Annotated in this window: 48 protein-coding genes and 1 pseudogene (2 of these 49 cut by a window edge); 29 read left to right on the forward strand and 20 right to left on the reverse strand. The window is 70.3% G+C overall.

Translation table 11 applies throughout. The features are described from left to right. Positions 1–431: the 5' portion of an RDD family protein gene (locus tag ACIBAG_RS34505; protein WP_399110658.1), read on the reverse strand. It extends 37 nt beyond the left edge of the window; only the first 431 of its 468 coding nucleotides appear in the window; its start codon is at positions 429–431; its stop codon lies beyond the left edge, outside the window. 198 nt (positions 432–629) lie between these two features. Here ACIBAG_RS34505 and glnA point away from each other — a divergent pair, with 198 nt between their 5' ends. The 4 genes from glnA to ACIBAG_RS34525 all read left to right on the forward strand — a co-directional run bounded on the left by glnA (position 630) and on the right by ACIBAG_RS34525 (position 4,063). Further along, positions 630–2,039 carry a type I glutamate--ammonia ligase gene (gene glnA / locus ACIBAG_RS34510; RefSeq protein WP_399110660.1) on the forward strand — a complete coding sequence of 470 codons (1,410 nt, stop codon included), beginning with the start codon at positions 630–632 and terminating at the stop codon, positions 2,037–2,039. A gap of 140 nt (positions 2,040–2,179) precedes the next feature. Further along, entirely contained in the window at positions 2,180–2,449 is a 270-nt protein-coding gene (locus ACIBAG_RS34515; RefSeq protein ID WP_399110662.1) for a hypothetical protein, read from the forward strand. A gap of 106 nt (positions 2,450–2,555) precedes the next feature. Continuing rightward, on the forward strand, positions 2,556–3,473 hold the full coding sequence (htpX, locus tag ACIBAG_RS34520) for a zinc metalloprotease HtpX (RefSeq protein ID WP_399110663.1): 918 nt from the start codon (positions 2,556–2,558) through the stop codon (positions 3,471–3,473). 2 nt (positions 3,474–3,475) lie between these two features. Then, positions 3,476–4,063: a hypothetical protein gene (locus ACIBAG_RS34525; RefSeq protein WP_399110664.1), complete on the forward strand. Its 588-nt coding sequence runs from the start codon at positions 3,476–3,478 to the stop codon at positions 4,061–4,063. A 39-nt stretch (positions 4,064–4,102) separates the two neighbouring features. Here the strand turns inward: ACIBAG_RS34525 and ACIBAG_RS34530 are convergent, their stop codons facing one another. Then, positions 4,103–4,390 carry a hypothetical protein gene (locus tag ACIBAG_RS34530; RefSeq protein WP_399110665.1) on the reverse strand — a complete coding sequence of 96 codons (288 nt, stop codon included), beginning with the start codon at positions 4,388–4,390 and terminating at the stop codon, positions 4,103–4,105. A 263-nt stretch (positions 4,391–4,653) separates the two neighbouring features. On the opposite strand from ACIBAG_RS34530, the gene ACIBAG_RS34535 reads away from it, so the two are divergent. Beyond that, positions 4,654–6,300, forward strand: coding sequence for an alpha/beta fold hydrolase (locus ACIBAG_RS34535; protein WP_399110667.1), 1,647 nt, complete (start codon positions 4,654–4,656; stop codon positions 6,298–6,300). Positions 6,301–6,306: 6 nt separating this feature from the next. On the opposite strand, the gene ACIBAG_RS34540 is transcribed toward ACIBAG_RS34535, so the two are convergent. Beyond that, positions 6,307–7,788 carry a DUF2252 domain-containing protein gene (locus tag ACIBAG_RS34540; RefSeq protein WP_399110669.1) on the reverse strand — a complete coding sequence of 494 codons (1,482 nt, stop codon included), beginning with the start codon at positions 7,786–7,788 and terminating at the stop codon, positions 6,307–6,309. 238 nt (positions 7,789–8,026) lie between these two features. Here ACIBAG_RS34540 and ACIBAG_RS34545 point away from each other — a divergent pair, with 238 nt between their 5' ends. Further along, complete coding sequence (locus tag ACIBAG_RS34545) at positions 8,027–9,211, forward strand: winged helix DNA-binding domain-containing protein (RefSeq protein WP_399110671.1); 1,185 nt, start codon at positions 8,027–8,029, stop codon at positions 9,209–9,211. Between the two features lie 90 nt (positions 9,212–9,301). Here the strand turns inward: ACIBAG_RS34545 and ACIBAG_RS34550 are convergent, their stop codons facing one another. Beyond that, entirely contained in the window at positions 9,302–9,628 is a 327-nt protein-coding gene (locus ACIBAG_RS34550) for a hypothetical protein (protein ID WP_399110672.1), read from the reverse strand. A gap of 231 nt (positions 9,629–9,859) precedes the next feature. Between ACIBAG_RS34550 and ACIBAG_RS34555 the strand changes: the two genes are divergently transcribed. The 9 genes from ACIBAG_RS34555 to ACIBAG_RS34595 all read left to right on the forward strand — a co-directional run bounded on the left by ACIBAG_RS34555 (position 9,860) and on the right by ACIBAG_RS34595 (position 19,091). Continuing rightward, positions 9,860–10,219: an ArsC/Spx/MgsR family protein gene (locus tag ACIBAG_RS34555; RefSeq protein WP_399110674.1), complete on the forward strand. Its 360-nt coding sequence runs from the start codon at positions 9,860–9,862 to the stop codon at positions 10,217–10,219. Positions 10,220–10,277: 58 nt separating this feature from the next. After that, positions 10,278–11,159, forward strand: coding sequence for a hypothetical protein (locus tag ACIBAG_RS34560; RefSeq protein WP_399110676.1), 882 nt, complete (start codon positions 10,278–10,280; stop codon positions 11,157–11,159). Positions 11,160–11,255: 96 nt separating this feature from the next. Further along, positions 11,256–12,002: a hypothetical protein gene (locus ACIBAG_RS34565; protein WP_399110678.1), complete on the forward strand. Its 747-nt coding sequence runs from the start codon at positions 11,256–11,258 to the stop codon at positions 12,000–12,002. Positions 12,003–12,411: 409 nt separating this feature from the next. Beyond that, entirely contained in the window at positions 12,412–13,443 is a 1,032-nt protein-coding gene (gene glnII, locus ACIBAG_RS34570; protein WP_399110679.1) for a glutamine synthetase, read from the forward strand. A gap of 305 nt (positions 13,444–13,748) precedes the next feature. Continuing rightward, positions 13,749–14,291: a winged helix-turn-helix domain-containing protein gene (locus tag ACIBAG_RS34575; protein WP_399110681.1), complete on the forward strand. Its 543-nt coding sequence runs from the start codon at positions 13,749–13,751 to the stop codon at positions 14,289–14,291. Between the two features lie 60 nt (positions 14,292–14,351). Further along, positions 14,352–15,380, forward strand: coding sequence for an SDR family oxidoreductase (locus tag ACIBAG_RS34580; RefSeq protein WP_399110683.1), 1,029 nt, complete (start codon positions 14,352–14,354; stop codon positions 15,378–15,380). Positions 15,381–15,432: 52 nt separating this feature from the next. Then, complete coding sequence (locus tag ACIBAG_RS34585) at positions 15,433–16,707, forward strand: sensor histidine kinase (RefSeq protein ID WP_399110685.1); 1,275 nt, start codon at positions 15,433–15,435, stop codon at positions 16,705–16,707. Continuing rightward, the gene (locus ACIBAG_RS34590) at positions 16,692–17,345 is read left to right on the forward strand and encodes a LuxR C-terminal-related transcriptional regulator (RefSeq protein WP_399110687.1); all 654 of its coding nucleotides are present in this window, start codon (positions 16,692–16,694) and stop codon (positions 17,343–17,345) included. Before ACIBAG_RS34585 ends, ACIBAG_RS34590 begins: the two co-directional genes overlap by 16 nt. Before the next feature lie 201 nt (positions 17,346–17,546). Next, a complete protein-coding gene (locus tag ACIBAG_RS34595) occupies positions 17,547–19,091 on the forward strand; it encodes a DUF1996 domain-containing protein (protein ID WP_399110688.1) in 1,545 nt (514 codons plus the stop codon). A gap of 89 nt (positions 19,092–19,180) precedes the next feature. Here ACIBAG_RS34595 and ACIBAG_RS34600 read toward each other — a convergent pair whose 3' ends face one another. Continuing rightward, complete coding sequence (locus ACIBAG_RS34600; RefSeq protein WP_399110689.1) at positions 19,181–19,624, reverse strand: hypothetical protein; 444 nt, start codon at positions 19,622–19,624, stop codon at positions 19,181–19,183. Between the two features lie 100 nt (positions 19,625–19,724). On the opposite strand from ACIBAG_RS34600, the gene ACIBAG_RS34605 reads away from it, so the two are divergent. The 5 genes from ACIBAG_RS34605 (at position 19,725) to ACIBAG_RS34625 (ending at position 25,017) form a co-directional block, all read left to right on the forward strand. Beyond that, positions 19,725–20,225, forward strand: a complete 501-nt coding sequence (locus tag ACIBAG_RS34605; protein ID WP_399110691.1) for a tetratricopeptide repeat protein — start codon at positions 19,725–19,727, stop codon at positions 20,223–20,225. Positions 20,226–20,296: 71 nt separating this feature from the next. Continuing rightward, positions 20,297–22,222 (forward strand): hypothetical protein, encoded by a 1,926-nt coding sequence (locus ACIBAG_RS34610; protein WP_399110693.1) that lies wholly within the window; start codon positions 20,297–20,299, stop codon positions 22,220–22,222. Positions 22,223–22,316: 94 nt separating this feature from the next. Further along, a complete protein-coding gene (locus ACIBAG_RS34615) occupies positions 22,317–23,213 on the forward strand; it encodes a metal-dependent hydrolase (protein WP_399110694.1) in 897 nt (298 codons plus the stop codon). Continuing rightward, positions 23,213–24,271, forward strand: a complete 1,059-nt coding sequence (locus tag ACIBAG_RS34620; RefSeq protein WP_399110696.1) for a PDR/VanB family oxidoreductase — start codon at positions 23,213–23,215, stop codon at positions 24,269–24,271. The genes ACIBAG_RS34615 and ACIBAG_RS34620 overlap by 1 nt, the downstream gene beginning before the upstream one ends. A gap of 56 nt (positions 24,272–24,327) precedes the next feature. Continuing rightward, positions 24,328–25,017 (forward strand): TetR/AcrR family transcriptional regulator, encoded by a 690-nt coding sequence (locus ACIBAG_RS34625; protein ID WP_399110698.1) that lies wholly within the window; start codon positions 24,328–24,330, stop codon positions 25,015–25,017. A 15-nt stretch (positions 25,018–25,032) separates the two neighbouring features. Here ACIBAG_RS34625 and ACIBAG_RS34630 read toward each other — a convergent pair whose 3' ends face one another. The 3 genes from ACIBAG_RS34630 to pulA all read right to left on the reverse strand — a co-directional run bounded on the left by ACIBAG_RS34630 (position 25,033) and on the right by pulA (position 32,632). Next, positions 25,033–25,383, reverse strand: coding sequence for a 5-carboxymethyl-2-hydroxymuconate Delta-isomerase (locus ACIBAG_RS34630; protein ID WP_399110700.1), 351 nt, complete (start codon positions 25,381–25,383; stop codon positions 25,033–25,035). A 28-nt stretch (positions 25,384–25,411) separates the two neighbouring features. Beyond that, on the reverse strand, positions 25,412–27,097 hold the full coding sequence (locus ACIBAG_RS34635; RefSeq protein WP_399110929.1) for a SpoIIE family protein phosphatase: 1,686 nt from the start codon (positions 27,095–27,097) through the stop codon (positions 25,412–25,414). Positions 27,098–27,220: 123 nt separating this feature from the next. After that, positions 27,221–32,632 carry a pullulanase-type alpha-1,6-glucosidase gene (gene pulA / locus ACIBAG_RS34640; protein WP_399110701.1) on the reverse strand — a complete coding sequence of 1,804 codons (5,412 nt, stop codon included), beginning with the start codon at positions 32,630–32,632 and terminating at the stop codon, positions 27,221–27,223. A 217-nt stretch (positions 32,633–32,849) separates the two neighbouring features. On the opposite strand from pulA, the gene ACIBAG_RS34645 reads away from it, so the two are divergent. Beyond that, positions 32,850–33,173, forward strand: a complete 324-nt coding sequence (locus tag ACIBAG_RS34645) for a hypothetical protein (protein WP_399110703.1) — start codon at positions 32,850–32,852, stop codon at positions 33,171–33,173. Between the two features lie 30 nt (positions 33,174–33,203). Here the strand turns inward: ACIBAG_RS34645 and ACIBAG_RS34650 are convergent, their stop codons facing one another. The 6 genes from ACIBAG_RS34650 to ACIBAG_RS34675 all read right to left on the reverse strand — a co-directional run bounded on the left by ACIBAG_RS34650 (position 33,204) and on the right by ACIBAG_RS34675 (position 40,421). Beyond that, the gene (locus tag ACIBAG_RS34650; RefSeq protein WP_399110705.1) at positions 33,204–34,577 is read right to left on the reverse strand and encodes an alpha-amylase family protein; all 1,374 of its coding nucleotides are present in this window, start codon (positions 34,575–34,577) and stop codon (positions 33,204–33,206) included. Between the two features lie 165 nt (positions 34,578–34,742). Continuing rightward, the gene (locus ACIBAG_RS34655; RefSeq protein ID WP_399110707.1) at positions 34,743–35,138 is read right to left on the reverse strand and encodes a GNAT family N-acetyltransferase; all 396 of its coding nucleotides are present in this window, start codon (positions 35,136–35,138) and stop codon (positions 34,743–34,745) included. Between the two features lie 72 nt (positions 35,139–35,210). Further along, the gene (locus ACIBAG_RS34660; protein WP_399110708.1) at positions 35,211–36,902 is read right to left on the reverse strand and encodes a glycoside hydrolase family 13 protein; all 1,692 of its coding nucleotides are present in this window, start codon (positions 36,900–36,902) and stop codon (positions 35,211–35,213) included. Between the two features lie 189 nt (positions 36,903–37,091). Continuing rightward, complete coding sequence (locus ACIBAG_RS34665) at positions 37,092–38,000, reverse strand: sugar ABC transporter permease (protein WP_399110709.1); 909 nt, start codon at positions 37,998–38,000, stop codon at positions 37,092–37,094. A 13-nt stretch (positions 38,001–38,013) separates the two neighbouring features. Further along, on the reverse strand, positions 38,014–39,018 hold the full coding sequence (locus ACIBAG_RS34670) for a carbohydrate ABC transporter permease (protein WP_399110711.1): 1,005 nt from the start codon (positions 39,016–39,018) through the stop codon (positions 38,014–38,016). A gap of 131 nt (positions 39,019–39,149) precedes the next feature. Next, positions 39,150–40,421 carry an extracellular solute-binding protein gene (locus ACIBAG_RS34675; RefSeq protein WP_399110713.1) on the reverse strand — a complete coding sequence of 424 codons (1,272 nt, stop codon included), beginning with the start codon at positions 40,419–40,421 and terminating at the stop codon, positions 39,150–39,152. 381 nt (positions 40,422–40,802) lie between these two features. Here ACIBAG_RS34675 and ACIBAG_RS34680 point away from each other — a divergent pair, with 381 nt between their 5' ends. Beyond that, entirely contained in the window at positions 40,803–41,837 is a 1,035-nt protein-coding gene (locus tag ACIBAG_RS34680; RefSeq protein WP_399110715.1) for a LacI family DNA-binding transcriptional regulator, read from the forward strand. A 219-nt stretch (positions 41,838–42,056) separates the two neighbouring features. Further along, the gene (locus ACIBAG_RS34685; protein ID WP_399110717.1) at positions 42,057–43,040 is read left to right on the forward strand and encodes a phosphatase PAP2 family protein; all 984 of its coding nucleotides are present in this window, start codon (positions 42,057–42,059) and stop codon (positions 43,038–43,040) included. A 154-nt stretch (positions 43,041–43,194) separates the two neighbouring features. On the opposite strand, the gene ACIBAG_RS34690 is transcribed toward ACIBAG_RS34685, so the two are convergent. Then, entirely contained in the window at positions 43,195–46,194 is a 3,000-nt protein-coding gene (locus tag ACIBAG_RS34690; protein WP_399110718.1) for a bifunctional [glutamine synthetase] adenylyltransferase/[glutamine synthetase]-adenylyl-L-tyrosine phosphorylase, read from the reverse strand. A gap of 543 nt (positions 46,195–46,737) precedes the next feature. Between ACIBAG_RS34690 and ACIBAG_RS34695 the strand changes: the two genes are divergently transcribed. Then, a complete protein-coding gene (locus ACIBAG_RS34695) occupies positions 46,738–47,190 on the forward strand; it encodes a VOC family protein (RefSeq protein ID WP_399110720.1) in 453 nt (150 codons plus the stop codon). 204 nt (positions 47,191–47,394) lie between these two features. Here the strand turns inward: ACIBAG_RS34695 and ACIBAG_RS34700 are convergent, their stop codons facing one another. After that, a complete protein-coding gene (locus tag ACIBAG_RS34700; RefSeq protein WP_399110721.1) occupies positions 47,395–47,835 on the reverse strand; it encodes a TetR family transcriptional regulator C-terminal domain-containing protein in 441 nt (146 codons plus the stop codon). Positions 47,836–47,850: 15 nt separating this feature from the next. Here ACIBAG_RS34700 and ACIBAG_RS34705 point away from each other — a divergent pair, with 15 nt between their 5' ends. Then, a complete protein-coding gene (locus tag ACIBAG_RS34705; protein ID WP_399110723.1) occupies positions 47,851–48,114 on the forward strand; it encodes a hypothetical protein in 264 nt (87 codons plus the stop codon). 61 nt (positions 48,115–48,175) lie between these two features. On the opposite strand, the pseudogene ACIBAG_RS34710 reads toward ACIBAG_RS34705, so the two are convergent. Then, positions 48,176–48,535, reverse strand: a pseudogene (locus tag ACIBAG_RS34710) (transposase family protein); the annotation flags it as partial. A gap of 296 nt (positions 48,536–48,831) precedes the next feature. Further along, positions 48,832–50,193 carry a glutamine synthetase family protein gene (locus ACIBAG_RS34715; protein WP_399110724.1) on the reverse strand — a complete coding sequence of 454 codons (1,362 nt, stop codon included), beginning with the start codon at positions 50,191–50,193 and terminating at the stop codon, positions 48,832–48,834. 330 nt (positions 50,194–50,523) lie between these two features. Here ACIBAG_RS34715 and ACIBAG_RS34720 point away from each other — a divergent pair, with 330 nt between their 5' ends. Then, entirely contained in the window at positions 50,524–51,723 is a 1,200-nt protein-coding gene (locus tag ACIBAG_RS34720; protein WP_399110726.1) for a globin domain-containing protein, read from the forward strand. Positions 51,724–51,951: 228 nt separating this feature from the next. On the opposite strand, the gene ACIBAG_RS34725 is transcribed toward ACIBAG_RS34720, so the two are convergent. Further along, positions 51,952–52,386: an RrF2 family transcriptional regulator gene (locus ACIBAG_RS34725; RefSeq protein ID WP_399110727.1), complete on the reverse strand. Its 435-nt coding sequence runs from the start codon at positions 52,384–52,386 to the stop codon at positions 51,952–51,954. Positions 52,387–52,609: 223 nt separating this feature from the next. Between ACIBAG_RS34725 and ACIBAG_RS34730 the strand changes: the two genes are divergently transcribed. From ACIBAG_RS34730 to ACIBAG_RS34740, 3 genes are all read left to right on the forward strand, one after another. Then, positions 52,610–53,266, forward strand: coding sequence for a DUF3105 domain-containing protein (locus ACIBAG_RS34730; RefSeq protein WP_399110729.1), 657 nt, complete (start codon positions 52,610–52,612; stop codon positions 53,264–53,266). Next, on the forward strand, positions 53,263–53,886 hold the full coding sequence (locus ACIBAG_RS34735) for a DUF305 domain-containing protein (RefSeq protein ID WP_399110731.1): 624 nt from the start codon (positions 53,263–53,265) through the stop codon (positions 53,884–53,886). Before ACIBAG_RS34730 ends, ACIBAG_RS34735 begins: the two co-directional genes overlap by 4 nt. A gap of 176 nt (positions 53,887–54,062) precedes the next feature. Next, complete coding sequence (locus ACIBAG_RS34740; protein WP_399110733.1) at positions 54,063–56,003, forward strand: protease pro-enzyme activation domain-containing protein; 1,941 nt, start codon at positions 54,063–54,065, stop codon at positions 56,001–56,003. Positions 56,004–56,111: 108 nt separating this feature from the next. Here the strand turns inward: ACIBAG_RS34740 and panB are convergent, their stop codons facing one another. Beyond that, positions 56,112–56,864, reverse strand: the 3' portion of a protein-coding gene (gene panB, locus ACIBAG_RS34745) for a 3-methyl-2-oxobutanoate hydroxymethyltransferase (RefSeq protein ID WP_399110734.1). Its footprint extends 123 nt past the window's final position; only the last 753 of its 876 coding nucleotides appear in the window; the start codon falls outside the window, past its right edge; it ends in the stop codon at positions 56,112–56,114.

Genomic DNA, 56,864 nt, shown 5'->3' on the forward strand with positions numbered 1-56,864 from the left:
TGCAGGCCGCGGCCGTCGCGGTCCCAGATCAGGGCCGGGATCGCGACGCACAGCAGGGCCGTGCGCAGCAGGGCGCGCAACGGATTCACGGTGCCGGTCTCCAGGACCACCACGCGCAGGCCGAACAGTCGCTTACCCGGAGTGAAGCCGATGGTGCCGACGGTCAGGACGCTCATCAGGAAGAACAGGAGCAGGGCCCAGTTGCTGGTCGCCTGTCCGTAACCGTCGGTGATAAGACCGTATGCGATCAAGAGGCAGATGCCCCAGTCGACGGCGAGTGCGCCGAGCCGCCGTCCCGGGCGGGCGATCGACCCCGGCCCCTCCTCCGGCAGACCGAGTTGTTCGCCCCGGTATCCAAAGTCGACACCGGCATCCTCGGCGGCCGCGCGGGGCCCCGAGAGCCAGGATCCGATTGCTTGCCTCTTGTCCACGTGCCCACCGTACTGTGCCCGTTTTGCGATGTGGACAGGCGGGGTGAGGTACGGGATGTCCGGTTAACGTGTGTGAAACAAATGGGTCACGCCCGAGAAATCACCCGTCCCTAGGGTCGAAGACAGCGTGTGCCACCGCACTGGCCGCACGAACGAACTACCACCCCGGCGCGGACGGTCGGGAGTAGGAGGAGCTGGATGTTCCAGAACGCCGACGAGGCCAAGAAGTTCATCGCGGACGAGGACGTCAAGTTCGTCGACGTCCGGTTCTGCGACCTGCCGGGCGTCATGCAGCACTTCACGGTGCCCGTCGAGGCGTTCGACCCGGACGAGGAGCTCGCCTTCGACGGATCGTCGATCCGCGGTTTCCAGGCGATCCACGAGTCCGACATGGCGCTCCGTGCCGACCTGTCGACGGCCCGGGTCGACCCCTTCCGCCGTGACAAGACGCTCAACATCAACTTCTTCATCCACGACCCGATCACGGGCGAGCAGTACTCCCGTGACCCGCGCAACGTGGCGAAGAAGGCCGAGGCCTACCTCGCGTCGACCGGTATCGCGGACACCGCGTACTTCGGTCCGGAGGCCGAGTTCTACGTCTTCGACAGCGTGCGTTTCGCCACGTCGTCGAACGAGTCGTTCTACCACATCGACTCCGAGGCGGGTGCCTGGAACACCGGCGCCCTCGAGGACAACCGTGGTTACAAGGTCCGCTACAAGGGCGGTTACTTCCCGGTCCCGCCGGTCGACCACTTCGCCGACCTGCGTGCCGAGATCTCCCTGGAGCTGGAGGCCGCCGGCCTGAAGGTCGAGCGCCAGCACCACGAGGTGGGCACCGCCGGTCAGGCCGAGATCAACTACAAGTTCAACACGCTGCTCGCGGCCGCAGACGACCTGCAGCTGTTCAAGTACATCGTGAAGAACGTCGCCTGGCGCAACGGCAAGACGGCGACCTTCATGCCGAAGCCGATCTTCGGTGACAACGGCTCGGGCATGCACGTCCACCAGTCGCTGTGGCAGGGCGGCTCCCCGCTCTTCTACGACGAGGCCGGTTACGCGGGTCTGTCGGACACCGCCCGCTACTACATCGGCGGCATCCTCAAGCACGCCCCGTCGCTGCTCGCCTTCACCAACCCGACGGTGAACTCGTACCACCGTCTGGTGCCGGGCTTCGAGGCGCCGATCAACCTGGTGTACTCGCAGCGCAACCGCTCCGCCGCGATGCGTATCCCGATCACGGGCTCCAACCCGAAGGCCAAGCGCGTCGAGTTCCGCGCGCCCGACTCCTCCGGCAACCCGTACCTGGCCTTCTCCGCGCTGCTCCTGGCGGGCCTGGACGGCATCAAGAACAAGATCGAGCCGGCCGAGCCGATCGACAAGGACCTCTACGAGCTGGCTCCCGAGGAGCACGCGAACGTCGCGCAGGTCCCGACGTCCCTCCCGGCCGTGCTCGACTCGCTCGAGGCCGACCACGAGTTCCTCCTCCAGGGCGACGTCTTCACGCCGGACCTGATCGAGACGTGGATCGACTACAAGCGCGCCAACGAGATCGCGCCGCTGCAGCTGCGTCCGCACCCGCACGAGTTCGAGCTCTACTTCGACGTGTGATCGACGGCTCAGCAACGCCTGATCGACGCCTGACAGGCGCCTGAGCACGGCACCTACGCCCGCGCCCCCGCTGTTGTACCGACAGCGGGGGCGCGGGCGTATGTTCTATTCTGCCGTTGAGACGACACGGGGGTGGACGGATGCCGGAGCGGCACGAACACGACGACCAGGAGCGCGAGTTCGACCTGAGATGGGCGGACGCAGCCGAGCACAAGGAGCCCTCGGCGCGGGCCCGTATGCTCGCCGCCCGCTGGAAGGAGAACCCGCCCGGCCCGGTGCCGTTCCGGCCCGAGCCCGATCATGTGAACCGGCGGCAGCGCCGCTCGGGCTGGATCTCCACGGTGGTCGTGCTGGGCAGCGTCGCGGCGGTGATCGTCCTGCTGGGATACGTCAACTTCCGCACCTACTAGACCTGGGCCTTTGCTGGTCCTAGGGCTGATCACGACCCGCTCATGGGCGTTGCCGGGTGCACACTGGGCAGTGGGACGAGTGCCTGAGTGCGCGGGGTGGTGCGAGATGCGGAGCCGCTTCCAAAGTGACCGGCGGTTGACCGCCCGGATGGGCGTCACGCTGTTTCTGCTCGGGTTGTTGTACGTGGCGTTCGTCGCCGCGTTGATCGTGTTGCTGAAGTCCTGGGTGCTGGTCGTCGTGGTGGCGGCGGGACTGCTGGGGGCCCAGTACTGGTTCTCGGACCGGGTCGCGTTGTACGCGATGCGCGGGCGGGTCGTGGAGCGGGAGGAGTATCCCGAGCTGCACGGGGTCGTCGACCGCTTGTGCGCCATCGCCGACATGCCCAAGCCGGTCGTCGCCGTGTCGGACATGGAGATGCCGAACGCGTTCGCCACCGGGCGGAATCCCGATCACGCCGTGGTCTGTGTGACCACGGGGCTGCTGCGCCGGCTGGAGCCGGACGAGCTGGAGGGGGTCCTCGCGCACGAGCTGTCGCACGTGGCGCACAAGGACGTCGCCGTGATCACGGTCGCGTCGTTCCTCGGTGTGATCGCGGGGCTGATCGTGCGGTTCGCCTTCTATTCGCAGCTCTTCGGCGGCGGGCGCCGGGACCAGAACACGGCCGTGGTCTTCGCCGCCGTGATGGGCGTGTCGGCAGCCGTGTACGCGATCAGCTTCCTGCTGATCCGGGCCCTGTCCCGGTACCGGGAACTGGCCGCCGACCGGGCCGCGGCGCTGCTCACCGGGCGGCCCTCGGTGCTGGCCTCCGCGCTCACCAAGGTGTCCGGCGACATCGCCCGGATCCCGACCAGGGACCTGCGTACCGCACAGGCCTTCAACGCCTTCTACTTCACTCCGGCACTGGGCCGGGGCCCCAGCGTCGCGCAGCTCTTCTCGACCCATCCGAGCCTGGAGCAGCGGCTCGAACAACTGGGGCGGATCTCCGCCGAGTTGGGCGAGGCGGCGGCTCCGGGAGGGGCGTGAGCATGGGGCTGCTGGACATTCTGCTCGGCCGCACCACGCCGGTCGCGCCCGATCTCGACCAGCTCTTCGCACTGCCGTCGGCGGCGGTGACGCTGGAGGCGACGGCCGGGTTCCGGCCGACCGGGAGCGGGGCGGTGTGCTTCGCCGCCGTCGAGGGCGCGGCGTTCGAGCAGACCCACCGCGAGGTCCAGGCGCTGCTCGACGCGGACGCCGAGCGCGAGGGCCGGCCGGTGGAGCTGACCATGGACGGCTACGGCTACTCGTGGCTGGTCTCCCGCCGCGGCCCGGACCAGCTGCCGGAGCTGGTCAACGACCTGCACGCGGTGAACAGCGCGATGGAGGTGAACGGCTTCGGTCCGCAGTTGCTGTGCTCGCTGGCCGGGTTCGAGGACGAGCGACAGGGCAGACGGCTCGCGCTCGTCTACCTCTATAAGCGCGGCACCTTCTATCCCTTCGCGCCCGTTCCCGGCACGGCGGAACGCCGCGACAACCCGCTCGAGCTGCGGGTGCGGGCCGCACTCGCGGACGACCTGCGGATCGAGCAGGACCTGAACCGCTGGTTCCCGGTGTGGGGTGCCCCCGGCCTGTGACCGGGGGCACCGCACGGGCTACCACCAAAGGTGGTGGCCTCAGCCGCTCTTCTCGCGCTCCTGACGACGGGACTCCAGGGGGCGCTCGCGGCGGTAGCGGCGCTCCCACTTGGCCTGCCTGTCACGGCGGTCGCGGTAGGCGCGGTAGTCCGAGGGCATGGCTCCTCCCGACGAGGACCCTGCCCCGGCTCCGCCGCTCGGCGCGGAGGAGTCCCGGCCGTACTGCAGGTACAGGAACAGCACGGCGACGGCGGCCAGCCAGTAGAGGTGGTTTCCGAATCCTAAGATCACCAGGACGACGGTCCCGGACATGACGATGGTGCCCATCACGGGCCTCCGTTGAGCGTGGGTTGTATCTGGATCTGGAACTGGATCTCGAGCGGTGATCGGTGATCGCTGTCCCGACGGGGCGCTGGGGGAAGGGCGACCGTCCGTCGGTGCGTAGAGAGTAGCCCCGAGTCCGCAGGGTTACCCCCGCCCTGCGGGAAGCGGCGTGAGCTGCTCCGTTACGCGTGTCCAGGGTAGGGATCCGGTCACTCGGCGTGCATCTCCTTTTCCCGTGACCCGAGAGCCGTGAATGAATGAGGGGCATGACCGAGTTCTCCTCCTTCACTCACGCCCACGATGGTGAACTGCTCAGCGGGGTGTACGGCGGTGGTGCCGGCGGCCCGGACACGGCCACCGTCGTCCTGCTGCACGGCGCAGGCATCGGCAACAAGGAGCGGCTGCTCCCGCTGCTCGCCGAGTTCGTGTCCCGCGGCTGCCGTGGGCTCGCCCTCGACTTCTCGGGCCACGGTGAAAGCACGGGCGCGCTGCGGGAGTTGAGTCTGCGGCGGCGGTTCGAGCAGGCCGTCGCCGTCATCGATGCGCGCGTGCCGGCGGACGGCCCGCTGATCCTGGTCGGGTTCAGCATGAGCGGGCAGACGGTGGCGGATCTCGTCGCGCACTACGGGGAACGCGTGGCGGCAATCGGGCTGTGCGCGCCCGCGGTGTACGCCCAGGAGGCGTGGGATGTGCCCTTCGGGGACGGGGACGGGCGGTTCAGCCGGATCATCCGCAGGCCGGACGGCTGGCGTGAGGCACCCGCGCTCGATGCGCTGCGGGCGTACGAGGGGCGGGCGGTGCTCGCGGTGCCGGGGACGGACGCGATCATTCCGCCGGCCGTGACGGAGGCCGTGCAGGACGCGCTGGCCGCCCGGGCACAGTTCACGCGGTTCGAGGTGCCGGACGCGGAGCACATGCTGGGGCTGTGGTTCCAGGAACACGCCGAGGACCGGCGGGAGTTCGTGACCGCGGTGCTGACCGGCCTCGGTGACCGGGGATGGACGGCCACCCGGTCGTGGCTGGCCAAGCAGTTGCCGCAGGGGCGGAGCGTGGCCGCCACCGCCTTCGCGAAGGGCGGCTGGAGTTCGCAGCTGCGCCGGCTCACCCTCGACGACGGCACGCGGCTCGCGCTGCGCACCTTCGTGAAGCCCTTCTTCCGCCGGCACGCACCCGGCCTGCTGACGCGCGAGGCGTCGGTCCTCACCCTGCTCGCCGCCCAGGAGACCGTCCCGGCACCCCGGTTGATCGCCGTCGACGCCACGGCCGAGCACTGCGACCATCCCTCGCTGCTGATGTCCCTGCTCCCCGGCCGCGTGCGGGTCGACGAGGTCGCCGAGGAGGATCTGGACCGTCGCCTTGACCTGCTGGCGGCTCAACTCGCCGCGATCCACACGGTCGTACCGGACGAGCGCCCGCGAACGTATCAGGCGTGGACGTCGGCGGAGCGGGTGCGGACGCCGGGCGGACCGCTCTGGGACCGGGCCGTCGAGGTGATCCGCCGCGAACCCCCGGCCTACGAGGGCTGTTTCCTGCACCGGGACTTCCACCCGGGGAACGTGCTGTTCAGCGGCGCGGGCGAGGAGTCGCGGATCAGCGGCGTCGTCGACTGGGTGGAGACGTCGTGGGGCCCGGCCGACCTCGACGTCGCCCACTGTTCGACAGCACTGGCACTGCTGCACGGCCCGGAGCACGGGTTCGGTTTCCGCGCGCGCTACGAGGCGCACGGCGGACGACAACTCGCCGACAGCGCCGACCACTTGTACTGGCGGCTGCTCGACGCCCTCGCCTACTCCCCCGACGCGGCGAAGCTCGCCGGGCCGTGGCGTGAGCTGGGGCGGACGGAGCTGACGCCGGAGGTGCTTGGCGGGCGGTTGGCGGCGTATGTGGAGGGGCTGCTGGAGTTGTACGGCTGACGCACATCAGACCCCGGGCTCTGCCCTGATCACCCCGGCCGCGACGGCCGCGGCCAGCGACGCGTGGTCGGCGGTGGTCTGGTCGGCGTAGGACAGGGCGAAGTCGGTGACCGCGTGGTCGAAGGTGTCGGCCTTGCCCAGGTAGCCCGCGATGGCGATACGGTCGCCGGAGCGGGCGTGGGCCCGGGCGAGGGCGGTGCCGCACAGGCGGGCGTAGGAGCGGAGGTCGTCCGGGCTCATCCCGGCGACGTCAGCGGAGCCCTTCATGTCACGCAGCTGACGCCAGTAGAAGGCGCGGCCCTCCGGCCCGGACATCCAGCCGAGGAAGACATCACTGGCGGCCTGCAACTGCCGCTGGCCCGCGACGACACGATGGCCGTGGTGGACGTACGGCCCGGTCGGCAGGTGCTCCTCCAGGACGGACTGCCGCGCCTCCTTGATCTGCAGGAACAGCGGATCGTCGGCGTCGCGTCCGGCGAGCAGCACGATGAAGCAGCGCAGGCCGACGCTGCCGACGCCGACGACCTTGCGGGCGGCGTCGACGAAGCGGTAGCGGTCGAGGAGCAGGCGGCGTTCCTCGGAGAGGGTCGAGCGGTAGTCGCTGAAGATCTTGCGCAGGGAGCCCATGTCGGAGGTGCCCGCGGGTTCGAGCAGCGGCGGGTCGTGGACGAGGCGGCGGCGCCCGTCGACCACTTCGGTGAGCTTGCCGTAGGCCTGCAGGCTGGTGCGGCGGCGGGCACGGCCGAGGGTGGCCGCGACGCGGCGCTGGTCACGGGCGGAGCGGACCAGAGGCCTGAGTTCGTCGGCGTCGATGCGCGCGTACCAGACGTCGAGCTCGCCGAGCCGGGCCAGTCTCCGGATGGCCGTGCGGTACGCGGCCACGGCCTCACGGGCCGCGCGGCGGACCTTGGCCTCCGGGTGGCCGTTCTCGCGGGCGGCCACGGCGACCGAGGCGGCGAGCCGTTTGACGTCCCACTCGAACGGGCCCTGGTACGTCTCGTCGAAGTCGTTGAGGTCGAACAGCAGGGTGCGTTCCGGGGAGGCGTACAGACCGAAGTTGAGCAGGTGGGCGTCGCCGCAGAGCTGCACGGTGAGGCCGGTGTGCGGGGCGGCGGCGAGGTCGGCGGCCATCACGGCGGCGGCGCCGCGCAGGAAGGCGAAGGGGGATGCCACCATCCGGCCGTACCTGATCGGCAGCAGCTCCGTCAGCCGGTCGAGGCCCTGGCGTTCCAGTACGGCGACGGGGTCGGGACGGTCGACCGAGGGGAGCCAGGCGCCGTGGGCGGAGCGAGGGGCCCGCTTGCGGGCGGCCTTGCCGCGGAGCGCTCGGTCGGCGGGGGTGGTGGGGGTGCCGGAAGTGCCTGAGGCGCTGGAGGTGCGAGAGGTGCGGAAAGGGCTGGGGGTGCCGGGCCCGGTCAGGAGCTCGGGTTCGCGTCCGTCCGGCCCGTGCAGTGCCTGGCGTATGCCGTATGTGCCCTCGCTGCCCATCGCACCTCCCACTGCCACGCCCGCTCGGACGGCTCGCCGCCCCCTGTTCGCAGTGAACGGCGGGACGAGGCTCGTGCGCATGCCGGATACGGCGATCGGGTGACGGGGCCGGCGGCCGGCGGCCGGCACGATGGTGAGCCGCTGCCCGGTGGCGCCCGGCTCGGCAGTGGGCCACTGTCAGCGGCGCCCGAGAGGATGCCCTCAGGACCAGGAGTCGGCGTGACGGGTGGAGGCCGGGATGGGTGACGGGTTGCGGTACATCGGGGTGGCGGAGCGGCGGGCTCGGCTGGGGGCGCGGCATCGGCTGGGCGGGGCGGCGCGGGCTGCCGGTCCGGTCGAGGTCGCCGAGTCCCTGGTCGCGCTGCACGGCACCGATCCGGCGACCGTGTACCTGGCCGTGGGCGCGCGGCTGGCGGACGCCGCCAAGACCGTCGCTCGGACCGAGCGGGCGCTGTACGAGGACCGGGCGCTGGTGCGGATGCACGGCATGCGGCACACCGTGTTCGTGTTCCCGGCCGAGCTGACGGCCGTCGTGCACGCCTCGACCGGCCTCGCGGTCGCCGGCCGGGAGCGGGCCTCCTTGGTCAAGGACATGGCTAAGGCGGGGGCGCCGGACGCGGCATGGCTGGCCGAGGTCGAGGAGTCGGCGCTGGCCGCGCTGGCGCGGCGCGGTCAGGCCACGGCGGCCGAACTCGCCGCGGACGAGCCGCGGTTGCGCGAGCAGTTCGTGTACGCGGCCGGGAAGAGTTACGAGGGCGTGCACACCGTCTCGACGCGGCTGCTGCGGGTGCTGGGCGTCGAGGGGAAGGTGGTGCGGGGGCGGCCGCTGGGCTCCTGGACGTCCTCGCAGTTCCGGTGGGCCGTCGCGCCGGAGCATCCCGAGCCGGCCGTGGCCGAGGCGCAGGCGGAACTGCTGCGGCGCTGGCTCGCGGTGTGCGGTCCGGCGACGGAGGCCGACCTGAAGTGGTGGACGGGGTGGCGGGTGACCGAGGTGCGCCGGGCCCTGGCGGCGATCGGGGCGCAGTCCGTCTCCCTCGACGAGGGGACCGGGTACGTCGTCGACGGCGACGTCGGTCCGGTAGCCGGTCCTGCGGAGCCGTGGGCCGCGCTGCTGCCCGCCCTCGATCCCACGGCGATGGGATGGCAGCGGCGGGAGTGGTATCTGGCGCCGGAACTGTGGCCGGCGCTGTTCGACCGGAGCGGCAATGTGGGGCCGACGGTGTGGTGGAACGGGCGTGTGGTGGGCGGGTGGGCCCAGCGGGCGGACGGGGAGATCGTGTGGCGGCTGCTCGACTCCGAGGGCGTCGGGCGGGACGCGGAGGCGGCGATCACCGCGGAGGCGGAGCGATTGCGGGAGTGGGTGGGGTCGACGCGGGTCACACCGCGGTTCCGGACGCCGCTGGAGCGGGAGTTGTCGGCGTAGGGGCGTCATTCGACGCCGGTCGACACCCCCGGACGACGGCAAGGACAACGCCGGGTGCCCAGAAAGCAGACGGCACCCGGCGCCATCGGCTCACCGCGAGTAACGCATGAACGCCCGCACCATGTGGCACGTCGTCTCCGACGGCGGATGAACCCCGATCATCTCCGCGGTGCTCCGGATCGTCTCGTTGCGCGCCTGGTTCGGCATGTAGACGCCCGAGTCGAGGAGCGCGATCGCCAGGCGCATGGCCTTGAGGCGGCGGTTGTGGGTGATGTACCACTCGCGCGGCCGGCCCGGCGGCAGCGGCCGCTTCTCCATGGGCGCGTACGGCAGGTCGAGCAGGACCGGGTGCTTCGCGGTGGACTGGGTGGGCAGCGGCTTACGGGTCGGCTTCGGCTTCAGTGCGGCAGCGGGCACAGGCATCCTCCTGTCGCGGTCAGGGCGCTCACCGGAGACTTCGCTGTCCCCGGCGATTCCCTCGAACACTGCTCCCATTCTACTGGCTGCCACTGACAATCAGGGAGCCCGCAGAGTCCATCAAATGCCCAGGTGGGCCCGGGATTTGCCGCCGTGTCACACCAGCTCCTCGCGATACGCATGAGACGGCGAAGAAATCGAACAGAGTCCACCCGGGCTACCGTGTGCCGCATGGAAATCTGGATCAACCCCGCCTGCTCCAAGTGCCGCAGCGCGCTCACGCTTCTCGACGCCGAGGGCGCCGACTACACCGTCCGCCGTTACCTGGAGGACGTGCCGACCGAGGACGAGATCCGGGCCGTGCTGGAACGACTCGGACTGGAGCCCTGGGACATCACCCGGACCCAGGAGGCCGTGGCGAAGGAACTCGGGCTCAAGGAGTGGGCGCGGGACGCCTCGGAACGCGACCGGTGGGTCAAGGCGCTCGCCGAGTACCCGAAGCTCATCCAGCGGCCCATCATCACCGCCGATGACGGCACGGCCGTCGTCGCCCGCACCGAAGAGGCCGTACGGGATGCTCTGTCCCGGTAGTTGAGGGTTTGTCGGGCGGCGGGTGCCGGGGCGGTGCGCGGTGTTACCCTCCGCCGCCATGAGCTTCGGTGATCAAGGAATGCCGCACGGGCAGCAGCCCGGGCCGTACCCGCCGCACGGGCAGCAGGACGGGCCGTACGGACAGCAACCCGGGCCGTACGGACGACAGCCCGACCCGTACGCCCAGTGGGCGGCCGAGCAGGAGCGGATACGCCGCGGACGCCGGACCCGGCGCGCGGTGGCCGCCGGTACGGGCGTCGTCCTCGTCGCGGCCATCGCCGCCGGTGTGGCGATGTACCGGGGCGGGGCAGGCGGCACCTCGGCGGGTTCGCCGGCCCCGGCGGCCGTGTCCGACACACCCGTCCCGACCGTCGACGTCACCCTGCCCTCCGACGCGCCGACCGCTCTCCCTTCGCTGCTCGCCCGGCCGGTGATCCGCCCGGAGCAGGCGTTCCCGGAGCAGAACGTGCTCCTGAAGGACGGTTCCCGTTACACGCGGGTGGATCTGGCCAGTACCACCGACTGCGCCCGCGGGATGGCGCCGGAGCTGGCGGAGCTGATCGAGCAGGGCGAGCCCTGTTCGAGGTTGACCGCCGCCCTCTTCACAGACGCCGACCGGCGTTCGCAGGTGACGGTCACGGTGCTGAGTTTCGAGCGCGTCGAGGACGCCTCCCGCGTGTTCATGATGGCCTCGATGGACCCGGTGACCTATCAAGTGGTCTCGCTCGATCCGCCGCCGGAGGCGGGGATGCCGACGGTGCCGCCGGGCTCGGCGGGCGTCTTCCGGCGGGTGATGACCGTCCGCTCGGTGGTGTTCGCCAACGGGCAGTGGGGCGACGGCGCGGAGACCGAGGAGGCCGCGATCACCCGGCAGACCGAGGGCCTTCTGTCGTACGTCAACGACACGGTGGTGGCGTACGAGGACGGCAAGGGTGTGTGACGCACGTTACTTCAGTGACTCCTGTAACCACTGAGTAACTTCGTTCGGTATCTCGTACATAGCGGCGTACGCTCCCCTACCTCTCAGGAGGCGCGCATGTCGCGCAGGAGAACTGTCAGTACGAAGAAGAAGATCGCGCTGCTGGTGAGTGCGGCGACCGTGGCGGGAGGCGGTGCCTTCGTCATGGCGAGCACCTCGAACGCCTCGCAGACGCCGACGGTCAAGTCCGCCGCGGAGTCGAGCGTCTGCCAGGGGCTCGCCACCGCGCTCGGCAACAACCAGCGGTTCATCGAGGGGCAACGGGCCAACCCGGACGCGCAGTCCGCGGCCCGGATCGCCAACCGTGAGGCCGTCATCAAGCAGATCCAGGTCCAGCAGGAAGCCTCCGGGTGTGTCGTTGGGGAGTCGGCTCAGGGCTCCCAGGCGTCACAGCCGGCGCAGGGCGGAGAGCAGGCGGGACAGCAGGGTGGCGGTCAGCAGGCCGGCGGAGGCCAGCAGGCGGGGGGTGCCGCGCCGTCCCAGAGTGCGCCTGCGGGCAACGAGGGGGCTGGCAACGAGGAGGCGGGGAACGCCGGCGGCGGTGCCGCGGCCTCGGGCCAGCAGGTCTGCAACGGGTCCACCGTGACGCTCTCCGGTGAGGGCGGCGCTCCCGCCGCGTCCAGCAACCAGTTCCCGGCCGGCACCAAGCTGAAGGTCACCAACCTGGACAACAACAAGTCCACGACGGTGGAGGTCACCTCGGTCTCCGGCAGCTGTGTGCTGCTCAACAACGCGGCCTTCGAGCAGGTGCGTGAGCCCGGCAAGTTCCTGATCCGCCGCGCGGTGATCGAGAAGGTGGGGTGATGCTCGGGTAACCACGCGTACGTGTCATGACCCTGCCGCCCGCGGCCACGGGCGGCAGGGCCGACGCGTTCCGCTCCGCCCGGCCCGCCGCACACAGGGGGAGCGGCGGGCCGGGCGGCGCGGGGCGCGGCAGGGCGGGGCGCCGGACGCGGAGGCCCGTCATTCCCATCGCATACGAGCCGCCCGCCCCCGCTCCGCGGAGGCAGCGGATGTCGCCGTATCGACTTTGTACGGCCGCTCACAGCGTGAAACGCGCCACACCATGACCAGGTAACACGGGGTTCACATACGAGCAACGGCCGGGAAATCGCCTGTTGACAGGCTCGCGGACATCAAGAGCGGCGCCCCAGTGCCGCAGCGCCGCAGCACCCGCAAGTGCGCCTAGACCCACCCCCGAAGGATGTGGCCCGTGACCTTCAAGGCTGAGTACATCTGGATCGACGGCACCGAGCCGACGGCCAAGCTGCGTTCCAAGACGAAGATCATCGCGGGTGAGCCCGCCGGTCTGGACGCGCTGCCGATCTGGGGCTTCGACGGGTCCTCCACCAACCAGGCCGAGGGCCACGCCTCGGACTGTGTGCTCAAGCCGGTCTTCACCTGCCCCGACCCGATCCGCGGCGGCGACGACGTGCTCGTGCTGTGTGAGGTCCTGAACATCGACTTCACCCCGCACGCGACCAACACCCGTGCCGCGCTCGTCGAGGTGGCGGAGAAGTTCGCCGCGCAGGAGCCGATCTTCGGCATCGAGCAGGAGTACACCTTCTTCCAGGACGGCTACCCGCTCGGCTTCCCCAAGGGCGGTTTCCCGGCCCCGCAGGGCGGCTACTACTGCGGTGTCGGCGCCGACGAGATCTTCGGCCGTGAGGTCGTCGAGGCCCACCTGGAGAACTGCCTGGAGGCCGGTCTCGGCATCTCCGGCATCAACGCCGAGGTCATGCCCGGCCAGTGGGAGTTCCAGGTCGGCCCGCTGGCCCCGCTGGAGGTCTCGGACCAGCTGTGGATCGCCCGCTGGCTGCTCTACCGCACCGCCGAGGACTTCGGTGTCTCCGCGACGCTGGACCCGAAGCCGGTGAAGGGCGACTGGAACGGCGCCGGTGCGCACACCAACTTCTCCACCAAGGCGATGCGCGAGGGCTACGACGCGATCATCACCGCCTGCGAGTCGCTCGGTGAGGGCTCCAAGCCGCTCGACCACGTCAAGAACTACGGCGCCGGCATCGACGACCGCCTGACCGGTCTGCACGAGACCGCCCCGTGGAACGAGTACTCCTACGGCGTCTCCAACCGTGGCGCCTCGGTCCGTATCCCGTGGCAGGTCGAGAAGGACGGCAAGGGCTACATCGAGGACCGCCGCCCGAACGCCAACGTCGACCCGTACGTGGTGACCCGCCTGCTCGTCGACACCTGCTGCTCCGCGCTGGAGAAGGCCGGCCAGGTCTGATCCGCCCAGTGGCTCCGAGAGGGGGCGCCCACCACAACGGTGGGCGCCCCCTCTCGTTGTCGGTGTCGCGAGCTCGCATGCGTCTGCTTCAATGGGGGCATGGCCAGCTCCCAGAAGTACTCCGCGACAGGTCGCCATGACCTCGAGCCCTTCTGGCCTTCCCGTCAGCACCACGACTTCGACCGGGTGTGTTGCCGCGCGGTGAACGCGCGGGCCCTGTAAAGCCGTAACCTCTCGGCCTTCGGTCGGCGCGAAACGACGTACGTCTCCCCTACGGACTTCTCGCGCGAAAGAGCTGACCTCTCATGGCGACCACTCGTTCTCTGTCCTCCGCCGCCCCGCTCAACTCCCCCGCCCCGAACGGTTCCCGGCACCATCTGCGGGCCGTCGACCGGGACGAGGTGATCGAGATCGCGGACCTCCTGCCGCCGGGTACCACCTGGCTGCCCGCTCCACCTCACTCCCTGCCCACGCTGCCGGGACAGCCCCCGATGATCGGCTACCTGGTGCTCGTCCCGGCCGGCCGGCAGCAGCCCGTCGCCGACAGCGCGGGCGAACCGCTCGTCCGCGTCGACAGCGTGCGCCGCACCGCCGCCGTCGACGGCCGTGAACTCGACCTCACCTACCTGGAGTTCGAGCTGCTCGCCCACCTGGTGGCGCACCCTCATCGCGTGCACACGCGCGACCAGCTGGTCACCACGGTGTGGGGGTACGGGCATGTGGGCGACGGCCGTACCGTCGACGTCCACATCGCCCGGCTGCGCCGCAAGCTGGGCGCCGAGCACCGGGGCACGATCCAGACGGTCCGTCGGGTGGGGTACAAGTACGCGCCGCCGGCCGGGCGTTGACCTTCTGCTGACTGCAGAGTCCTGTTCCGTCCCGCGCCCGGACCGTGCAGAGTCGGCGGCATGAGGCTTCTGATCCTGGGTGGTACGGAGTTCGCGGGGCGGGCCGTCGCGGAGGCGGCCCTCGGGCGCGGCTGGGAGGTGACCGTCTTCCACCGGGGGCGGCACGCTCCCCCGGCCGGCGTGCGGTCACTGCACGGTGACCGCACCACGCCCGACGGGCTCGCCGCCCTCGCGCAGGCGACGGGCGACTGGGACGCCGTCGTCGACACCTGGTCGGCGGCGCCGCGTGCCGTACGGGACTCGGCGCGGCTGCTGCGGGGCCGCGCCGGGCGGTATGTGTACGTGTCGAGCTGCTCGGTGTACGCCTGGGCGCCGCCCGTCGGGTACGCCGAGGACGCGCCGCTGGTCGAGGGCGCCGAGGCCGGGGCGGAGCAGACCGACTACGCGCGGGACAAGCGGGGCGGTGAGCTGGCCGCCGTCGAGGCCTTCGGGGCCGAGCGCTCGGTGCTCGTGCGGGCCGGGCTGCTCCTCGGGCGGTACGAGAACATCGGCCGGCTGCCCTGGTGGCTGACCCGGATCGCCCGCGGAGGTCCGGTGCTCGCACCGGGGCCACGGGAACTCCCTCTCCAGTACGTCGACATCCGCGACCTCGCAAAGTGGATCCTCGGGGCCGTGGAGGGGAAGCTGAGCGGGGCGTACAACCTCATGAGCCCGCGGGGCCACACCACCATGGGTGAGCTCCTCGACGCATGTGTGGCCGCCACCGGGTCGGACGCCGAGCTGCGCTGGACCGACCCGGACGTCGTCCTCGGCGCCGGTATCGAGCCGTGGACCCAGCTGCCGGTGTGGGTGCCCCCGGGCAGCGAGGGACACGCGGCACTGCACGGTGCGGACGTCTCCCGGGCCGTCGGTGCGGGCCTGCGCTGCCGTCCCGTCGCCGAGACGGTGGCCGACACCTGGCACTGGCTCCGGCAGATCGGCGGCACCGCACCGCAGCGACCGGACCGGCCGGCCGTGGGCCTGGATCCGGAGGTGGAGGCGAAGGCGCTCGCGGCGACGGCGGAGGGTGTACCTGGCACCACCCCCTGATCCGGTGGCCGGGCCCCGTGACCGCCGCCGCGGCCTCGGCGAGACTGACCGCATGACCAACGACAAGAAGAGCGGCGCGAGTTCGAGGGCACGGGGCATGGGGCTCGCCGCGCTGCGGGGGCTGGCGTTGGCCCTGATCTCCCTGCCGGGTGCCGTTCTGTGCTTCACCCTCTCCCTCGTGTCCGTCGCGCTCGTCCCGATCGGCGTCGGCATCGTCACGACGCCGTATGTGCTGACCGGTGTGCGCACGTTCGCGAACTGGCGGCGCGTCCTCGCGGCCGAGTGGGGCGGGGTGCGGATACCGCCGGCGTACCGGCCCCTGCCGAAGGACGCCAACCCGTGGACCCGCACCTTCGGGATGCTGAGCGACCCGGCGACCTGGCGGGACCTGCTGTGGCTGCCCGTCGACATGACGGCGGGGTTCCTCACCGCGCTGCTGCCGGCCGTGCTTCTCTTCTATCCGCTGGAGGGGTTCGCGATCGCGGCCGGGCTGTGGCGGGTCTTCGCGGACTCCGCCGGCGGCACGTACTGGTACGGCTTCGTGCCGGTCACCGACCAGACGTCCGCGCTGGGCGCCGGCGCCCTGGCCCTCGCGCTGCTCTTCCTCGCCCACTTCTACACCCCGCGCCTGCTCCAGACCCACTTCCGGCTCACCCGGGCGGTCCTCGGCTCCGACCAGGACGAACTGGCCGAGCGCGTAAGGGTGTTGACGGAGACTCGGCGGGACGCCGTCGACACCTCCGCCGCCGAACTGCGCCGGATCGAACGCGATCTGCACGACGGGGCGCAGGCCCGCCTGGTCGCGATGGGCATGGACCTCGGCACCATCGAGATGCTGCTCGACAAGGACCCGGAGCAGGCGAGGCGACTGCTCGCGCAGGCCCGCAAGTCCTCCGTCGACGCCCTCGCCGAGCTGCGCGACCTCGTGCGCGGCATCCACCCGCCCGTGCTGGCCGAGCGCGGACTGGGCGACGCCGTGCGGGCGTTGGCGCTGCGGCTGCCGATCACGACCGAGGTGAACGTGGAGCTGCCCGGGCGTGCGGAGGCGCCCGTGGAGTCCGCGGCGTACTTCGCGATCAGCGAGGTGCTCACCAATGCCGTGAAGCACTCGGGCGCCGACCGGATCTGGGTCGACCTGCACCGCAGGGGGGATGTGCTGCGCGCGACCGTCACCGACAACGGCCAGGGCGGCGCGGTGATCGGGGCCGGTTCGGGCCTCGCCGGAGTCGAGCGGCGACTGGGTACATTCGACGGCGTCCTGGCCGTCAGCTCTCCCGCCGGCGGCCCCACCATGGTCACCATGGAGATTCCTTGCGCGTTGTCCTAGCCGAAGACCTGTTCCTGCTGCGGGACGGGCTCGTCCGGCTGCTGCAGGCCTACGACTTCGAGATAGCGGCGGCGGTGGAGACCGGCCCCGAACTCTCCCGTGCGCTGGCCGAGCTGGAGCCGGACGTCGCCGTCGTCGACGTACGCCTGCCGCCGACGAACACGGACGAGGGCCTGCAGTGCGCCCTGGAGGCCCGCCGGAGGAAGCCCGGGCTGCCGGTGCTGGTGCTGTCGCAGCACGTGGAGCAGTTGTACGCGCGGGAGTTGCTCGCCGACGGCAGGGGCGGGGTGGGTTATCTGCTGAAGGACCGGGTGTTCGACGCGGACCAGTTCGTGGACGCCGTACGGCGCGTCGCGGCGGGCGGCACGGCGATGGACCCGCAGGTGATCCAGCAGCTGCTGACCCGGCGGGCGGCCGGCGACCAGCCGCTCGCCCGGCTCACGCCCCGCGAGACGGAGGTGCTGGAGCTGATGGCGCAGGGACGGTCGAACGCGGCGATCGCCGAACGGCTCGTCGTCACGGAACGGGCGATCGCCAAACACACCGCCAATATCTTCGCCAAACTGGGCCTGGAGGTGTCGGACGACGACAACCGTCGCGTGCTGGCGGTTCTCGCGTATCTCGACCACGGCCGGTAAAACCGGACCCGCCATTCACCCGCCGTGCGGGATCAACAACTCCTGGTGTTCCAGGGGCTGTTGAGGGCAGAGCGTTCTCACGAATCTCTCAACAATTTCCGAGACGGCTGAACACCCCTGGGACGCCCTCCGTATGAGAGGGAGCCGCTTCACTCCTGTCGGGCGCCTCGATGCCCCGAAAAAGGAAGTCAGAGGAGTTCCATGGGACGCAACACACGAAAACGCCGTACGCCGCTGGCCACCAAGGCCATAGCCGCATCGGCGGCCCTAGCGCTCGGTGGGGGCGGGCTTGTATGGGCCAACTTCTATGCTTCGGCGCACGAGGACAACTCTGGGTGGAACCAGACGAAGTCCACGAACGCCCAGATCGCGACGATCAACTGCCCGGACGTCGGCCAGAAGCTGACGAAGGTGCCGCGGAGCGCGCGCAGGGGTGTCGCCAAGGAGCTGGCGCTGCTGGACAGGCAGGTCACGGATGCCTATAAGCGTCTCGCCGAGACGCGGCAGGCCCAGGCGGGGGACGCCAACTTCGTCAACAACGCCATTCTCGGACCGCTGAAGTCCAAGCGTGTGGCGACGCTCGACCGGATCGGCATCAACATCAACCGGGCCGGCGGCCAGCGACCGCAGAACCTCGACCAGCTCGCCGAGTGCCAGGGCGTCCCGGCCGAGCAGCCTCAGACCAATGACGGCCAGCAGGACGGGGACCAGAACCAGGACGGTCAGGACCAGAACAACGACGGTCAGGACCAGAACCAGGACGGTCAGGACGGCGGCGGACAGGACCAGGGCGGCAACGGCGGTCAGGCCGGCAACGGTCCGAACGCGGACGACTTCGTGGACATCACCCAGGTCCAGGGCAGTCCCCAGCTGGGTGTCGGCGCGAACGGCCTCCCCGCGAACGGGGACAGCGGTTCGACCGGCAGCTTCACCACGAACTGCGGCACCAACCAGAACGAGAACCGCAACTCGGACAACGTGATCGTCGCTCCCGGTGTCAGCAACGGTGCGCAGCACCAGCACGACTACGTCGGCAACCAGGCCAACAACGCTTTCGCGAGCGACCAGGACCTGGCGAACGGCGACACCACCTGCCAGAACCAGGGTGACAGGTCGTCGTACTTCTGGCCCGTGCTGCGTATCCAGGACGGTCAGAACGACATCGACGCCAACGCCCCCGGTGGCGGTCAGGACGGCAACGTCGGCACGATCGTCGAGCCCAGCGAGGCACAGCTGAAGTTCGTCGGCAACAGGACGAGCGATGTCGTCGCGATGCCGCAGGCCCTGCGCATCATCACCGGCGACGCCAAGTCCTTCGTCAACGGCACCGCCAACGCCAACGCCAACTGGAGCTGCACCGGCTTCGAGGACAAGGTCCAGCTGCACGACAAGCTCCCGATCTGCCCCGAGGGCAGCTCCGTGGTGCGGACGTCCAACTTCCAGAGCTGCTGGGACGGACAGAACATCGACAGCGCCAACCACCGCACGCACGTGGCGTTCGTCCAGGCCGACGGCACCTGCGCCAACGGTTTCCAGGCGATCCCCCAGCTCCAGGTCCGCCTGGTCTACGACATTCCGGCCCCGCAGATCCAGAACGGACAGGTCCAGAACGCCTTCGCGGTCGACTCCTTCCCGGACCAGCTGCACAAGGCGATCACCGACCACAACGACTTCATCAACTTCTTCGACGAGAACACGATGAACGAGATGGTCCAGTGCATCAACAGCGGGCAGGACTGCCAGTAGTCCTGATCCGGTAGGAACAGCAGAAAGCCGGCGGTGGGATTTCCCACCGCCGGCTTTCGCTTGCCTCGACGAATTGAGAGACGACCAAGTCAGCCGTGGTGGCTGCCGCTGTTGCTGCCGCTGTTGTGGCTGCCCCCGGGATTCATGTGGGCGGACCCTTCCTCCATGCTGCCGCCGAGGGTGGACTGCAGCGCCTCGACCGTCTTCTCCTGGCCGACGGCGACCCACTTGCGGCCGACGAGGTAGTAGCCGCCGTAGTCCTTGGCCCCGCTCAGCCACTCGGCCTGGCCGCGGTCGGTGGCGAAGGTGGCGAGGACGAACTTGCCGTCGGTGTTCTTGCAGAGGGCCTGCCGGATTTCGTCGGCGTCCGTCTGCATGTTCGGCTTGCACTTCACCTCGGCGGCCAGGTGCTCCAGGCTGCCGGTGGCGGTCTCGGGCACGGCGGCCTTCTCGTCGCCACCGGATCCGCAGCCTGCCAGCGCGAACACCGCCGCGGCGGCGGCCGCCGCGAGCATCGGTCGGGTCACCTTCATGTCTTCCTCCCTGCAGGGGCCTCCCCGTGGATACGGCTCCCGCGCACGGAGCGCTCAAAATACCGCTCCGGTGTTCGCCCACCTGTGCGAGAGTGTCGCGGTGAACCAGGACTGGGAAGACCGCGTGGCCGCCGCATGGGCGACCCTCGACGACTACGCCGAGGAGGACGCGGCCGACTTCCGCGCCGTGATCGACGCCCTCGTCGCCGAACTCCCCGACGACAGCCCACTGGGCCCCTTCGAACGGGCCTGCGCCTGGGACTCGACCGGGCACTCGGACCAGGCGGTGCCGCTGTACCGGGAGGCGTTGGCACGCGGGCTGACCGGCTACAAGGGACGGCGGGCCAGGATCCAGCTGTCCAGCTCGCTCCGGAACATCGGGCAGGCCGAAGAGGGCGTCAAGCTGCTGACACCCGAGCTGGACGCGCCCTCCGACGAACTGGACGACGCCGTACGGGCCACCCTTGCCCTGTGTCTGTCGAGCCTCGGGCGTGACCGGGAGGGGCTGGCTCTGGTATTGGGCGCCCTCGCGCCTCATCTGCCGCGATATCAGCGCTCGATGGCGAACTACGCCCGGGCACTGGTGGAACCCGAGGGCTGAGCCGGCCCGGAAACGCGCCCGGGCGTCCGGGTGAAAGGTGACCAACCGACGATTCGCTCGTTCTGCTGAACGTGCAGTCACAGGATGTCGCCCCGCGCCCGGCCCCCGCCTCGGACGACCCCGTCGTCGACGTCGAGCGGGCCGAGGCCGCGCTCGTCGAGCACTACCCGCGTCTCGTCCGGCTCGCCTACCTCGTGCTGCCGCCGAGCCTCGGTCGCAACCGGCGCGTCGTGACCGCGCACTCCCTCACCCAGCGCGCCCTGCCCCGGGGCCGGGCCGCGGCCACGCCCGTGATCCCGGCCCAGTCCACCGGCCGCGAGGGCGACCCCGGATACGCCCTGCTCCGGCTCCGCGTCCTGCGTACGGCGCTGGAGGCGGACCGGCCGCTGAAGCGCCTGGCCTGGCCCAAGCGCTCCCAACTGCCGCCCCTGCTGCCCCAGATCTGGGGCCTGCGCCTCTTCCCCCGGTCGGGCGGCGCCGACGAACTCGCCCTGGACCAGCGGTTGTCGGCGCTGTCCGGCCCGGCGCGGGCGGCCCACGTCCTGCGCGGCCTGGAGAAGCTCACGGACGACGCGGTGTGCGAGGTGCTGGACGCGGCCGGTGTCGACTACGTGGACGAGGCCCTGGAGGAGGCCGACACCGTCCCCGCGCAGTACGCGCTGCTGGACTCCCCCGAGTTCGACCCCTGCTCGCTCCAGGCCCGGCCCACCGATCTGATGCGGCGCAGGCAGCACATGAAGGCCGCGCTCGCCGCGGGTGCCGCCCTCCTGGTGTCCGGGGCGCTGCTCGGCCTGCCCGGCGAGGGCTGGGGCCCGGACGGTCCCGCCGCGCCCCCGTACGCACAGAACCCGGCGGCTGAGGCCGCCCTCGACCCGGCCCAGCTGACCAGGGTCCCCGCGCTGGCCTGGCAGTCCTCCGCCCGCACCGACTTCTCCGTGTGGCCCCCGCGCGGCGACCTCGCCGACGACTCGGCCCTGCTGCGCCGCGCCCTCGCCGTCTGGGCCCGCCCCGGCGAGACGGTCCAGGTCTCGGCGACCCCGGGCACCCCGGCCGGCGGCCCGCCCGGCGCACCGCAACTGCTGTACGCGGGGAACGTCGACAACGCCCGGGTGGTGATCCTCTACGACGGCCTGCGCATCGCCCGCTACGCCGAGCCGCAGGACGGCACGGCCGGCGCCGCCCTGGACTTCTCCCGGGTCGACGGCGCGGGCCGGGCGGAGGCGAGCGCGGTGGTGCTGAGCCGGGCCGACGGCAACGTCCGCTATCTGCTGGCGCCCTGGGTGAAGCGGGCGGCCGAGCGGGATCTGCTGAAGCCGCGTACCGGGGCGATGGACCTCACCGTGACCGGCGGGATCACCTCGCCGATGGCGAGCCCCGTCACCCAGCAGACCGGCACCTGCACCTCGTGGAACGCCCTGCAGCTGACCGACAGCACCGGCACCCGGCTGATGACCGACCTTTCGGAGCTGGTGCCGGCCCGCCTGACCACCGGCCGTCCCGGTGCGGTGAAGGACGCGGCGGGCCCGGCGGCGCTGCGCACCTGGGCGCCGTACTCCTGCTGGCTGGGTTCGATGCGCTCCGCGGGTGTGCGTACGGTCAACGCCTGGGCGTACGCCCAGCAGGCGCTGCCCGACGGGACCGGTACCGCGCAGTGGCTGTGCACGCGTGCCGAGACCTGGCGGGGCGGGGGCGAGCGGGTGCTGGCCCAGTTCCGGACGCCGGGCGCGCCGCAGGCGACGGTGGCGGCGAAGGGCCAGAACGTGGCGGCGTGCGGGGCGCGGGATCCCCATGTGCTGGCCGGTGTGCTGTGGAAGGCGCAGAAGGGCGGCTGGTATCTGCTGGCGGCGGGCGCCCGTGACACGGAGTCGATCCACGCCACGGGCGGCGTGAACGGCACGTCCCGGGGCAGCCTGCTGACCGTGCGGGCCGAGCAAGGGGCCCGGGCCGATCTGAGGGCCACGCTGGAGAGCGGGCGCTCGATCAGCGGCCTCGAGTGAGTCCGGCCGCCGGGGAGCGGCGTTGCTGACGCTCGCGTAAACAAGGTCGTGCACGGGGGTTCACCCCGGGACTACCCGTCAGTACATTGACGCCATGTCTAATACGCAGGACCGGGTGCCCCTCAAGGCCCGCAAGGTGTCCTTCTCCTGGGAGGACACCCCGTTGCACTGGGTGCCGGGGGATCCGTTCACCACGCACACCATCAACGTGCTGCATCTGCTCCTGCCGGCCGGTGAGCGGTGGTTCGTGCACGTGTACAAGCAGGTGCTGCCGTACATCCGGGACGAGCGGCTCCGCGAGGACGTCATCGGGTTCATCGGGCAGGAGGCGATGCACTCGCAGGCCCATGACGAGGTGCTGCCGCACCTGCGGGAGCAGGGGCTCGATCCGACGCCGTACACCGCCCAGGTGGACTGGCTCTTCGAGAAGCTGCTCGGCGACCGTACGCTGCCACCGGGGCGGGCCAGGCGATGGTGGCTGATGGAGCGGGTCGCGCTCATCGCGGCGATCGAGCACTACACCGCGTTCCTCGGCGACTGGGTGCTGAACGCCGACGAGTTGGACCGGCGCGGCGCCGACCCGACCATGCTGGACCTGCTGCGCTGGCACGGCGCGGAGGAGGTCGAGCACCGGTCCGTCGCCTTCGAGCTGTTCATGCATGTCGACGGGAGTTACCGGCGGCGCGTGCGGACCTGGGCGACCGCGTTCACGGCCCTGGTCTTCCTGTGGCAGCGCGGGGCGCGGTTCTTCATGGAGAACGACCCGACACTCATCGACGGGCGGGCCACCTTCAAGGACTTCTATGTCCGCGGCAGGCGCGGCACGCTGCCCGCCACCGGGGACATGCTCAGGTCCATCCCCCGGTATCTGAGCCGGGCGTACCACCCCTCGCAGGAGGGTTCCACCGAGCAGGCCGTCGCCTATCTGGCCTCCTCCCCCGCCGCGCTGGCCGCCGAGATAGCCGAGAAGTCCGCGAAGGGTGCCGCCTGATGCCGAAACTCCGGACCGTCGCCGTGATCGCCGGTGCCGCCCTGCTCGCCCGGCGGGCGCTGCGGCGCCGTATCCAGGTCTCGCCGCTGTGGCCGATGCCCGCGCTGGAGGAGCCGGTCTCCGGGCGGCCGAGGTCCCGGGCGCTGCGGCTGCTGGTGGCAGCGCGCGAGGAGGTCGCCGAAGGGGTCGTACAACTACGGCTGGAGGGGCGCGACCTGCCGCGCTGGGAGCCCGGCGCGCATCTCGACCTCGTGCTGCCGTCGGGGCTGGTGCGGCAGTACTCGCTGTGCGGCGACCCCGAGGACACCTCGTCGTACACCGTGGCGACCCGGCTGGTCCCGGACGGGCGGGGCGGCTCGCGCGAGGTGCACGAGCAGGTCCGGGAGGGCATGGAGCTGGAGGTGCGCGGGCCTCGGAACCGTTTCCCGCTCGTGGGGGCCGAGTCGTACGTCTTCGTCGTGGGCGGCATCGGGATCACGCCCGTCCTGCCGATGCTGCGGGCGCTGCCCGAGGACGTGGAGTGGAGGCTGGTGTACTGCGGTCGCAGTCGTGCCTCGATGCCGTTCCTGGAGGACGTCGAGAAGCTCGGCCGCATGGGGGTCCCCCCGGGCGAGCGAAGCCGAGCCTGGGGGAGGGTGACCGTCATCGAGGGGCTGCCCGATCTCGACGGACTCCTCGCCGACGTGCCCGAGGGAGCCGCCGTCTACTGCTGTGGTCCGGAGGGGCTGATGTCCGCGGTGGAGGAGCGTTTCCCGTCGGTCCACCTGGAGCGGTTCGCGCCCCGCGCCTGCGGTGGCGACGCCTTCGAGGTCGAACTGCGGCGCAGCGGACGGACGTTGACCGTCCCCGCCGACTCGACCGTACTGGCCGCCGTCCGCGCCGAGTTGCCCGACACCCTGTACTCCTGCGAGCAGGGCTTCTGCGGAACCTGCCAACAGCGGGTGCTGGAGGGCGAGGTGGAGCACCGGGACGAGTTGCTGACGGACGCGGAGCGGGCCGACTCGATGCTGATCTGTGTGTCACGGGCGCGGGGTGAGCGACTCGTACTGGACATGTGAACACCCGTGATCGGTCCGGTCCGTTCGGGGCCGGAATCGATCGGTAAGGTGTTCGCATGACTACCGGGGTACGGCGAAGATTGGGAGTCGAGGAGCGACGGCAGCAGTTGATCGGCGTCGCCCTCGATCTGTTCAGCCGGCGCTCGCCCGACGAGGTCTCCATCGACGAGATAGCGTCGGCCGCGGGCATCTCACGGCCGCTGGTCTACCACTACTTCCCCGGCAAACTCAGCCTGTACGAGGCCGCGTTGAAGCGTGCCTCGGAGGACCTGGCGGGCCGGTTCGTCGAGCCGCCCGAAGGGCCGCTGGGGGCGCGGCTGCTGCGGGTGATGCGCCGGTTCTTCGACTTCGTCGACGAGCACGGCCCCGGCTTCTCCGCGCTGATGCGCGGCGGCCCGGCCGTCGGCTCGACCACCACCAACGCGCTCGTCGACTCCGTCCGGCAGGCCGCGTATGTCCAAATCCTTTCGCATCTGAAGGTGGAGAACCCGCCCGCGCGACTGGAACTGGTCATCCGCTCCTGGATCTCGCTCGCCGAGTCGACGGCACTGATCTGGCTGGACGGCCGGCGCATCCCGCGCGCCGAGCTGGAGGTCCAGCTCGTGCACGACTTCGCCGCCCTGGCCGCCGTCAGCGCCGCCTACGACGAGGAGATGGGCGCCCTGCTGCGCCGCATCCTGAAGGACGAGCCGGCCGAGGGTCCGTTCGGTGACCTGGTCGCCCGGCTGATCTCGCTGGCGTCCTAGCAGGCGCCGACTACGTTAGAACTTGCGGTACGACGGGTCGAGGTCGCGTACCTCGGCGGAGGCGTGCAGGACGATGCCGTCGTCCTCGATGTGCTTGCGCAGCAGCTCCAGAACCGCCTCGGTCAGCCTCGCCTTGGTCTCGTCGGTGCGGCCGGCGAGCAGACCGAGCGTGACATGGACGACCGCGTGACGCAGTTCCTCCGGGTCCTCGTAGCCGAAGGCCGTGAAGTCGCCGGCCCGGAACTGCGTCTTGCAGGCCTCCGGCTTGGCCGCCGCGATCTCGACGGTCGCCTGGTGCAGGTCCCGGGCGAAGGCCGCCCGGTCGAAAGAGATCGTCTTCGAGTGGTCGACGGTGATCTGCGGCATGAGCACTCCTGTTCTACGTCAGCAGCGCTCACCCTAACCTCAGCGCCAGCATCGCGATGTCGTCCTCCCGCTCCCGCCCGAAGCAGCCCAGCAGGGTGTCGCACAGCGCGTCGAGGCCGGCCGGGGCGTCGGTGGCGGCCGTGCGCAGTTGCTCCATGGAGACGGCCAGATCGACGCCGCGGGTCTCGATGAGCCCGTCGGTGACCATGAGGAGGCGGTCCTCCCGGCTCAGGACCAGTTCGGACGGCTCGGGCCGGTCCAGGGCGAGCCCCAGCAGCGGACCGCTCACCGGGACATACTCCGCGTCGCCTTCCCGCCGCACGATCAGCGGTGGGATGTGGCCCGCGTTGGCGATCCGCACCCGCCCGCTCCCGGGATCGACCAGGGCCAGGCAAAGCGTGGCGGTGACGTCGGGGTGGTAGTGCTGGAGCATCCGGTCGAGCCGTTCGGCCAGTGCCCGCGGGTCGCTCTCCTCGACGCAGTGGGCGCGCAGCGCGTGCCGCATCTCGACCATGACGGTGGCCGCCTCCAGCGAGTGCCCGACGACGTCCCCGACCGCGGTGAGCACCCCCTCCTCCGTGCGCAGGGCGGCGTAGAAGTCCCCGCCGATCTCGGTCTGCCGGGACGCGGGCACGTAGCGCACGACGAGATCGACGCCCGGCACCTTGGGCAGCCGGTGCGGCTGGGGCAGGAAGCTGCGCTGGAGGGTGAGGGCGATGTCCCGTTCCTCCTGGTACATCAGGAGCGGCTCGGCGGCCAGGGCGGTGGCCTGGGCCAGGCGCTCCGCGGGTCGCTCCGCGGGGAATGCCGCGATGGGAAGTGCCGCGGTGTGTTGTCGGTCGTCTGCGGGGCCGTCGTGGCTGGTCGCGCCCCGCGGCGGAGCCGCAGATCGATACAGCCCCGCGCCCCTTGGGGACGCTGCACATGCCGGTGTGGCGATGCACACCTGCACTCGGCACTCCTGGGCCGACGCCAGCACCAGGCGGGCATCCTCCCGGGCGCCGGGCCAGAAGAATCCCGCAGGCCACAGCGGCGCCGGGACGACGGTGGTGTGCACACCCTTCCGCCCGCCCCGCCCCTTCGCCATCCGTGTGATCAGCCGGGCCGCGGCCTCGTGGGCGCCGGCGTCGGGCCGTACGAGCCGACTGCGCGAGGTGCCGCAGTGCGCTTCGCCGTCCGGGCCGATGACGAACACCACGGCGGGCGTGCCGCTGAGCCGGGCCGCGCCCGCGGCGGCGGCGTCGGCCAGCTCCTCCAGGCAGCGTGCCGTCTGCACGGCGACGATCGCCTCGGACAGCAGCGTCAGCCGGTGCGCGAGCGTCTCGGCGGCGGTACGCCGACGCGCCCCACGGACGGCGGCCCGTACGACGGCCTGGATCTCGCTCGGCTCGGCCGGCACCGTCAGGTAGGCGTCGGCGCCCGCGTCGAGCCCCCGGCATCGGTCCACCGCCTCCACGGCCGTCGCGGAGAAGTGGACGACGGGCAGCGCGGCCGTGGACGGCCGGGCCTTGACCCGCCGGCACAGCTCGAAGCCGCTCATGTCCGGCAGCCCGACGTCGACGAGGGCCGCGTCGGGCAGTGCGCCCGCGCGCAGCCGCTCGTCGAGCTCGCTCAGCGCCTCGCCCGCGCTCGCCACCTGTACGACGTCGTGGCCCGCGCGGCGCAGTACGGCGCCCATGGCGTAGCGGCTCACCGAGACGTCGTCGACGACCATGACGGTCGTACCGAACTGCGTGCCGTAACCGTCCAAGGTCAACCGTCCGTCGTCTCCTGCCCCCGGATACACGAATGGGGCGGGCCCGGTGACCGGGTCCGCCCCACTCAACCTAGTGATGTGTCAGCGGGTCTGTGAGAAGACGGCGACAGTGCGACCCGGAACGGCGAACGTGCCCGTTTTCTCTTCGAACGACGCGGACTTGACGATAGAATCCGCCCCCGCGGCCTGCACCGGATGCAGCGCATAGCCCTCGCCGGCCAGGGCGTCGATCCGCTGTTCCTGCTTCCCGGGCGTCGCGTTGAAGACGACGACGAGGTCACCGAGCCGCATGGTGATCACGCCGGGCGTCTCGTCCTTTCCGGACAGCGGGAAGGAGAGCTTCGACTGCACCTGCTCGGCCGTGCCGAGGGAGAACACCGACTCCGTCGAACGGATCCTCAGCAGGTCCCGGTACGCCGCCGAGGTGCCCTCGATCTGCTCGCAGCCGACCTTCACCGTGCCCAACAGGGGCTTGGCGTAAGGCCACTTGGAGGCGTTGTCGGCCGCGATCGGCAGCCCTCGACCGAAGCCGTTGCCGTCGGCGCAGTTCCAGTGGATGGCGTTGAACCAGTCGCCGCTGTCGTAGGAGTTGCGGTCCAGCGACTTGGAGCGCAGCAGGTCGGTGCCGGCCTGGGAGAGCGCCGGGCCCTGCGAGAGAGTGGCCGTGGCCATGGCGAGGACCTGCATCCGGGCCCGGTCGGACGCGCTCGTCGTCGCCGGCAGCTTGAAGGCGAGGGCGTCGAACAGCGACTCGTTGTCGTGCGCGTCGGCGTAGGCGAGGGCGTCGCCGGGGGCGTCCGCGTAACCGGCCGGGGAGCCGTTGTAGTCGACCTCGGCGCCGGTGACCTCCTTGCCGTCGGTGTCGGTGAACCGGTACTTCGCCAGGTTGCCGGACAGGCCGACCTTGATGAGGTCCTGGTAGTGCAGGAGGCGGGCCTTCTGCTCGGCCGAAGTGCCGTTGTTCGAGGACGAGTTGGGTTCGGTGTAGAGCCCCGACGCGAAGCCCTGGACGCCCGGGTCCTCGTCGAAGGGCCCGCCGCCGCGTACGGCGTCCCGCGCCCGGTCGGAGAAGGTGGCGATGCCGGTGCCGGCCATGTTCTGCTGCGTGGCCTGGACGAAGCGGGCGTCGTCGGCGACCTCGCCGAAGTTCCAGCCCTCGCCGTACAGGATGATCTTCTTGCCGTCGACGCCGTCCTTGTCGAGGGTCAGCGCGTCGAGGGCCTTGCGGACCGCGAGGATGTTGGCCTTCGGGTGGTGGCCCATGAGGTCGAAGCGGAAGCCGTCGACCTTGTACTCCTTGGCCCAGGTGACGATCGAGTCGACGACCAGCTTGCCCATCATGGCGTTCTCGGTCGCGGTGTTGGAGCAGCAGGTGCTGTTGGCGACCGAGCCGTCGGCGAGGAGCCGCTGGTAGTAGCCGGGGACGATCCGGTCGAGGACGGAGGTGTCCGCCTGCCCGCTGGCCGCCGTGTGGTTGTAGACGACGTCCATGACGACGCGAAGGCCGTCGTCGTTGAGCGCCTTGACCATCCTGCGGAACTCGACCGTGCGGCCGGTGCCGTCGGGGTCGGTGGCGTACGAGCCCTCGGGGACCGTGTAGTGGTACGGGTCGTAGCCCCAGTTGTAGGCGTCCTTCGCGGCGATCTTCGCCACGCACTCCTGCTGCTTGTCGGAGTCGGCCGGGAAGGAGGCCAGGTCACAGTCGGCGGTCGCCTGGTCGTCCCGGCGTTCGGGGATGGTGGCGATGTCGAAGGCGGGCAGCAGGTGGACGTACGACGTGCCCGCCTTCGCCAGTTCACGCAGGTGCTTGGAGCCGTCGCTGGCCTTGTCGGTGAAGGCGAGGTAGGTGCCGGGGTGCTTGGCCGTCCGGTCCTCGACCGAGAAGTCCCGGATGTGCAGCTCCTGGATCTGGGCGTCGTTCAGCGGCACGGCCTCGGGCTTGGTGTACGAGGACCAGCCGCTGGGCGCCAGGGCCCTGTCGCCGAGGTCGACGACCAGGCTGCGCTCGGAGTTCGCGGTGAGGGCGACCGAGTACGGGTCGGTGACCTTGTTGGTGACGACCTTGCGGACGCTGGGCGCCCACACCTTCACGACGTACCGGTACGGCTTGTTCTTCCACGACTTGGGGCCGGTGACGGACCAGATGCCGGTGGAGTCGTTCCGCTTCATCGCGACGGTGGAGTCGCCGATCTCCAGCTTGACCGACTGGGCGGTGGGCGCCCAGACGGCCAGCGTCGGACGGCCCTTGTCGAAGGTCGGCCCGAGGTCGGCCTTCGTGGCACCCGGGTGGAGATCGTCGAGTACGCCGGCGATCTGCACGCCGGTCGCCGCGAGCACGGCGCCGTTCGCGGCGCGCTGGGAGGCGACGACCTGGCCGCGCAGGGCCTCGCGGACCCGGTCGCGGTCGCGTGGGTCGACGGACCAGGCGGCGTAGTTCTTCAGGTGCGGGAACTTCGCCTTCTGGGCGTCGGTGAGGGTCGTCCTGGACAGTCGCAGCCAGCGCTCGTCGTCGCTGGTCAGCGCGCCGTCCTTCACCGTGATCGAGCCGGTGCGGCTGTAGAGCAGCTGCGTGGAGGCGGCCGCGTCGGAGCCGTTCCAGGCGAGGGTGTTCCGGTCGATCCAGACCGCCTTGGAGGTGGTCAGGTCGAGGGCCGCCGCGGCGCCGGCCGGCTGCGGAAGCAGGTACTTCTCCTGGCCGCTCAACAGCCACACCTCGTGACCACTGGCGGTGAGGTCGAGCGACTGGTCGGCGGGCAGGTCCTTCTCGTCGCCCTTGTGGATGATGTAGCTGAGGCTGGTGGCACCGTCGGTGAGCGGTACCTCGAAGACTGCGCCATAAGCATCAGTCTTGACCGGCTTCAGGGGGTTCGACCACTCGGTGGGGTTCGCCGCGCCCGTCCAGACGTGCAGGCCCCAGCCGTCGTAGTCGCCGTCGGCGCGGTGGTAGTGCAGGACCGCCTTGGTCTTGTCGGGGGCCGGGTAGTCGGCCGCGGGCTTCTCGGTGCGGACGGCCTCCTTGCCCTGCTCGATCCAGATCTCGCCGGTCTTGGTGACGTCGATCGTGCGGTCCGCGGAGACGTCCTTGTTGCCCTGCTTGTCGATGACGAGGAAGCCGACGGTCGAGGCGCCGGGCTTCAGCTTGACGTAGGCGAAGGCGCCGTAGGAGTCACGTCCGACGAACGGGTGGCTGTCCGGCCAGTTGGTGGACTCGCCGTCGGCGAGGTCGCCCCAGGCGTACAGGCCCCAGTTCGCGTAGTCGCCGTCGGTGCGCTTGTAGTGGACGATCGCGTAGTCGCGGGAGGAGGCGGTGGGGGTTTCGGGGGCGGGCGGGGTGCCGGTGGCGGAGGCCGCGGTGGCGCTCGCGGTGCGGCCCGCCGAGTCGATCACGACCGCCTTGTAGCGCAGGGCGGTTGCGGCCGGTACGTCCTTCCCGATGGTCTGGGTGACCTTGTACGGGGCGTGGTCGGCGGAGCCGAGGGTGCGCCATTTGCCGTTGCCGACCTGGGCGGCGAAGACGACGCGGTTGAGCTGACCGCCGTCGACATCGGCGGAGAGCTCCACCGTGCCGGTGGCTCCGGCGGCCGGGGCCTTCAGGGTGATCGTCGGCTCGGTGGCGGGCTCGGCGAGCCTGCCGGCCGCCTTGAGGACGATCGCCGAGCCGGCCGGGACGGTGACGGTGACCTTGCTGCCGGCGTCGCTCTTGAAGGAGTCCTCGGTGCCGTAGATGCCCTTGAACGCCATGCCCGCGGAACCGGTCGTGAAGGTCGCCGTCCTCGCCCCGCCCGCGTTGTTGAAGGCGACGACGTACTCGACGCCCGTCCTCGCGTCGGTGCGCGAGAAGGCGTAGACACCGGCACCGTCGGCCGCGTACCGCTCGGTCTGGACGCCGTCGGCGAGGGCCGGGTTGGCCTTGCGGAGCTTGGAGAGAGCCGCGATCTGCTTGTACAGCGGCGCGCTCGTGTCGTAGGCGTCGCTCGCGTGGGTGCGGTCGGTGCCGATCCGGTCGTCGTCGAGGTAGTCGGCCGTCTTCGAGGCGAACAGGGTCTGGCGGGCGTCCTTGTCGCCGCCTGCGCCGGTGAAGCCCTGCTCGTCGCCGTAGTAGACGACCGGGTTGCCGCGGCTGAGGAACATCAGCTCGTTGGCGAGCTTGTCCTTCGCGAGCAGCTCGGCGTCGGTGGCCTTCGGGTTGTCCTGGTTCAGGAAGTACCCGATGCGGCCCATGTCGTGGTTGCCGAGGAAGGTCACCTGTTCGTAGGCGTTGGCCTTGTCGGTCGTGTACTTGTAGTCGTCGCCGAAGACGCCCGCGAGCTTCTTCGCGCTGCCGCCCTGGGAGGCGTACTGCCGTGCCGCCTCCTGGAAGGGGAAGTCGAGGGTGGCGTCGAGGCGGCCCTGGGTGACGTACGGCGAGGTGATGTTCGTGTCGGCGGAGTAGACCTCGCCGAACATGAAGAAGTCGTCGCGGCCCCGCTTGGCCGCGTAGGCGTCGAGGGCCGTGGCCCACTGGGTCCAGAACTCCGTGTTGACGTGCTTCACGGTGTCGATCCGGAAGCCGTCGATGTCGAAGTCGCGCACCCAGCGCTGGTAGATCCTCTCCATGCCGCTGACGACCTCGGGACGCTCGGTCCACAGGTCGTCGAGGCCGGAGAAGTCGCCGTGTGCGGAACTCTCACCGGCGAAGGTGGAGTCGCCCCGGTTGTGGTACATCGTCGGATCGTTGAGCCACGACGGGACCTTGACGTCCTTCTTCGCGGCGGGGACGGCCGGCGTGCGCGGGAAGGAGTCGGTGTCGACGGCCGGGAACTTCGACTTCCCGTCCGCGTAGTCGGCGTCGTCGAAGGGCCTGCCGTCCTTGGTCAGGTACGGGAAGGCGCCCTTGGAGAGATAGCCGTACGACTTCTCCTCGTAGTCGACGACGTCGGCGGTGTGGTTGGTGATGACGTCGAAGTAGACCTTCATGCCCTTGGCGTGGGCCTTGGAGATGAGGTTCTCGAGGTCCTGGTTCGTCCCGAAGTGCGGGTCGACCTGCGTGAAGTCGGTGATCCAGTAACCGTGGTAGCCGGCCGAGGCGTTGGCCCCGGTGCCCTGCACGGGCTGGTTCTTGAAGATCGGCGCCATCCAGATGGCGGTGGTGCCGAGCCCCTTGATGTAGTCGAGCTTCTTGGTCAGGCCCTTGAGGTCGCCGCCCTGGTAGAAGCCCTTGTCGGTGGGGTCGTAGCCGGTGGAGAGGCGGGAACCGGTCAGTCCGCCCTTGTCGTTGCCCGGGTCGCCGTTGGCGAAACGGTCCGGCAGAACGAAGTAGAACTGCTCGCGGGTGGCGTCGTGCCGGGCGGGCTCGGCGGCGAGCTTGGCGTCGGACGGGGGCGCGGGCGGAGTCTCCGCCTGCGCCGCGAGGGGCTGGACGAGCGCTGCGGTCAACGCGGTGACGGCGACCGCGGCGACCCGTCCGATACGGGCGGTTCGACGCCTGGACGGCGACGGCCATCTCGATATCACAGATGGGCTCCTAGCGATTACGGCTCTCTTGGGTCCGACCCCGCGCGAAACGTATCGCCGCCGTAAGTGTTACAGCAAGAGGCTTGAAACCATCGGTAAGAACTTTCAGGGTGGCCCAGCGAAACGCTCAGCAGGGAGAGTTGGTCTGCGTGAGCAGGCCCAGCCACCAGGCGGAAATCGATCGCCACACGCGGCCACCCCTGGCTACCGTCCTCGCATGGAGCAGGAACCGCCCCTCGTTCGCGACGTCTTTCCGGAGCTCGTCGACGAACTGGCCACCCTCCTGGAGGAGGAGGGGGAACACTGGCTGGCAATCTGCGTCCGGGATGTCCGCCTGGTCGCCGACTGCGGCTGCGGGGACGACTTCTGCCAGAGCATCCGGACGACGGATCATCCGCAGGGGCAGCCGTTCGGTCCGGGCCATCGCTGTGTGCCGCTCCTGCCCTCCTCGGGCGATCTGATCCTCGACGTCGTGGACGGCCGGATCATGTACATCGAGATACTCGGACGGCCACCCATGCGCCGGCGTGTACAGCCGTGACCGGGGTGGCCGTCCTGGGAGTGCGGCAGCTCAGCAGCCGGTCCTGCCCGTGTGGATCGCCAGGGCGGTGTTGGCGCCCAGCGTGGCGGTGAACTGGCCGTTCGAGCCCACGGTCACCGTCGTGTTGTTCTGCACGTTGCAGTACGTGCCCGCCGCGAGGGACGTCTGGTAGGTGCGGGTCAGGCTGCTCGACTCGTGGTTGATGGCGACGTAGCCCTTGCCGCCCCGCCCGAACGCGATCGCGTCGCCTCCGTTGTCCCACCAGTTGGTGACGGCCTCACCGCGCGTGGCGTTGCGGAAGGCGACCATGGACTTGATCTCGGGCCAGTTGTGCTGGCACTTCCAGCCGTCCTGCCAGCAGGCGTTGACCTGGCCGCCGTTGGGCGGGCCCGCGTCGTGGTCGCCGAACTCGTAGCCGGAGTTGATGTCCGGAGCACCGTAGGGCCAGGCCAGCATGAAGACGTTGGCCAGGGTGTAGTTGGCGTTGTCCTTGTAGCTGAGCGTGGAGCCGTTGCGCTCGGTGTCGTGGTTGTCGACGAAGACCCCGGCGACGGAGCTGTTCATATAGCCCCAGCCCTCGCCGTAGTTCTTCAGGTAGGCGAGGTTCTCGTTGTTGAAGACGCGCTTGAGGTCGTAGGCGTAGCGGAACTCCTGGACGTCGCCGTTGCCCGTGTACTCGGTGGGCTGGACGGCCTCTCCGCTGCCGTAGATGGCCTCCTGCTTCCAGTAGACCGAGGGGTTGGTCAGCCGGGACTTGATGTTGGCCAGGTCGGCGGCGTCCATGTGCTTGGCCGCGTCGATGCGGAAGCCGTCGACGCCGAGCGACAGGAGATCGTTCATGTACCCGGCGATGGCGCCCCGGACGTACGACTCACCCGTGTCCAGGTCCGCGAGGCCGACCAGTTCGCAGTGCTGGACGTTCCAGCGATCCTGGTAGTTGGCGATCTGGCTGGTGCAGTCGTCGAAGTCGAAGGACGAGTACAGGCCGGGGTAGTTGTACTTCGTGTACGACGAACCGCCGGTGCCGGTGCCGCTGCCCGCCGACATGTGGTTGATGACGGTGTCGACGACGACCTTCACACCGGCCGCATGGCAGGTGTTGACCATGTTCTGGAAGGCCGTACGGTCACCGAGGCGCCCGGCGATCTTGTAGCTCACCGGCTGGTACGAGGTCCACCACTGCGAGCCCTGTATGTGCTCGGCGGGCGGGGAGACCTGGACATATCCGTAACCGGCCGGGCCGAGGGTGTTGGTGCACTCCTTCGCCACCGAGGCGAAGTTCCACTCGAAGAGGACGGCGGTGACGTCCTTGGTGCCGGGCGGGGAGGCCTGCGCCACGGAGGTCGGGGTCATGACAAGGGCCGCCGCCAGGACGAGGGCCCCTGAGAGGTGTCTGCGTGCCATGTGGGGTTCCTTCTTCATTGAAGGCGCTTGCTGAAATCTTTCAGCAAACTTGCGGTGACGCAGATGTTAAATGCCCGTCGGCTGAAAAGGCAGCGGCACATGTGAAGTTGATGCAAGAACTTTCAGTGCCGCCCCTGGACGGGCGCGCCGATCCGGTCCGGCGGCTCAGAGCCGGACGAGACCGGCGGTGGTCGGGCGGAACCCGCAGGCGTCAAAGCAGAAGGACCGCAGGTCGTCCTCGAAGTCGACGTGCAGCCACTCGCATCCGGCTGTGCGCGCTTGCCGGGCGGCCTCGGTCACCAGCCCGGCTCCGATCCCGGAGCGGCGGTGGCCGGTCGCGACCACGGTGTCCAGCAGGAACGCATGGACACCACCGTCCCAGGCGACGTTCACCAACCCGACGAGGTCTCCGTCATGGCGGGCACAGACCCATCCGAGGCCGTGACGGTGCACCCGGGTCAGCCAGTCGACGTCGAGGGGCCGATGACGGAAGTCCTGCGCGTGCAGGGCGTTGAGGTCCGGGCTGTCGAAGTCGCCGCGCCACTCGTAGGTGATCGTCACGACGCGATCAGAGGGGCCTGCTGCCCGGTTGGGCAGCAGGCCCCTCTGATCGGCCGAGCGCCGGCAGGACCGTCAGGCCGTCGTCCACCACACCGTGGTGTCGCCCGGCACCTTCGCGTCGCCGTCCGTCTCGCTCACCTCGCCGCTGGCGAGGAGCAGGCGGCCGTACGCCGGAGTCCGCACCGACTCCTCACCGGTGTTCGCGACGCACACGAACTCCCCGCGCCGGAAGGCGAGGACGCCCTCGGGTGCCTTCAGCCACTCCACCGCGTCACCGGCGCCGAGGTCGGGCTGCTCGCGGCGCACGGCGAGCGCGGAGCGGTACAGCTCCAGGGTGGAGTCGGGGTCCCCGGTCTGCGCCTCCACGCTCAGCTCGCCCCAGGTCGCCGGCTGCGGCAGCCAGCTGCCCCCGCTGCCGAAGCCGTACGACGGACCGGTGCGCGTCCACGGGATCGGCACCCGGCAGCCGTCGCGGAAGCCGTCCTGGCCGGCGCCGCGGAAGTACGCCGGGTCCTGGCGGACCTCGTCGGGGAGGTCGACGACGTCCGGGAGGCCGAGCTCCTCGCCCTGGTAGACGTATGCCGAGCCGGGCAGGGCCAGCATGAGGAGGGTCGCGGCGCGCGCCCGGCGCAGGCCCAGTTCGCGGTCGCCGGCCGTGCGGATCTGGGTGCCGAGGCCGGGCGGGTTGGCGAAGCGGGTGGCGTGGCGGGTGACGTCGTGGTTGGAGAGCACCCAGGTGGCGGGGGCGCCGACGGGGCGCATCGCCTCCAGCGTGCGGTCGACCACCTTGCGGAGCTCGTCGGCGTCCCAGTCGGTGCCCAGGTACTGGAAGTTGAAGGCCTGGTGGAGTTCGTCCGGGCGGACGTAGTTCGCCGTTCGCTCCACGGTCGGCGTCCAGGCCTCGGCGACGAAGATGCGCTCGCCCGCGTACTCGTCGAGGATCGTGCGCCACTGGCGGTAGATCGCGTGGACGCCGTCTTGGTCGAAGAACGGCATGACATCGTTGCCCAGCAGCTTGAGCTGGTCGTGGGAACCCAGGTCCGGCAGGCCCTCCGCCTTCACCATGCCGTGCGCGACGTCGATACGGAAACCGTCGACGCCCATGTCCAGCCAGAAGCGCAGGATGGAGCGGAACTCGTCGCCGACGGCGGGGTGTTCCCAGTTGAAGTCGGGCTGCTCGGGGGCGAAGAGGTGCAGGTACCAGTCGCCGGGGGTGCCGTCGGGCTCGGTGACCCTGGTCCAGGCCGGGCCGCCGAAGATGGACTCCCAGTCGTTGGGCGGCAGTTCGCCGTTCTCACCCTTGCCGGGGCGGAAGTAGTAGCGGTCCCGGAGCGGGGACCCGGGGCCGTCCGCGAGGGCCCGCTTGAACCACTCGTGCTGGTCGGAGGAATGGTTCGGGACCAGGTCCACGATGACGCGCAGGCCCAGTTCGTGGGCGTCACGGATCAGCGCGTCCGCGTCGAGCAGGTTGCCGAACATCGGGTCGACGGCCCGGTAGTCGGCGACGTCGTAGCCGGCGTCGGCCTGCGGGGAGGCGTAGAAGGGGCTGAGCCACACGGCGTCGACGCCGAGGTCGCGCAGGTACGGGAGGCGGGAGCGTACGCCTTCCAGGTCGCCCATGCCGTCGCCGTTGCTGTCGGCGAAGCTGCGCGGATAGACCTGGTAGATCACCGCGTCCCGCCACCAGTCGCGGCGCTTGGCGACGGTGGCGACGGCCGCTGCGGAGGTGGGGGTCGGGGCCGGGGCTGCGGAGTGCTGGCTCATGGCGTCCTTGAGGCTTAACTGGGGTCGGGTCACAAGTGAATGGTGCGGCTTGCAGGTTTTCGGCGTTTTGCGGAAGTCCGGGGTTCTTCGGCGCGCGGATGTGAGGCGGCCGCGGTGACAGCGGGGTCGGATGGGCACCGCGGCCGCCACCCGCGCGACAAGGCGCACGGGAGTCGTGTGAGCCGTGGCTCAGCCCTTGGTGCCACCGGCCGTCAGGCCGGTCACCAGGTTGCGCTGGACGAAGTAGAAGAACGCGGAGACCGGTATGGCGACCAACACCGCCGTGGCGGCCATCAGGTTGCGCTGCGCGTCGTGCTCACTGATGAAGGTCTGCAGCCCGACCGCGAAGGTGTACTTCGTGTCGGACAGCATGAACGTCGACGCGAACGCGACCTCGCCGAAGGCGGTGAGGAAGCTGTAGAAGGCGGCGACGGCCAGGCCCGGCTTGGCGAGCGGCAGGATCAGTCGCGCGAAGGTGCCGAAGGGGGTCAGCCCGTCGACGCGTCCGGCCTCGTCGATCTCGAACGGGATCGTGTCGAAGTAGCCCTTCATCAGCCAGGCACAGTACGGCACGGTCGTCGTGCAGTAGACGAGGATGAGACCGAGGTAGCTGTCGACGAGCTGGAGCTCGGACAGGATCTGGTACATCGGCACCATGAGGACGGCCACCGGGAACATCTGGGTCACGAGCAGCACCCACATGAACTTCTTGTAGCCCGGGAAGCGCATCCGCGAGACCGCGTAGCCGGTGGTGGCGGAGATGATGACGCCGATGAGCGTGGTGCCCAGCGTGACGATGAGCGTGCTCGTCAGCCAGTCGAAGAACTTCGTCTCCTGCAGGACGAACGTGTAGTTGTCCAGCGTCATCTTCTTCCAGATGCCGCCCGGGTGGAGGTAGTCGTCCTTGTCCGGGCCGAGGGACAGGAAGACCAGCCAGGCGACGGGGAAGAGCGCGATCAGGCTCGCCACGATGAGGATGCCGTGGGAGACGACGGACGTACCGCGGCTGTTCTCGCCGCGTCGGCGCACCTTGCGGGGGGTGGCTGTGGTCACGGAGTCCTGCTTGTTCACCGGGTTCTCCACAGTGGTCGTGCTCATGGGGACTCCTGCCTCAGATCGCGAGCTGCTGGTCATTGCGGTTCAGCCAGCGGCGGTAGAAGGAGGTGAAGACGATGAGGATGGCCAGCAGCAGCATGCCGTAGGCGGCCGACTGCGCGAAGTCACGTGGCTGCTGTCCGAAGCCGAGGTAGTAGGCCCAGGTGACGAGGATCTGGGCGTCGGGGGCGGTGTCGCCGAACAGCAGGAAGATGATGGCGAACTGGTTGAAGGTCCAGATGATGCCGAGGAGTACGACGGTGGAGCTGACGGACCTGAGGCCCGGCAGGGTGACGTACCGGAACTGCTGCCACTTGCTCGCGCCGTCCATCTCGGCCGCCTCGTACAGCGAGGAGTCGATGGACTGCAGCCCGCCGAGCAGCGAGAGCATCATGAACGGCACACCGCACCAGGTGTTCACCATGATCGCGGCGAACCGCTGCCAGAAGGTGTCCTCCAGCCACAGCGGCGTCGGCAGGTGCAGCGTCTCCAGGAACGAGTTGATGATGCCGCCGTCGGCGAGCATGAACCGCCAGCCGAAGACGGTGACGAAGGTCGGCACGGCCCACGGCAGGATCAGGATCAGCCGGTACAGGGTGCGGCCGCGCAGCTTCTGGTTGAGCAGCAGGGCGAGGCCGAGGCCGATGGTGTAGTGCAGGGTGACGCAGGCCGCGGTCCAGAAGATCGTCCAGATGAAGTGCGACCAGAAGCGGTCGTACGCCGTCTCGCCCCACAGGATGTCGGCGTAGTTGTCGAAGCCGATGAACTTGTAGGTGGCCTCGATCTCGTTGACGCCGATGGTGCGGGCGCTGTTGAGGCTGTTGGCGTCGGTGAGGGTGAGGTAGAAGCCGTACGCCAGTGGATACAGCACGAGGACGCCGAGGACGATCACCACCGGAGCGATCATCGCGTAGGCGTACCAGTGCTTCTGGTAGCCGTGCTTCAGGCGCTGGCCCAGCCCGGGCCGCGGCGCGCGGTCACCGCGGCGCTTGCCGGTCGCGCGGTCGATGGCGACTGTCATGGTTCGACAACCTTCGTGGAGATCGACAGATCAGGGGTGTACGGCTGTACGGCTCGGGGTGTACGGCGCACAGGCCGGTGGCCGCCGGAACTCTCCCCCCATGATCAGGGAGTTCCGGCGGCCACTCGGGGTCACTTGCTGAAGTCCGGGACCAGCTTGGCGATGGAGGTCTCGGCGGTGCTCAGGCCCTTGTCCAGGGACACCTTGCCACCGGCGATCTTCAGCAGCTCGGTGTCCAGCGGACCCCACAGGGAGCTGTACTCGGGCAGCGCCGGGCGCGGCTGGGCGGCGGCGAGGACGCCCTGGTAGCCGGCGATGCCCGGGTCGGCCTTGACCTCGGCGGTGTAGGCGTCGTCACGCGTCGGCAGCGTCGAGTTCTTCAGGGCGATGGTCTCCTGGGCCTTCGCCGAGGTCATGAACTTGACGAACTTCAGCGCGGCCTTCTGGTGCGCCTCGTCGGAGCCGGCGTACACGGAGAGGTTGTGGCCGCCGGTCGGGGCGCCCGCCTTGCCGCTGGAGCCGGCCGGGACGGTGGCGATGCCGAGGTTGTTCTTGTCCTTGAACGCGGAGCCCTTGTAGAAGTTGGTGATCTCCCAGGGGCCCTGCATGATCGCGGCGACCTTGCCGCTGACGAACGCCTCCTGGATGTGGGCGTAGGCGTCGGCGGTGGTGTCGGCCTTGTGCAGGCCCTTGCCGTCGAAGAGGCTCAGCCAGGTCTCGTAGCCCTTCTTGGCCTCGGCCGAGTTCATGGTGATCTTCTTGGCGTCGGCGTCGACGGTGTCGGTGCCCTCGCCGTAGAGGAACGTCTGGGCGTAGTAGGCCTGGGTGGAGCCCCAGTAGCCGTCGACGCCGGTCTTCTCCTTGATCTTGGCGGCGGCCTTCTTCAGGTCGTCCCAGGTCTTGGGGGCCTCGACGCCGGCCTTCTTGAACAGGTCCTTGTTGTAGACGAAGGCGAGGGTGTCCGTGGTGAACGGAACGCCGTAGACCTTGCCCTCGTACTTGGCCTGCTCGATCAGGCTGGGCTGGAACTTGTCCTGCTCGGCGAGCGCCTCGGTGCCGTCCAGCGGCAGGAAGAAGCTCTTCTTGGCGAAGGCGGGGGTCCAGCCGACCTCGGAGCGCAGGATGTCCGGGGCGCCCTTGGAGCCGGCGGCCGTGTCGAACTTGTTCTGCGCCTGGTCGAACGGGACGTTGACGTACTTGACCTTGATGTCCTTGTTGGCGGCCTCGAACTCCTTGACCAGGGCCTGGTACGTCGGCGCCTCGTTGGTGGCGTTGGAGGTGTCCCACCAGGTGATGGTGACCGGCCCGCTCGAGTCGCTGCCACTGTCGTCCCCGCCGCCGCACGCCGTCGCCGCGAGAGCGAGGGACGCCACCAGCGCGGTGGCCGCTATGCCACGCCGCATGAGTTCTCCTTGAGGGTGAAAGCCCGTGTGATGCAGGGGCGGCCCCGTCTGCCTGCTCCTGCTGTCTTGCCGACTGCGCCGTTGCGGCGGCCGGGCGACGTGAACGTAACAGCGTTGAAAGACTTACGAAAGACCTTGCAGAAAAAAAGTGCAAGAGAGCGCGGAAGTTACCGGCGTGTGACCTCCCGTCGACCACTGTGAGACGCTTCTTTACAAGGCCAGAGCCGCACGGACGCGGTTTGTGCAAGACTCTGCAAGCTCTTGCCATCACTTTCACGAGGGAGCGCGATGACGCAGCAGTCCGGGCCCGGCCGGTCAACAGGTCGCCCACGGCGTCCGATTGGTGTGCAAGGCGACATACGGCCGGTACAGTCCAGTGCCGTGACCACACGGCTTGCCGACATCGCTGCTCAGGCGGGGGTGAGCGAAGCGACCGTCAGCCGCGTCCTCAACGGGAAGCCGGGCGTCGCCGCCACCACTCGCCAGTCCGTGCTGGCCGCATTGGACGTCCTCGGCTACGAGCGCCCGGTGCGACTGCGCCAGCGCAGCGAGGGCCTGGTGGGCCTGATCACCCCGGAGCTGGAGAACCCGATATTCCCGGCCCTGGCCCAGGTCATCGGCCAGGCGCTGACCAGGCAGGGCTACACCCCGGTGCTGGCCACCCAGACGCCCGGCGGCTCGACCGAGGACGAGCTGACCGAGATGCTCGTCGACCGGGGCGTGGCCGGCATCATCTACGTCTCCGGCCTGCACGCCGACACCACCGCCGACATGGAGCGCTACGAGCGCCTGCGCGCCCAGGGCGTCCCCTTCGTCCTGGTGGACGGCTTCTCCCCCAAGGTCCAGGCACCTTTCATCTCCCCCGACGACCGCGCGGCGATGACCCTCGCGGTCACGCACCTGGCCTCCCTGGGCCACACCCGCATCGGCCTGGCGCTGGGCCCCAAGCGCTTCGTCCCGGTCCAGCGCAAGATCGAGGGCTTCGTCCGCGCGATGCAGGACCAGCTGGGCCTGCCGACGGACGTCATAGAGACCGAGCTGATCCAGCACTCCCTGTACACCCTGGAGGGCGGCCAGGCGGCGGCGACGGCCCTGATCGACCGGGACTGCACCGCGGTGGTCTGCGCCAGCGACATGATGGCGCTGGGCGCGATAAGGGCGGCGCGGCAGCGGGGCCTCGCGGTCCCGAAGGACATCTCGGTGGTCGGCTTCGACGACTCCCCGCTGATCGCTTTCACGGACCCGCCGCTCACCACGGTCCGCAAGCCGGTCCCGGCGATGGGACAGGCGGCGGTGCGCACGCTGCTGGAGGAGATCGGCGGGACTCCGGCCCCCCACAGCGAGTTCGTGTTCATGCCGGAGCTGGTGGTGCGCGGGTCGACGGCGTCGGGGCCGGGAAACCGGAACCACAACTGACCGATCGCTACCTCCCGAATCATCCCTCCTCGCCCTTTCTCGCCCTTTCTCGCCCCTTCCCGCACCTCCTCGTCTCCCTCGTTCCCAAGGCGGAGAATCCCCCCACCCCGCCCTGCGCCGGTAGGAGAACGAGCCTCTACGCCCGCCGTAGAACGTGCGTCCTTGACCCACCCGAGGGATGATCGGTCGGGGAAGGCTTATCTGGCAGACTCTGTGCCCATGGGTGACACGACCGTGACGACACTGGAAGGCCGCGAAACGGCCGTTCCGCACCCCGTTACGGACAAAAAGGAACATGGTCCCCTGCGCCGTCTGCGCTCCCCGCGCCGGCCCCGCCTCTGGTTCGAGATCCTGCTGATCGCGGTGAGTTACTGGACGTACTCACTGATCCGCAACGCCGTTCCGGAGCAGAAGGCCGAGGCGCTGCGCAACGCCGACTGGCTCTGGAAGCTGGAGCACCATCTCGGCATCGCCGTCGAGGAGTCGATCAACCACGCCGTGAACTCGGTGACTTGGCTCATCGTCGGCATGAACTACTACTACGCGACCCTGCACTTCATCGTGACGCTGGGCGTCCTGGTCTGGCTCTACCGCAGCCACCCCGGCCGCTACGCGGCGACCCGCCTGGTCCTCTTCGCGACGACCGGTGTGGCCCTCGTCGGCTACTACCTGTACCCGCTCGCTCCCCCACGGTTGATGACCGACGGCGGCTTCATCGACACGGTCCTGGTCCACGACACCTGGGGCTCGATGGCCTCAGGCGACCTGAAGAACATGTCGAACCAGTACGCCGCGATGCCGTCCATGCACATCGGCTGGTCCGTGTGGAGCGGCCTGACGATCTTCGCGCTGGCGAGGATCCCCTGGGTGCGCGTCCTCGGGCTGCTCTACCCGACGGCCACACTGGTCGTGATCGTCGCCACGGCCAACCACTTCTGGCTGGACGCGGTGGGCGGCCTCATGTGCCTGGCGTTCGGATACACGGTGGCCCGCCTCTGGTACGGAAGGCTGCCGCACGCCCTGCCGAGGCGGGTACCGCAACCGCGCACGCACCCGCGGTCGCCCGCGGTGGGCAGGGGACGTGACGGGGGGTGTCCGCCCGCGGCGGCGGGCGGCAACGCCGAGAAGCCAGCCGAGGAAGCGAGCCGCCCGACCGAGGACGAACACCCCCCGACGCGACCCCGCCCCACGACACACGCGTAGACGCTGGGCGCACCCCCACGAGCCGGCACAGTGCGCCGCAGGCATCGACGCGCACAAGGCGCCCGGGCAACGAGGCAACGAGGCAACGAGGCTCACCCCACAACCCCGCAGGCCGCCGCGAGCACCCCGGCCGGCGGCGGAACCGCCGCAGGCGTCACGCCCCGTAGAACAACTCCTCCACCACACCCCGAGCCCGCCGCGTCGTACGCCGATACGCATCGAGCATGTCCCCCGCGTGACCGGGCCCGTACCCGAGGTAGCGCCCCACCGCCGCCAGCTCGCGGCTGTCCGACGGGAAGGTGTCGCCGGCCCGCCCGCGCACCAGCATCACCGCGTTGCGCACCCGCGTGGCGAGGACCCACGCCTCGTCCAGGATCGCCGCCTCCTCGGCCGGAATCAGCCCGGCCGCACACGCGGCGGCCAGCGCCTCCCGGGTCCGCGTCGTCCGCAGCCCCGGCTCGGCCCACGCATGCTGAAGCTGCAGCAGCTGCACCGTCCACTCGACGTCGGAGAGCCCGCCGGGCCCGAGCTTGGTGTGCAGCTTGGGGTCGGCGCCGCGAGGGAGCCGCTCGGACTCCATACGGGCCTTCAGGCGCCGGATCTCGCGTACGGCATCCTCACCGAGCCCCTCGGCGGGGTACCGCAGCGGATCGACGAGGTCGATGAAACGCCGCCCCAGATCCTCGTCCCCGGCCACCACCTCGGCCCGCAGCAGCGCCTGCGACTCCCAGACCAGGGACCACCGGCGGTAGTACGCCTCGTAAGACTTGAGCGTGCGCACCAGCGGCCCCGACTTGCCCTCGGGCCGCAGATCGGCGTCGATCAGCAGCGGCGGATCCGCGCTCGGGATCTGCAGCAGCCGCCGCATCTCCTCGACGACCCGGTTCGCGGCCGCCGATGCCTCGTGGTCGTCGACTCCGTCGCGCGGCTCGTGCACGAACACGACGTCCGCGTCACTGCCGTAGCCCAGCTCGTGCCCCCCGAACCGCCCCATGCCGATGATCGCGAACCGGGTGGGCAGTGTGTCGCCCCAGCCCTCCCGCACCACCGCACGCAGGGTGCCCGCGAGCGTCGCCGCCGTCAGGTCCGACACCGCGGCACCGACCCGGTCCACCAGCGCGCCCTGATCCGCCTCGGCCGGATTCGCCTCCGTGCCGTAGGAGTCGACGATGTCGGCGGCGGCGGTGCGGAACAGTTCCCGGCGCCGCACACCACGCGCCGCGGTCACCGCCTGCACGGCGTCGTCCGCGCGCCCCACCGCCGCGAGGATCTCCTGCTCCAGGTGCCCACGCGAGCGCGGCTCCAGCCCCGTCCCCCCGTCGCCGTCCCCTAGCAGCGCCACCGCCTCCGGCGCCCGCATCAGCAGGTCGGGGGCGAGTCGGCCGGCCGACAGCACACGGGCGAGGTTCTCTGCGGCGGCGCCCTCGTCCCGCAACAGCCGCAGATACCAAGGGGTCTTGCCGAGCGCGTCCGACACCTTGCGGAAGTTCAGCAGGCCGGCGTCCGGGTCGGCGGAGTCCGCGAACCAGCCCAACAGCACCGGCAGCAGGGTGCGTTGGATGGCCGCCTTGCGGGTGACTCCCGACGCCAGCGCCTCCAGGTGCCTGAGCGCGGAGGCCGGATCGGCGTACCCGAGCGCGACCAGCCGCTCCCGCGCCGCCCCGGCGCTCAACCGTGCCTCGCCGGGGGCGAGTTGGGCGACCGCGTCGAGCAGCGGCCGGTAGAAGAGCTTCTCGTGCAGGCGCCGTACGACGCTCGCGTGCCGTCTCCACTCGCGGTTCAGCTCGGCGACCGGGTCGGCGCGCAGGCCGAGGGAGCGGCCGATGCGCCGCAGGTCGGCCTCGTCCTCGGGCACCAGGTGGGTGCGCCGCAGCCGGTAGAGCTGGATGCGGTGCTCCATGGAGCGCAAGAAGCGGTAGGCGTCGTCGAGCTGGGCGGCGTCGGCGCGGCCGACGTAGCCGCCGGCGGCGAGGGCCTGCAGGGCGTGCAGCGTGGTGCCGCTACGCAGGGACGCGTCGTGCCGCCCGTGCACCAACTGCAGTAGTTGTACGGCGAACTCGACGTCCCTGAGCCCGCCCGGGCCGAGCTTGAGCTGGCGGTCCACCTCGGACACGGGGATGTTCTCGACGACCCGGCGGCGCATCTTCTGCACGTCCGCGACGAAGTTCTCCCGTTCGGCGGCCTTCCAGACCAGCGGCTCCACCGCGGCGACGTACTCCTCGCCGAGCTCGATGTCGCCGGCCACCGGGCGCGCCTTGAGCAGCGCCTGGAACTCCCAGGTCTTGGCCCAGCGCTGGTAGTAGGCGAGGTGGCTGCTGAGCGTGCGGACGAGGGGGCCGTTGCGGCCCTCGGGGCGGAGGTTGGCGTCGACGGGCCAGATGGACCCCTCGACGGTCGTCTCGGAGCAGATCCGCATCATGTGCGAGGCGAGCTTGGTGGCGGACCGCAGCGCCTTGCCCTCGTCTGCGCCGTCCACGGCCTCGCCGACGAAGATGACGTCGACGTCGGAGACGTAGTTCAGCTCGTGGCCACCGCACTTGCCCATCGCGATCACCGCGAGCCGGCACAGCCCGGCGTCCTCCGGCGCGGCGGCACGGGCGATGGCGAGGGCGGCGCGCAGGGTCGCGGTGGCGAGGTCGGCGAGCTCGGCGGCGGTCTGGGCGACGTCCGTGGTGCCGCACACGTCGCGGGCGGCGATGGAGAGCAGACAGCGCCGGTAGGCGACGCGCAGGGACACGGGGTCGGTGGCCTCGGCGAGGCCGCTCTCGAACTCCTCGACCTCGGGGTGCAGGTCGCGCGGCTCGTACATGACCAGCGCCTGCCAGTCGCCGGCGTGCTTGGCGAGGTGGTCGGCGAGGGCGGAGGAGGCGCCGAGCACGCCGAGCAGCCGGTCGCGCAGGGGCTTGGCCGCTATCACCGTGTCCAGCAGTTGCCGCTGGGCGGCGGGGTCGGGCTGCGCTTCGAGGAGTCGGACGAGTCCGTGCAGGGCGAGGTCCGGGTCGGCGGTGGCGCCGAGGGCCTCCAGGAGCACCGGATCGTTCCTGATCGGTGCGAGTTCGGCGCTCTCCAGGAGCCGCTCGGCGGCCGACGGGTCGGTGAATCCGTGCCGCAGCAGCCGTGTGAAGGTACTGCTCCTGCGCCCCGGCGCCGTCATGGTCGGCCTCCCGTTCCGATCAGGGGCGTGCGCGCCCGATCAAGGTCGTACGCGGTCGAGCCTAACCGCTGCGCTGGGCTTGGGCGGGGTGCCTGCGGCGGCCCGTTGCTGTTCGGCGGGGGTGCGCGTAGCGCCTGCGGGTGGGTTGTGGGTCGGGGCCGGGTCGGGGGGTGTCCGTCCTCGGACCGGCGGCTGAGGTCGGGCAGGAGGTGCCGTTTCTTGACGCCGGCCACTGCGGGCGGACACCCCCCGACCCGTCCCCTTCCCGCCGTACGCGACCGCGGGTGCGTGGGGGTACACGCCCTTCCAACCAGCCAGGCAGCCGGCTTGGCTGCGGGCAGTCGTGCCGCTGGGGAGGCACGGGTGGGCGCAGGCTGCCCCCCGTCGCGCCGGGCCGCGCGACCCACCCCCGCCCAGCCCCCACGCCGGTGCCTTGGAAGTGGCGGAACCTGGTCTTCACGGTGGCGCAGAGCGTCGTTTTCGGCTTCGGTTAGGGGAGCCGTTCAGCCAGACCCGCTGGCGATTCACCATGGAGGACTAGCGATGGACTTCACCCTGGAAGTGATCCCGCTGCCCGTGAGCGACATCGACCGGGCCCGCGACTTCTACCGGGACAAGGTCGGCTTCCACGTCGACATCGACCAGGAGGTCATGCCGGGCATGCGCATCGTCCAGCTGACGCCTCCCGGCTCCGGCTGTTCGATCGCCCTCGGCGACAGCATCTGGGACATGACCAAGGGCGAGACCGTGCCCGAGCCCGGCTCCTACCAGGGCCTGCAGCTGTGCGTGGCGGACATCAAGGCGGCCCGGGCGGAACTGGTGGAGCGGGGCCTGGAGGTGTCGGAGCCGGTCCAGTACGCCCCGGACGACGGCGCGACGTTCATGTACTTCAAGGACCCGGACGGCAACGGCTGGTCGATCCAGGAGTACCGCCGCAGGGTGACGGAGCCGCTGCACCAGCTGCTGGCGGCGCAGGCGGCCGAGCGCGGGCAGTGACACCACAGGGGTGCGGGACGACCGTCCCGCATCCCCCGGTCTGCCGCCGGAGATCAGGGGCAGGGTGTGCTGGCGTACGAGGCCTCGCCGAACGTTCCTGGTGTTCAGCACCGGATCGAAAGCCCATGGCCTTGGTCTGTACCTCTGACCAGTCGCCGGCGGTCCGGCGGTCCGGCGGTCAATGCCGGATTGTTGCTGCGGAGGTCAGGAAGGCGTCGTCGGCGTGGGCCCCAACGCGCGGATCGCGACGTCGATCGCGGTGGCCAGACGTGCGGGGTCGTGGCCGACGCGTTCCCGTACCCGCAGCCCGAGGACCGTGGTGAACAGCAGTTCCATGGCGGCGTCGACGTCGAGATCGGCGGGCAGTTCGCCCTTGCGTCGCCCCTGGAGCAGCACCGAGCGCAGCGCCTGCCGGGTGACCTCGAAGGCGGCTTCGGTCCGCTGGTTGACCTGGTCGTCGGTGGTGCCGAGTTCGGTGGCGGTGTTGACCACGAAGCAGCCTCGACCGTGGTCGCCGTCGGGCGGGCAGGTGACCAGCCACAGCATCCAGTCCCGCAGCACATGCCGGATCGGCCGGCTGTCCTCGCCAAGCAATCGCTCGGCCTGAGCGGACTCCGTGGCCCGGTAGTGGTCGAGCGCGCGCAAGTCGGCGGCGCCATCGTGCTGATCGTCTGGGGTCTGGCCTACGGCGGCGTGTCGGTCGGCCTGCAGACCTGGATGATCAAGGCGGCCCCGCAGGCGGTAGAAGCGGCCTCCTCCCTGTGGGTGGCGGTGTTCAACCTGTCGATCGGCCTCGGCGCGCTGGCCGGCGGCGTCATCGTCGACACGCTCACCCTCCAGGGCGTTCTGTGGCTCGGTGGCGCCTGCGCCCTGGCAGCCGCACTGGCGGTCTGGAGCACCCGCACCGACGAGAACCTGCGATGACCTGGATCCGTGCGCCACGCGCCCGAGGCCCGACGACAGCGGGCCCCATCACGGCGATCTGTCAGCGTTGCCGTTCCAGGGAGAGGACGGCCGCGGAGATTGACGACATTCGATTCGGGCTGCACCAGGACCTGCGGAAAATCCGCCATGACTTCAGTCGCGCGACGGCGCGCTCGGCCGGTGCCCGTGCCGCGGACAGCGCGCGGTCGACGATCTGCTGGGTCGGCGCGAGATCACGGACCGGCGGGCGCCTGAGGGGTGTCGTCACCCATGGGCCGGCTCCCATGCAGGCTGCGGTCGGCGAGGATGGGGATGCCCTGGCGTTCGCAGATCCGGATGATCCGGTGAGTGCGGGCCGCGGTCAGGCGTGCGCGCAGCCGGGCAACGCAGGCGAGATCCACAGCAGCCGACCGTCCGGGTGACGTAGTCGGGTCTCGGAGATCACCTCAGCATCCCCGCCGACCGTGCGAACAACATCAGGGGCGCTGAGTCACTACCTCGGGCACAACGATCCGGGATTCGCGCTCGGGGTCGACCCGCACATCATGCGGAGCAGCGACGCACGGGCCCGGGAGGCCGTGGACGGCCTGTACGAGGGCACCGATCCGGCGCCTGACGGCCCGAGACGGCCCAGGGTCAGTGAGACGCGATGGGGCCGACGGTCCACGACCGTCGGCCCCATCCGCCGAATCAGCGGAAACCCGCTCTGACCTGCGCTTACAGCACCGGCAGATTCTTCCGCAGCTCGAACGCCGTCACCTCGGAGCGGTACTCGTGCCATTCCGCCCGCTTGTTGCGCAGGAAGAAGTCGAAGACGTGCTCGCCGAGGGTCTCGGCGACCAGGTCGCTGCGCTCCATCAGGGACAGCGCCTCGCCCAGGTTCTGCGGCAGCGGCTCGATGCCCATCGCGCGGCGCTCGGCGTCCGACAGCGCCCACACGTCGTCCTCGGCGCCGGGCGGGAGCTCGTAGCCCTCCTCGATGCCCTTGAGTCCGGCGGCCAGCAGCATCGCGTACGCCAGGTACGGATTGGCGCCGGAGTCCAGGGAGCGGACCTCGACCCGGGCGGAGCCCGTCTTGCCGGGCTTGTACATCGGGACGCGGACCAGGGCCGAGCGGTTGTTGTGGCCCCAGCAGATGTACGAGGGGGCCTCGCCGCCGGCGCCGGCGGTGCGCTCGGAGCCGCCCCAGATGCGCTTGTAGGAGTTCACCCACTGGTTGGTGACCGCGGCGATCTCCGCGGCGTGCTTCAGCAGGCCCGCGATGAAGGAGCGGCCGACCTTGGAGAGCTGGTACTCGGCGCCCGACTCGTAGAAGGCGTTCCTGTCGCCCTCGAACAACGACAGGTGCGTGTGCATGCCGCTGCCCGGGTGCTCGGAGAACGGCTTCGGCATGAAGGTCGCCTGGACCCCCTGCTCCAACGCCACCTGCTTCATGACCAGGCGGAACGTCATGATGTTGTCCGCCGTGGACAGCGCGTCGGCGTAGCGCAGGTCGATCTCCTGCTGGCCCGGCGCGCCCTCGTGGTGGGAGAACTCGACCGAGATGCCCATCGACTCCAGCATGGTGATCGCCTGGCGGCGGAAGTCCATGCCGATGTTCTGCGGGGTGTGGTCGAAGTAGCCGGAGTTGTCGGCGGGGGTCGGCACCGAGCCGTCGACCGGCTTGTCCTTCAGCAGGAAGAACTCGATCTCCGGGTGGGTGTAGAAGGTGAAGCCCAGGTCGGAGGCGCGGGCCAGGGCGCGCTTGAGGACATAGCGCGGGTCCGCGAAGGACGGCGAGCCGTCCGGCATGAGGATGTCGCAGAACATCCGGGCCGTGCCGGGGGCCTCGGCGCGCCAGGGCAGGATCTGGAACGTCGAGGGGTCCGGCTTGGCGATCATGTCGGACTCGTATACACGGGCGAAGCCCTCGATCGCCGAGCCGTCGAAGCCGATGCCCTCGTCGAAGGCCTGCTCGAGCTCGGCCGGGGCCACGGCCACGGACTTGAGGAAGCCCAGCACGTCCGTGAACCACAGCCGTACGAACCGGATGTCGCGCTCCTCCAACGTCCGGAGCACGAACTCCTGCTGCTTGTCCATCTTCCGCTTCCCCATCCTTGCTGGTCAGGCCGCCTGTCTCCGGTACCGCAGGAGGCGGTCGGGCACCTGAGCATCACACCACAACACCATTTCAGGCGCGTTGCGCACCTTGATCGCCGAAGCGATCCCGGACTGAACGCCCGGCCTACGGCAGGTGTCCTGCCGTGGCGCGCGGTGAACTGCTCTGCCGCCCATCTTGCCTGCTCGGACCGACATCCGTAATGCCCGGCCCCATAAGACCCACCCCGCTTTAATTTGCATCTCAGATGCAAGTTTTAATGACGGTGGGCGGCCACCCTCGCGCCGCCCGGTCGAGCCCGAGGAGAACCGATGCTGTCCGAGCAGTCCGCCGCCACCGTCCGCGCCACCCTCCCCGCGATCGGGGCGTCCCTCGCCGAGATCACCGAGCGCTTCTACGCGGGGCTGTTCGCCGCCCGTCCCGAGCTGCTGCGCGACCTGTTCAACCGCGGCAACCAGGCGGCGGGCACCCAGCGGCAGGCCCTGGCGGGTTCCATCGCCGCGTTCGCGACGCACCTCGTGGACCACCCCGAGGAGCGGCCGGACGCGATGCTGGGCCGCATCGCCCACAAGCACGCCTCCCTGGGCGTCACGGCGGAGCAGTACGCACTCGTCCACGAGCACCTCTTCGCCGCCATCGCCGACGTCCTCGGCGAGGCCGTCACACCCGAGGTCGCGGCCGCCTGGGACGAGGTCTACTGGCTGATGGCGAACGCGCTCATCGCGATCGAGAAGCGGCTGTACGACGAGCACGGTGGCGGCGAGTGGCAGGAGTGGGAGGTCGTCGGGCGCGTCGAGGAGACGGCCGATGTCGCGACCTTCCGGCTGCGCCCGGCCGACGGCCGCCCCGCGCCCGGCTTCCGGGCCGGGCAGTACGTCTCCGTGCAGGTCGAGCTGCCGGACGGGGCCCGGCAGATACGCCAGTACAGCCTGTCCGCCGCACCCGGATCACCGGTACGCCAGATCAGCGTGAAGCGCGTCCTCGGCGGCACCGCGCCCGACGGCACCGCCCCCGACGGCGAGGTCTCGAACCACCTCCACGCGCGCGTGCGCGTCGGCGACCGGCTGCGCCTTTCGGCGCCGTACGGCGATCTCGTGCTCGCCGGCACCGAGGCCCCGCTCCTGTTCGTCTCCGCCGGCATCGGCGTGACCCCCATGGTCGCGATGCTGGGCGAGCTCGCGGACGCCGGGCACGAGGGCCGGGTGATCGTCGTGCACGGCGACCGCTCCCCCGCCGCCCACGCCCTGCGCGCCGATCACGAGGCGTACGCCGAGAAGCTCCAGGGCGCCTCGGCCCACTTCTGGTACGAGACGGACGCCGACGCCCCGCACCGCACCGGCCTGGTCGACCTGACCGACATCGCCGTACCGGAGGGCACGCGCGCGTACCTGTGCGGTCCGCTGCCGTTCATGCGGGCGGTGCGGGCGCAGTTGATCGGGAAGGGCGTGGCACCGGCCGACATCCATTACGAGGTGTTCGGCCCGGACCTCTGGCTGGCGCGGGAGAGCTAGGGCCTGTGGTTCGGATCAGGTCGGCTGAGAGGTACTGAGCTTTTCAGCCGACCCGAGCCGGGGTCGATGGGGGTGCCCCCGCGCGAGGTTGTTCGAGCGTGGGGAGTCGGCAACCGACGACAACGCGGCTGGGGTACACCCTGCTCGAAGAGCTCGGGGGAGCGCGTGACAGGGCCCGCGACGCCGGCATGATCCAAACGACAGGTCCTAAGCCCTGTCGTCAGGGCCTTAGGGCACACGCCCGATCCGCAGCAGCAGCGGCCCCGTCGGGTCCGCGGTCACGTCGGCCACCGTCAGCGGGTCCAGCGAGGCGAAGAAGGCCTCCTGGGCCCGCCGCAGCGCCCCGCGCAGCCGGCACGCGGAGTTGAGCGGGCACGGGGTGTCGCCCTCGCACTCGACGACGTCGCCGTCCCCCTCGAAGGCGCGCACGATCGCGCCCACGGATGCCGTACGGCCCTTGGCGCTGAGCGAGAGCCCGCCCCCGCGGCCCCGGCGTGCGTCGACCAGACCCAGGTGCTGCAGCTCGGCGACGACCTTGGCGGCGTGTGTGTACGGCACCTCCATGTCCGCCGCGACCTCGCGGGTCGTCGGCGTCGCGTCGCCCAGGACGGCGAGCCGCATGAGGAGGCGCAGTGCCAGGTCGGTGGAGCGCAACAGCCGCATGTACGGCAGCGTAGATAATGCGCATCCGGGGTTCCAAATATCGGGCGGCCTATCGGGCGGTCATAAAATCGGGGCAGTTCGAAATATCGGGCGTCCAGGCGCGGACCGGTCGGCCGGCGCGTCCCGACCCGGCCTTTCCGCCGACCGCTCTACTGGACGTCGCACCTCCCCCATTACGATCAGCGAACCCGACTGTCCCACCCCTCCCAGAAGGGCACACCTCATGGGCTCCGCCAAGAACAAGAGCAGCGCCGCGCGCAGAGCGCGAATAGAGGAGATGCGGCGCGCCGAGCAGGCCCGTGACCGGCGCAACCGCATCCTCACCATCGCGGCCAGCGTCGTGGTCGTCGTCGGTCTCGTCGTCGGCGGTGTCGTCCTGGTCCAGTCGCAGTCCGACGACAAGGCTCAGGCGGACAAGACGCCCGGGAAGTTCATCACCGGCAAGGACGGCGTGAAGACCTGGAACAAGACCCTGTCCCAGACCCACGTCAAGACCAGCGTGACGTACCCGATGGAGCCCCCGGTCGGCGGCGACCACCACGCGGCCTGGATGAACTGCAACGGCGACGTCTACACCAAGGAACTCAAGAACGAGAACGCCGTGCACTCCCTGGAGCACGGCGCGGTCTGGGTGACGTACACCAGCAAGGCCTCCAAGGCCGATGTCGCCGCGCTGGCGGAGAAGGTCAAGAAGACGCCGTACTCGCTGATGAGCCCGGACGAGAAGCAGAAGGACCCGATCATGCTCAGCGCGTGGGGGCACCAGCGGACGGTGACGAGCGCGAGCGACCCGAACGTCGACAAGTTCTTCGAGAAGTACGTCCAGGGTGAGCAGACGCCGGAGAAGGGCGCGGTCTGCACGGGCGGTCTGTCGGAGTGAAGCGGCACGTCGGATGGCCGGCCGGAACCGCGGCGGCGGTGCTCGTCGCGGTCGGCGCCATCACCTACGCGGTCGTCGAGGACGGGGGCGCGGGCAGCGCCCCGAGCGCCGACTCGGCGGACGCCGGATTCGCGCGGGACATGGCCGTGCACCATCAGCAGGCCGTGGAGATGTCGTACATCGTGCGCGACCGCACCGATGACGAAGAGGTGCGGCGGCTCGCGTACGACATCGCCCAGACGCAGGCGAACCAGCGCGGCATGATGCTGGGCTGGCTGGATCTGTGGAAGCTGCCGAAGGTGTCGTCGGACGCGCCGATGACCTGGATGGGCATGGGCGACATGGCCTCCGGCGAGGACGGCGCGCTGATGCCGGGCATGGCGACCAACACCGAGATGAAGAAGCTGGAGAGCCTCAGCGGCAAGCAGGCGGAGGTCTTCTACCTGCAGTTGATGACGGACCATCACAAGGGCGGCATCCACATGGCCGAGGGCTGTCTCGACAAGTGCGCGGTCGACGTGGAGAAGGACCTCGCGCAGGGCATGGTGAACGGGCAGGAGTCCGAGATCGCGCTGATGAAGGACATGCTGTCGGAGCGGGGCGCCAAGCCGCGCCCGTAGCCGTCCTCGGCTCCGCCTGCCTGGGCGACCGCCTCGACGGCCGCACCCTCGAAATGGCGTTGTCATTAGGTTAGTTGGGACCTTCTTGGGTCGGGCATTTCCCTGGCCTGAACGGTTCGGCGATTGAGTGGCCACCTCGGGTGATCCACTCGCAGACGAATCGCACAGGGGGTTCCATGAGATCTCGACGTGCCGCGCTGCGCGCCTCCGTGAGCCTGGCGGCGACACTGCCACTGCTCACCGGCGCGCTGGCACTCGGCATACCCGCGGCACACGCCGCGGACCAGCAGGGCCGGGAAGGGCTCACCGGCACCAAGCCCGCGTGGGCCACGGCGAAGGCGGACCGGGGCGCGGCCTCGGACAGCGACCGGGTCTCCGCCCGCGTCTACCTCGCGGGCCGCGACGCGGCCGGTCTCGCCGCCTACGCGAAGGCCGTGTCCGACCCGGGCTCGGCGTCGTACGGGAAGTATCTGAGCGCGAAGCAGGCACAGGCCCGCTTCGGCGCGACGAAGGCCCAAGTGGCCGCCGTCAAGGGCTGGTTGACTTCGGCGGGTCTGAAGGTCACGGGCGTGACGCCGCACTATGTCGCCGTCACCGGCGATGTGGCCGCCGCCGAGAAGGCGTTCGGCACCCAGCTGCACAACTACACCAAGGGCGCGAAGACCTACCGGGCGCCCACGACGACCGCCTCGGTGCCGGACGCCGTCAAGGACGCCGTGCTGACCGTCACGGGCCTCGACAACGCGCCGCACCTGGCGAGCCACCAGGATCGACTCCCGCCGCCCGAGACGGTGTTCCGCAACGCCGGGCCGTTCTCGACGTACCACGGCTCGAACGTGGCGACCACGCTGCCGGACGCGTACGGCACGAAGCTCCCGTACGCCGTCAAGGGCTACACCGGCAGGCAGCTGCGCGCCGCGTACGGCGCCGGCGGGCACACCGGCAAGGGCGTGCGCATCGCCATCACCGACGCGTACGCCTCCCCGACCATCGCGTTCGACGCGGCGACGTACGCGCGGCGCAACGGCGACGCGGCCTGGACGAGCGGCCAGTTGCGGCAGGTCCTGCCCGCGAAGTACACGCGGACCAAGGAGTGTTCGGCGGCCGGCTGGTACGGCGAGGAGACCCTCGACGTCGAGGCGGTGCACGCGGTCGCGCCCGGCGCGCAGGTCACCTACGTGGGCGCCGCGTCCTGCTACGACGAGGACCTGCTGGACTCGCTCAGCAAGATCGTCGACCGCCATCTGGCCGACCTCGTCTCCAACTCCTGGGGCGAGACCGAACAGGCCCAGACTCCGGACCTCGCGGCCGCCTACGACCAGGTCTTCCAGTTCGGCGCGGTCGAGGGCATCGGCTTCTACTACTCCTCCGGCGACGACGGCGACGAGGTCGCGAGCAGCGGCACCAAGCAGGTCGACATCCCGGCGAGTTCGGCGTGGGTGACGGCGGTCGGCGGTACGTCGCTGGCGGTCGGCGAGCACGACACCTACCTGTGGGAGACCGGCTGGGGAACCGAGAAGGCGACCCTGTCGGCCGACGGCAAGAGCTGGACCGACTTCCCCGGCGCGTTCACGTCGGGCGCCGGCGGCGGCACCAGCAAGACGGTCGCCGAGCCCTCCTGGCAGAAGGGCGTCGTGCCGGACGCGCTGGCGAAGGCCAACAGCGCCGACGGCAACCGCGTCGTCCCGGACATCGCGGCGATCGCCGACCCGAACACCGGGTTCCTGGTGGGGCAGACGCAGACCATGCCGGACGGCACCACGCAGGCGTACGACGAGTACCGCCTCGGCGGCACCTCGCTGGCCGCGCCCGTGATCGCGGCCGTGCAGGCCCTCGCGCAGGAGGCACGCGGCGGGAAGCCGCTCGGCTTCGCCAACCCGGCGATCTACGCGAGGTACGGCTCGAAGGCGTACCACGACGTCACCGACGACCCGACGGGGACCGGCCTCGCGGTCGCCCGCGTCGACTACGTGAACGGCTACGACGCGACCGACGGCCTGACCACGTCCGTACGGAGCCTCGGCAAGGACAGCTCGCTGAGCGCCGTGAAGGGCTACGACGACGTGACGGGCGTGGGTACGCCTGCGAGCGGTTATGTGGAGTCGTATCGCCGCTGACCGGCACCTTCGGGAAACGGGGCGCCCCGCCGACGGGGGAAGATCGGCGGGGCGCTGTGGTGCCGCAATGGCTCAGTGGCCGCAGAGGCTCGGCGGCCGCGGTGGCGGCTAGTGGACGGAGTGCTCCTCCAGCGGGAACGTTCCGCCGACCACGTCCTCCGCGAACGCCTTCGCCGCGTTGCCCATGACCTCGCGCAGGTCGGCGTACTTCTTGACGAACTTGGGGACGCGACCGCCGGTCAGGCCCAGCATGTCCGTCCAGACCAGGACCTGGGCGTCGGTCTCGGGGCCGGCGCCGATGCCTACCGTCGGGATGTGCAGCGTGCGCGTCACCTCCGCCGCCAGCTCCGCCGGAACCAGCTCGAGGACGACCGCGAACGCGCCCGCGTCCTGGACCGCCTTCGCGTCGCGCAGCAGCTGTGCGGCCGCCTCCTCGCCACGGCCCTGGACGCGGTAGCCCATGGCGTTGACGGACTGGGGGGTCAGGCCGATGTGGGCCATCACCGGGATGCCGGACTCGACCAGCAGCCGGATCTGTTCGTGCGACCGCTCGCCGCCCTCCAGCTTGACCGCGCCGACCCCGGCCTCCTTCACCAGCCGGGTCGCCGAGCGCAGCGCCTGCACCGGGCCCTCCTGGTAGGAGCCGAAGGGCAGGTCGCCGACGATCAGGGCGCGGGACGTGCCGCGTACGACGGCCGCCGCCAGCATGGCCATCTGGTCGAGGGTGACGGGCACGGTGGTGTCGTAGCCGAGGTGGCAGTTGCCCGCGGAGTCGCCGACGAGCATGACCGGGATACCGGCCTCGTCGAAGACGGACGCGGTCATCGCGTCGTACGCGGTGAGCATGGGCCACTTCTCGCC

The organism is Streptomyces sp. NPDC051243, assembly GCF_044455405.1.
GTDB lineage: Bacteria > Actinomycetota > Actinomycetes > Streptomycetales > Streptomycetaceae > Streptomyces.

Coding starts and splice junctions, on each gene's coding strand:
- glnA (WP_399110660.1), top strand. CDS start 630: ATGTTCCAGAACGCCGACGAGGCCAAGAAGTTCATCGCGGACGAGGAC.
- ACIBAG_RS34515 (WP_399110662.1), top strand. CDS start 2,180: ATGCCGGAGCGGCACGAACACGACGACCAGGAGCGCGAGTTCGACCTG.
- htpX (WP_399110663.1), top strand. CDS start 2,556: ATGCGGAGCCGCTTCCAAAGTGACCGGCGGTTGACCGCCCGGATGGGC.
- ACIBAG_RS34525 (WP_399110664.1), top strand. CDS start 3,476: ATGGGGCTGCTGGACATTCTGCTCGGCCGCACCACGCCGGTCGCGCCC.
- ACIBAG_RS34530 (WP_399110665.1), bottom strand. CDS start 4,390: ATGGGCACCATCGTCATGTCCGGGACCGTCGTCCTGGTGATCTTAGGA.
- ACIBAG_RS34535 (WP_399110667.1), top strand. CDS start 4,654: ATGACCGAGTTCTCCTCCTTCACTCACGCCCACGATGGTGAACTGCTC.
- ACIBAG_RS34540 (WP_399110669.1), bottom strand. CDS start 7,788: ATGGGCAGCGAGGGCACATACGGCATACGCCAGGCACTGCACGGGCCG.
- ACIBAG_RS34545 (WP_399110671.1), top strand. CDS start 8,027: ATGGGTGACGGGTTGCGGTACATCGGGGTGGCGGAGCGGCGGGCTCGG.
- ACIBAG_RS34555 (WP_399110674.1), top strand. CDS start 9,860: ATGGAAATCTGGATCAACCCCGCCTGCTCCAAGTGCCGCAGCGCGCTC.
- ACIBAG_RS34560 (WP_399110676.1), top strand. CDS start 10,278: ATGAGCTTCGGTGATCAAGGAATGCCGCACGGGCAGCAGCCCGGGCCG.
- ACIBAG_RS34565 (WP_399110678.1), top strand. CDS start 11,256: ATGTCGCGCAGGAGAACTGTCAGTACGAAGAAGAAGATCGCGCTGCTG.
- ACIBAG_RS34575 (WP_399110681.1), top strand. CDS start 13,749: ATGGCGACCACTCGTTCTCTGTCCTCCGCCGCCCCGCTCAACTCCCCC.
- ACIBAG_RS34580 (WP_399110683.1), top strand. CDS start 14,352: ATGAGGCTTCTGATCCTGGGTGGTACGGAGTTCGCGGGGCGGGCCGTC.
- ACIBAG_RS34585 (WP_399110685.1), top strand. CDS start 15,433: ATGACCAACGACAAGAAGAGCGGCGCGAGTTCGAGGGCACGGGGCATG.
- ACIBAG_RS34595 (WP_399110688.1), top strand. CDS start 17,547: ATGGGACGCAACACACGAAAACGCCGTACGCCGCTGGCCACCAAGGCC.
- ACIBAG_RS34600 (WP_399110689.1), bottom strand. CDS start 19,624: ATGAAGGTGACCCGACCGATGCTCGCGGCGGCCGCCGCCGCGGCGGTG.
- ACIBAG_RS34615 (WP_399110694.1), top strand. CDS start 22,317: ATGTCTAATACGCAGGACCGGGTGCCCCTCAAGGCCCGCAAGGTGTCC.
- ACIBAG_RS34620 (WP_399110696.1), top strand. CDS start 23,213: ATGCCGAAACTCCGGACCGTCGCCGTGATCGCCGGTGCCGCCCTGCTC.
- ACIBAG_RS34625 (WP_399110698.1), top strand. CDS start 24,328: ATGACTACCGGGGTACGGCGAAGATTGGGAGTCGAGGAGCGACGGCAG.
- ACIBAG_RS34630 (WP_399110700.1), bottom strand. CDS start 25,383: ATGCCGCAGATCACCGTCGACCACTCGAAGACGATCTCTTTCGACCGG.
- ACIBAG_RS34635 (WP_399110929.1), bottom strand. CDS start 27,097: ATGGTCGTCGACGACGTCTCGGTGAGCCGCTACGCCATGGGCGCCGTA.
- ACIBAG_RS34645 (WP_399110703.1), top strand. CDS start 32,850: ATGGAGCAGGAACCGCCCCTCGTTCGCGACGTCTTTCCGGAGCTCGTC.
- ACIBAG_RS34650 (WP_399110705.1), bottom strand. CDS start 34,577: ATGGCACGCAGACACCTCTCAGGGGCCCTCGTCCTGGCGGCGGCCCTT.
- ACIBAG_RS34660 (WP_399110708.1), bottom strand. CDS start 36,902: ATGAGCCAGCACTCCGCAGCCCCGGCCCCGACCCCCACCTCCGCAGCG.
- ACIBAG_RS34665 (WP_399110709.1), bottom strand. CDS start 38,000: ATGAGCACGACCACTGTGGAGAACCCGGTGAACAAGCAGGACTCCGTG.
- ACIBAG_RS34670 (WP_399110711.1), bottom strand. CDS start 39,018: ATGACAGTCGCCATCGACCGCGCGACCGGCAAGCGCCGCGGTGACCGC.
- ACIBAG_RS34675 (WP_399110713.1), bottom strand. CDS start 40,421: ATGCGGCGTGGCATAGCGGCCACCGCGCTGGTGGCGTCCCTCGCTCTC.
- ACIBAG_RS34685 (WP_399110717.1), top strand. CDS start 42,057: ATGGGTGACACGACCGTGACGACACTGGAAGGCCGCGAAACGGCCGTT.
- ACIBAG_RS34690 (WP_399110718.1), bottom strand. CDS start 46,194: ATGACGGCGCCGGGGCGCAGGAGCAGTACCTTCACACGGCTGCTGCGG.
- ACIBAG_RS34695 (WP_399110720.1), top strand. CDS start 46,738: ATGGACTTCACCCTGGAAGTGATCCCGCTGCCCGTGAGCGACATCGAC.
- ACIBAG_RS34715 (WP_399110724.1), bottom strand. CDS start 50,193: ATGGACAAGCAGCAGGAGTTCGTGCTCCGGACGTTGGAGGAGCGCGAC.
- ACIBAG_RS34720 (WP_399110726.1), top strand. CDS start 50,524: ATGCTGTCCGAGCAGTCCGCCGCCACCGTCCGCGCCACCCTCCCCGCG.
- ACIBAG_RS34725 (WP_399110727.1), bottom strand. CDS start 52,386: ATGCGGCTGTTGCGCTCCACCGACCTGGCACTGCGCCTCCTCATGCGG.
- ACIBAG_RS34730 (WP_399110729.1), top strand. CDS start 52,610: ATGGGCTCCGCCAAGAACAAGAGCAGCGCCGCGCGCAGAGCGCGAATA.
- ACIBAG_RS34740 (WP_399110733.1), top strand. CDS start 54,063: ATGAGATCTCGACGTGCCGCGCTGCGCGCCTCCGTGAGCCTGGCGGCG.